Raw genomic sequence first — 42196 nt, forward strand, 5'->3', positions numbered from 1 at the left:
GCATCGCGCAAATGGATGGACGAAACCGCGCAAGCCTTTGCGCAGGAACGCGCCTTCCTGTCGAAAATCGCGGCGGCGGTCGGTCCGGTGCCGAGCACGCAAGGCCAGGCCCAGTGCGAGGCGGCGGTCGCCGCGCAGCGCAAGGCGCTCGACATGCTCGCTGAATCCGATCGCAATGGTTGCGCGATGGGCGCGGCGATCGCGCTGACACTCGATTGGCGGACGATCCGCGTCCTGCTCGACATCAGTGCCCAGCGGCTTGACATGAAAGTCCCACGCTGCACCCTGCCCGACTTGCGCGAAACCGCTCGTCTTGCCAATGCCGTCGCCGAAACACCGGCGGTCGAGCGCGCGATGGCCTTTGGCGCGCAGCAGCTCATCGCACAGCACAGCGGCCTGTGGGATCTGATGGCCGCCCGCGCCGCCAGCCGCACGCACGCCTGACCGGGAACGTCCACGCCGCGGCAGCCGTGGCGACGCTCCGCTTGCACCCTTCCCTCGCGCTCGCTATGCCCATCCCGGTTGACGTTCACGTTAAGGGAAAGGGCGAGCCGCCATGCGCTTCGAAGGAACCAGCGCCTATATTGCAACCGACGACCTGAAGGTCGCGGTCAATGCCGCGACGATGCTGCGCCGCCCGCTGCTCGTGAAGGGCGAACCCGGCACCGGCAAGACCGTGCTGGCCGAAGAAGTCGCCAAGGCGTTCGGTGCGCCGCTGATCACCTGGAACATCAAATCGACGACCAAGGCGCAGCAGGGCCTCTATGAATATGACGCGGTTGCGCGCCTGCGCGACGGACAGCTCGGCGAAGAGCGCGTCCACGACATCCGCAACTATATCAAAAAGGGCAAGCTGTGGGAGGCCTTCACCTCCGAGCAGCTTCCGGTGCTGCTGATCGACGAGATCGACAAGGCCGATATCGAATTTCCGAACGATCTGCTTCAGGAACTCGATCGCATGGCTTTCCACGTCTATGAAACCAACGAAACGGTGACCGCGCGCGAACGCCCGATCGTCGTCATCACCTCCAACAATGAAAAGGAACTGCCCGACGCCTTCCTGCGCCGCTGTTTCTTCCATTATATCAAATTCCCCGATCGCGACACGATGGCCGAAATCGTCGAGGTCCACTTCCCTGGCATCCAGAAAACGCTGGTCAGCCGCGCGATGGATATCTTCTACGACGTGCGCGACGTGCCCGGGCTCAAGAAAAAGCCCTCGACCAGCGAGCTCATCGACTGGCTGAAGTTGCTGCTCGCCGAGGACATGCCGCTCGAGGTGCTGCAGAACCGCGACGTCGGCAAAGCGATTCCGCCACTGCACGGCGCGCTGCTCAAGAATGAGCAGGATGTGATGCTGTTCGAAAAGCTCGCCTTCATGGCGCGCCGGCAGGGTAGCTGAGCCAGCGTCGCTCGCAATGACCGCCGTTACAGCTGGTAGGCAACCTCGACGTCGCCCCAGCGGCGACCGTTGATGACCGCGGGCATATAGACGTTGCGCACCGTCACATAGTTGGTGCCGTCGCCTTCCTGGCGATACACCGACATGAAGAAGGGCGCGCTGCTGCGCTTTGCCGCCGCGTCGACATCGTCGAACAGGATGCGGCCGTTGCGGCAATGCGCGGTGTCATGTTCTAGATCGCCCGTCGGCGCGCGCGAACATTCGGTGATGTGCGTCGGCAGGAAGCCGTTCATGTCGCCCGCCGACGACATCTTGATTTCGGGATGCTGCGCCACGGTGCGGTCGAACAGCGGCCGCCAATGGGCGTCGGCCCAGTCGCAAAGGCTGGTGCGGAAGCGTTCGGGGTTCGATCCCGGAACGCGCACATAATTGGTGTCGAACAATTGCTCCATCGTCAGTTCGCCGCGCGCGAGCGCCGCTTCGGCCAAGGCGACGAATTCGTCGCGGACCGACGCGGCCAGATCGACGATCGCGCTGTCCTGGGGGCTGACGCCGGCGGAAATCACCGCGTTGAACATGCGGTTCGACACATTTTCCATTGTCAGGATCGAATCGCGCGTCCTGTTCAGCGTCGCGCCATTGTCGCGTACCGATCCGACGACGCGGTCGAGCGCCTCGCGCACCTTGGCGCCATTGGCGTGCACCATCGCGCTCGATTGCGCGATACGGTCGCTCTGATCATCGAGCAGCGCGACGAGATGCGTCGCATCGTGCAGCGCATCGGTGATCGTCTCGAACTGCGCCTCCGCCCGCCCCGACTGCTCGACCCCCGACTGGATTTCGGTGACGAGACCGGCGGCTTCGGTCGACAGGCTGCCGATCGAACGACGGATTTCGTCGGTGGCGCTGCGGGTATTCTGCGCCAGCTTCTTCACCTCGGCGGCGACGACGGCAAAGGTGCGGCCGGCATCGCCCGCACGCTCGGCCTCGATCGCGGCGTTAAGTGCGAGCATGTTGGTGGTTTTGGCAATCTGCTCGATCGACTGGCTGACCTGCTGCACCTGCTCCATCACCGACGCGAAATTGGTGACATGCGTTCCCAGCCGCGCGACCAGATCGATGACCGAGCGGAATTCGGTGACCGCGCTGTTGACGCGCTCGGCCCCGGCGTCGAGCTGCTCGCACGCGCGCGCCGACAACAGCTTCGCCTCGTCGGTCGAATCGGCGATCTGGCGCTGGTCGGCCTCCAGGCTGACGACATAATCCTCCAGCCGGCCCAGCTCCGAAATCTGGCGCTGCATCTGGTCGGTGGCGCGCTGGATCTGGCCCGCGGCATCGCTGCAGCCGACGGCAAGCTCGCCGCAGTCGCTGGCAACCGACTGGTCGAGATTCTGCGCGGCGGAACTGATCGGTTCGAATTTCATTGGCGCACCCACTTATGACTCCGGGCGAACCTTGGCGCACATTGGTTAACGCCGCGTCAATGCTTGGCGGGACCAGTTCGATCAAAGCCTTGCTTCGAGTTGGGCCAGCAGCGCCTGCACCGGCCGCACCGCTTCGTCGGCGGTCCATCCCGCCTCGATCCGCGCGATACGGTCGAACAGGCGCTCGCTCGCCGCCACGATTCTCTGAAGATTATCGTCAAAATGCGCGCACAGCGCATGGTCGGCAGGAACCGGCGCGCCGATGTGCGCTGCGCTGTCCTCGGGGCCGGCACCGGGGTCGCCCGCGAACATGGCGCGGCGGTGGAGCAGCCAGGCGATGATGTGCATCAGCCGCGTTGTCGTCTTCAGCGATTCGCACGCCAGCCCGACCTGCAGGATCGGATCGCGCGCCACCGCCTCGAAATCGCGATGCGCGCGGAAGGCGGCATGCGCCTCGTCGGCGAGCAGCATCGCCTCGATATAGAGATTTTCGACCTGCGCGCGCTGCACCGGCTGCGTCGCCATGCCGTTCCGGATCGGTCCCCTGAACATCGGCATCGAATGCCACGCCACGCAGCGCCGCCGCAAGGACGCTAACCATGAATTTAGGGAGCGTCCCGTTTTGAATCAGGCGATTATGTCGGGCAGCAACTGATCCTCGCACCAGCTGATCTCGTCGCGCAGCTTGAGCTTGCGTTTCTTCATCCGGGCAAGCTGGAGCTGATCGGGAACCGTCGCGTCGCCCAGTGCGATGATCGCGGCGTCGAGATCGCGATGCTCGAGCCGAAGCAGTTCCAGGCGCTGGGCGATTTCTTCCGGGTTCACGCCGCTTCCCTGCCACGATCACGGCCCGTCCGCAACGGGGACCATCTGGCCGAAACGCGACCATCCGGGCGGGACAAGCGGGGCGAATCATGTTTTACTCGGAGCTGCCAACCGAGTCGAAAAGGAGAATGGCCTATGAGCAGCTCGCACCTTTCCGCCCTGAAGTCCCGCCACGCGGACCTCGACGCGAAAATTGCGAATGAAGAGCGCCGCCCCGCACCGGACATGGCCTTGCTGGCGCAAATGAAGAAGCAGAAACTCAAGATCAAGGAAGAGCTGCTCGCCGAAACCTGAGGCGAGCAGAGCGCTATCGCCCGCTGATGCCTTTCGATGCGAAACGCATCAGCGTCGGCGGTAGAGCGAAGCCTTCTTGTCCAGCGCCGAAATATAGGCCGGGACGTCCATCTTCTGAACCACCTGCCGCCGCACCGCGTGCGGATCGATCGGTCGCTCGAACGCCACCCCGAATTTGCCTTCGCCCACCCAGACGACATGCCCCGGCACAAAGCCGAGATTGCGCAGTTCGATCTCGGCCGTTGCGCCTTGCGCCAGCCCCGGCACGACGGCCTCGGCCAGCATGCCACCCGCCGACAGGTTGCGCACACGCACCGTCACGGGCCTGGACTGACCCGGAAACAAAAGATTGGCCTGCATGAACAGGCTGTCGCGGTCGGCGCAGCGCGACAGCGAAGCGACCTCTTCGTCCAGCGTTGATGGTATGCGCGATTCCATGGCGACCCGTTCCCCGAATTGCGTTCGGAGCAACCCTAGGGCCCGGTACTTTACCGAATCGTAAACAGCGGCGCTTCTGTCCCGATTGGGATCAGTCTTCGCGCGAGATCCGCTCGTTGCGTTCGTGGCGTTCCTGCGCTTCCAGAGTCATCGTCGCGATCGGACGCGCTTGCAGACGGGCGAGCGAAATCGGTTCGCCCGTCACCGCGCAATAGCCATATTCGCCCTCGTCGATGCGGCGCAGCGCCGAATCGATCTTCGCGATCAGCTTGCGCTGACGGTCGCGCGTCCGCAGCTCGATCGCCCAGTCGGTCTCGCTCGATGCACGGTCGGCAAGATCGGGTTCGCGCAGCGGACCGTCCTGCAAATGGGCCAGCGTCGATTCGGATTCGGTGAGGATCGACTTCTTCCAGGCGAGCAGCAGGTTTCGGAAATATTCCTGCTGCCGCTCGTTCATGAACGGCTCGTCGTCGCTGGGAACATAATCCGAATCGAGATTGGACTTGGCTTCGCGGAGAGCGTCGGCGCCTACTTCGGCAACATTGGTCGGCATGAGGAGCGTCCAAGTCCTTTCCTGATCGCCTGGCTCGCCGAGCTTGGCGAACCAAGGATTGCGCCGGGCCTATAACCAGCCCTCCGATGCGATACAAGCGCGAAGCGGACCGCTTGCCCGCGCGCGGCTGAAGCAGTGCTGAACCGGCCCGGCGGAGGCGCACTCACGACAAGCCGCGCCCAAGCTCTCGCGACCGCCGCATGCCGCTGCAAATTAACCGGTTGAGGCCATTTGGCGTGAAACACGTATTGTTTTGGGACAGTTACGCGCATTTCGGTTGATTTCGCATATCAATTCCCGCTGTCGGACAATCAAACGCGGTTAACGCAATTGCCGCGTTCACAAAGCTTTGGCCTTTTGGCGCTAGCGAAGGCGCGCACGGGTGTCGGTCAACGACATGGGGCGCACCTGCAACGGGAAAGAGAGAGTAACCTATGTCTGTCCGAATGGCCCTCGCCAAGCTTTGTGCCTGCACCTGCGGCGGCGCGATCATCGGTAGCGGCGCGATGCAGATCGCCGACGTACCGGCTGCGGCTGCGCAGGTCCAGAAATCGGGCTCCTGTTGCAAGAAGGTCGTGCGCAAGCGCCACGTGGCGAGAAAACCCGTCAAGCGCGTCCGCCGCGTCGTCACGACCAAGCGCGTGATCCGTACCGTGACCCCGCAGCAGCAGGTCGTCACCCAGACGATCCCCCTGCCCCCCATCCCCTATGCCCCCTTCCCGCCGCGCGGCGAAGGCTTTGGCGGCGGCAGCAGCGGCGGCGGCGTGACCGTTATCGGCGGCGGCTTTGGCGGCGGCTTCGGCGGCGGCTTCTTCGGCGGTTTCTTCGGCGGCAGCTCGGGTGGCAGCAGCGGCAGCGTGGTCGTCACCTCGACCACCACCGGCGGCCTCAGCTCGACTACCAGCAGCACCTCGGGCGGCGTATCGACGTCGACGGGCGGGGTTAGCACCTCGACCTCGACCGGCGGCGTTTCAACCTCCACGGGCGGCATCAGCTCGACCACCTCGACGGGCGGCGTCAGCACCTCCACCGGCGGCGTTTCGACCTCGACCGGTGGCGTCAGCACCTCGACGGGCGGCGTATCGACCTCCACGGGCGGCGTGAGCACCTCGACCGGCGGCGTTTCGACCTCGTCGGGCAATGTCAGCTCCTCCTCGTCGAGCAGCAGCTCGTCTTCCAGTTCCTCGTCCTCCTCTTCTTCCTCGTCGTCGAGCTCGTCGTCGTCGGGCGGTGGCAGCTCGCACGGCAGCTCTGGTTGGGGCAGCTCGTCGAAAGGCGGCTCCTCGCATGGCAGCTCGGGCTGGGGCAGCTCGTCGAAGGGCGGAAGCTCGTCGCACGGCGGGTCGTCGTCGCACGGCGGAAGCTCGGGCAGCTCCGGCGGTTCGGGCAGCAGCAGCTCCTCAAGCTCGTCGTCGAGCAGCAGTTCCTCTTCATCGAGCGGCAGTTCGTCGAGCGGCGCGACCTCGTCGGGCGCGACCGGTGGCAGCAGCAGTTTCGGCGGATCGAGCAGCAGCTCGTCGTCGTCATCTTCGTCGAGCAGCAGCTCGTCGAGCTCATCCTCCTCGTCCAGTTCCGGCGGCAGCACGAGCAGCGGATCGTCCGGTGATCCAACCCCTGTTCCTGCGCCTCCGATGATGCTATTGTTCGGTGCAGCAGCAGCCGCGCTCGTCGCGCGCCGCCGCGCCGCGAATCGCAACGGCGACGAAGCTGACGCGGCCTAACGGATCCACTGGAGGTCATGGGGGGGGAGACCCAGACCACCTTCTGGGGGCCACTCTTAGGGGTGGCCCCCTTTTTTGCGTCCCGATGATATCCGCGCAGGGTTGCGCCGCGAAGGCAGCAACGCCATAGCGCGGCGATGCACGATATCCGCCTGATCCGGGAAAACCCGCAAGCTTTCGACGCCGGCCTCGCGCGCCGCGGCTTCGAACCCATGTCCGCGACGATCCTCGCCGCCGACGCCGAATTGCGTGCGCTCCAGACCGCGATCCAGGCATCGCTGGCGCGCCGCAACGAAGCGTCGAAACTGATCGGCCAGGCGATGGCACAGGGCGACAAGGATCGTGCCGAATCGCTCAAGAGCGAGGTCGCCGCGCTCAAGAAAAAGCTCCCGGCAGAGGAACAGGCCGAACGCGACCGGCTCGCCGCGTTGCAAGACATATTGGCGGCGCTGCCCAACCTGCCGGCCGACGACGTCCCCGATGGCCTCGACGAAGAGGGTAACGTCGAAATCGCGCGCTGGGGAACCCCGCGCAGCTTCGATTTCCAGCCGAGCGAACATGCCGATTTCGGTCCCGCGCTGGGGCTGGATTTTGAGACCGCGGCCAAGATGTCGGGCGCGCGCTTCGCCTTTCTGAAGGGGCAGATGGCGCGGCTCGAACGCGGGCTCGGCCAGTTCATGCTCGACATGCAAACGGGCGAGCCGGGCTATGTCGAATGCGCAACGCCGCTGATGGTGCGCGACGAGGCGGCGTTCGGGACCACGCAACTGCCCAAATTCCGCGAGGACCTGTTCCAGACGACCGACGGTCGCTGGCTGATCTCGACCTCAGAGATGAGCCTGACCAATGCGGTGCGCGAAGAGATCCTGCCCGAGGCCGAGCTGCCCATCCGCATGACCGCGCTCACGCCCTGCTTCCGGTCGGAGGCTGGATCGGCGGGGCGCGACACGCGCGGCTATATCCGCCAGCACCAGTTCTGGAAGGTCGAGCTTGTCTCGATCGTCCGGCCCGAGGATTCGGACGCCGAACTCGAACGCAAGACGCGCTGCGCCGAAGCGGTGCTCGAAGCGCTCGACCTGCCCTATCGCAAGATGCTGCTATGTGCGGGCGACATGGGATTTGCCGCGCGCAAGACCTATGACCTCGAAGTCTGGCTGCCGGGACAGGGGGCCTATCGCGAGATTTCGAGCTGCTCGAACTGCGGCGATTTCCAGGCGCGCCGGATGAACGCCCGCTTCCGCCGCGACGGCGCCAAGGCGAATGAATTCGTCCATACGCTCAATGGTTCGGGGCTTGCGGTGGGCCGCACGCTTGTCGCCATCCTGGAAAATTATCAGCAGGCAGACGGCAGCGTCGATGTTCCGCCCGCACTCTTGCCCTATATGGGCGGGATCACGCGGCTGGTGCCCTGATCCGCCATTGCGAGCGCAGCGAAGCAACCTCCAGCCTTCGACCAAGCGCAAATATTCCGCTGGAGAATGCTTCGTCGCTGCGCTCCTCGCAATGACATATAGTCTGGAAAAGCCATGCGCATCCTTCTGACCAACGACGACGGTTATCACGCCCCCGGCATGGCCGTGCTCGAAGCGATCGCGCGCCAGCTTTCCGACGACATCTGGGTCTGCGCCCCGGCAGAGGAGCAGTCGGGCGCCGGCCACTCGCTCACCCTCTCGCGCCCGGTGCGCGTGCGCGAGCATGGCGAACGGCGCTGGTCCTGCACCGGCACCCCGACCGATTCGGTGATGATCGCGATGGGCAAGCTGATGCCCGAAAAGCCCGACCTGATCCTCTCGGGCGTCAATCGCGGCGCGAACCTTGGCGACGACATCACCTATTCGGGCACCGTTTCGGCGGCGATCGAGGGTGCGCTGGCCGGCATCCCCGCCATCGCGCTGAGCCAGGTCTATGCGCGCGAAGGCATGGGTGACGCTGTGCCGTTCGAGGCGGCCGAGGCATGGGGCGCCAAGGTGCTGCGCCCGCTCGTCGCCATGGCGATGACGCCGCGAACGCTGATCAACGTCAATTTCCCCGCCATCCCCGCCGAAGCGGTGAAGGGCATCCGCGTCGTGCGGCAGGGCTTCCACGATTACAGCCGCGGCTCGATCGTCGAGGGCACCGACCCGCGCGGCTATCGCTATTACTGGTTCGGGCTGCACGGGATCGAACATTCGCCCGGCCACGACACCGACCTCGAGGCGATCGACGACGGCTATATCGCGGTGACGCCGCTGCAACTCGACCTCACCCACGACGCCTCGCTCGCCGCGCTGCGCGGCGCCTATGCCGCGCGATTGGCGTCGGATTAACCATAGTAGATTTCCCGGCGCGGCTCTGCCAAAGGACCGCGGTGGGGAAAATTCATCATTATATCGGCGCGTTGACCGGCGCCCTCGCCCTGTCGGCCTGTATTCCGGCCACCACCGCTCCGGCTCCGCGTGCGGCTGCACCGACGCAGCAGGCCCGAGCTTCCGACTTCGAGCGCGGTTCACTTGGCGAGGTTGTCGGCGGCGACGCGCGCCCGATCTGGACGCTTCAGCGCGTCGCGGCCAACGCCCGCGATATTGCCGCCTCGACCTATGTTGTGCGTCCCGGCGACACGCTGCGCGCGATCGGCGCGATGACCGGCGCGGGGTCCGAGGCCATCGCGATGGAGAATGACCTTGCGCCGCCCTATACGCTGCACCCGGGGCAGCAACTGCGGATTCCGGCGGGTCGCTATCACCGCGTCGCCGCGGGCGAGACCGGCATTGGCATCGCCCATGCCTATGGCGTCGATTGGGGCGAGGTGGTGACGATCAACGCGCTTGCCGAGCCCTATATCCTGCGCGTCGGTCAGCGCTTGCGCCTGCCTGCTTCGGCCCGGCCGCTGACCCCTGAGCAGGTCGATGTCGCCGCGCGCGCCGCCGCCTTCCGTCTCGACATCGACGATATCATGACCGGCAGCCAGCCCGCGCTCGCCGCCAGAACGCGCCCCGCCGCCGCCAGCGCCGCGCCGCGCGCGCCCGTCACCACCGCCATCGCGCCGCCCGCCGCCTTTTCGGGCCGTTTCCAATGGCCGCTGCAGGGCAAGCTGATCGCACGTTTCGGTCCGCTTGCACCCGGCAAGGTCAATGACGGGATCAACATCGCCGCCGCGCGCGGGACGCCGATCCATGCCGCGGCGGCCGGGGTCGTCGCCTATGCCGGCGATCAGATTGCGGTCTATGGCGGCCTGATCCTCATCGATCATGGCGGCGGCTGGATGAGCGCTTATGGCCATGCGGCCAAGATCGACGTCCAGCGCGGACAGGCGGTCAAGGCGGGCGAGGTGATCGGCCTCGCCGGCGCCACCGGGCAGGTGCAATCGCCGCAACTCCATTTCCAGCTCCGCAAGAATCGGATACCCGTCGATCCGATGAAGCAGTTGCCGCCGCGATGAGCCGTCGTCCGTCCGACCGACTGAAGCTCCAGCACCGGTTTCAACCGCTGCGCCGCGCGAGCAAATGGCCCGTCTGGGCGGATGTCACCGCGCGGCTCGGCCTCGCCTTCTTGCTGATCGCCTTCGTCGTCCTCGTGCACTGGATCGATCGCGCCGGACTGAAGGACAGCCACGACGGCCACATCAGCTTCCTCGACGTCGTCTATTTCACGATGATTTCTGTCACGACCACCGGCTTCGGCGATATTGCGCCGGTATCGGACCGCTCGCGCCTGATCGAGGCGCTGATCGTGACCCCGATCCGCATCGCCGTGCTCTTCATCTTCGTCGGCACGGCCTATAGTTTCGTCATCAAACGCACATGGGAAAAATGGCGCATGGCTCGCATCCAGGCAAAACTCACCGATCACATCGTCGTTCTGGGCTTCGGCGTCAGCGGCGGCGAGGCGGTTCACGAACTGATCGCGCGCGGCACCGATCCCGCTTGCATTGTCGTCATCGATCCGTCGCGCCAGCGCATCGATGCCGCCGAAGCGATGGGTTGCAACGTGCTGGAGGGCGATGCGTCGAGCGACGAAACCTTGCTCGACGTGCGGATCGCCCAGGCCCGCTCGGTGCTGGTATCGGCGGGACGCGACGACACCTCGATCCTGATCGTCCTGACCGTCCGCCATCTTGCTCCGCAGGTACCGATCAGCGTCGTCATCCGTACCCAGGACAATGAATTGCTCGCGCGCCAGGCCGGCGCGAACGACGTCATCAACCCGGTCAGCTTCACTGGACTGCTGCTCGCCGGATCGGCGCAGGGTGCGCACATCGCCGACTATATGGCTGACCTGGCCTCGGTATCGGGCAAGGTGCAGCTCAACGAGCGTCCGGTGCACCCCGAAGAAATCGGCAAAAGCATCGACGAACTTGCCAGCGGCGGCCGCGGCCTGCGCATCTATCGCGGCGGTCAGCCGATCGGCTTCTGGGAAGCGGGTGCAAAATCCCTGCAGAGCGGCGACATATTGGTCGAAGTCATCCCGTGCGAGGCGTGCGAAGCCGATTAGGCTTTACGCCCAAGCAGCGGGCGCGTGACAAGGGCGCAAAAATCGCCTATGCGCGCGGCCGATCATGACAATCAAGACCCTCCCCGCCCAGCCGAAAGTCGGCATGGTTTCGCTCGGCTGTCCGAAGGCACTCGTCGACAGCGAACGAATTCTGACCAAATTGCGCGCCGACGGCTATGGCCTGTCGCCCGATTACGCTGGCGCCGACGTCGTGCTCGTCAACACCTGCGGCTTCCTCGACAGCGCGAAGGAGGAAAGCCTGGAGGCGATCGGCGAGGCGATGGCGGAGAATGGCCGCGTCATCGTCACCGGCTGCATGGGCAACGAGGCGGAGGTCATTCGCGCGCGTTTCCCCAACGTCCTCGCGGTCACCGGCGCGCATCAATATGAACAGGTTGTCGATGCGGTCCACGAGGCGGCGCCCCCGACGCAGGGGCCATTCGTTGATTTGATCCCCGAAGGCGGACTAAAGCTCACACCGCGCCACTACAGCTATTTGAAGATCAGCGAAGGCTGCAACCACAGCTGCGCCTTCTGCATCATCCCCGATCTGCGCGGCAAGCTCGTCAGCCGCCGCATCGACGCGGTGCTGCGCGAGGCTGAAAAGCTCGTCGCGGCAGGGACGAAGGAGTTGCTGGTGATCAGCCAGGACACCTCGGCCTATGGCGTCGACATCCGGCACCAGCCGCGCGAATGGCAAGGCCATGAGGTGCGTGCGCACATGACCGACCTCGCGCGCGAGCTCGGTCAGTTAAAGACCGGCGACGGTCGCGCGCCGTGGGTGCGGCTCCACTATGTCTATCCCTATCCGCACGTCGATGCGGTGATCCCGCTGATGGCCGAGGGGCTGTTGACGCCTTATCTGGACATCCCCTTCCAGCACGCGAGCCCGAAGGTTCTGAAGGCGATGAAGCGCCCGGCGAACGAAGCCAAGGTGCTCGAACGGCTGAAGGCATGGCGCGCGATCGCACCCGACATCGCGATCCGTTCGAGCTTCGTCGTCGGCTTCCCTGGCGAAACCGAAGAGGATTTCCAGTATCTCCTCGACTGGCTCGACGAGGCGCAGCTCGACCGCGTCGGCGCCTTCCGCTTCGAACCCGTCGCGGGCGCGCAGGCGAATGCCCTGCCCGATCCGGTCCCCGAAGAGGTCAAGGAAGAACGCTACCAGCGGATCATGGCGAAGACCGCAGCGATCAGCGCCGCAAAGCTTGAAGCCAAGGTCGGCCGCACGCTTGCCGTCATCATCGACGAAGTGGGCGAAGCCGACGAAGAAGGCAGCATCGGCGCCACCGGCCGCAGCCAGGCCGACGCCCCCGAAATCGACGGGCATGTCTATCTGCGCGACGTCGCCGCGACGCTGAAAGCCGGCGACATCGTCGATGTGGTGGTCGAAGATGCCGACGAGCACGACCTGTTCGGGGTCATCGCGGGCTGATCGCCCTCTTCCTGATCCGCACAAATTGTTGGAACGGCTTTCGCCGATCGATGTTATCTGACAGATAACGATCGGGAATGGGGCCATGCACGCGATCAAGGGGCTGATTGTTGCATCATGTCTGGCGGCTACGCTCGCCGGCTGCGACCCTGCGAAGGGCGGCGACGAGGCGCCGCCGCACGCCACCGACACGGCGCCCAGCCCGTCGCAGACGTCGCTGATCGCGGTTCCGGTCAATGCCGACATCGCACCACTGAAACGCGAACTCGAACGCGCGATCCCAAAGACGCTGTGGACGATCAACCGGCGCGAAAAGGCCTGCGTCGAACCGCAACGCGTGAAGCTGTTCGGCAAGAAGGTAAAGGTGACGCCGGCGATCCCCTGCACCATCGTCGGGCGGGTCACGCGCGGCGCGCTGCGCATGCGGGGCGAAGGAAACGAGATCGTCGTCGATGTGCCCCTGAATGCGCGGATCAGCGCGCGCGACGTCGGCGGTGTGCTGAAGGGCGAAACCGCGACCGGATCGGCGATGGTGCATGCGCGCGTGCGCGTCGATCTGACCAGCGACTGGCGGATGCAGGGCAAGGCGCGGATCAGCTATGGCTGGACCAATCCGCCCGGCATCGACTTTCTGGGCCAGCGCATCACCTTCACCGACGAAGCCGACGAAAAGCTGCGTCCGGTGATCCGCGATGTCGAGCGCGAAGTGAATCGCGAGATCGCCCGCATCAACATCCGCGCCCAGGCGGCCGATATCTGGCGCCAGGCGTTTACGACGATCGAGCTCAATCGGGAAAATCCCCCGGTGTGGATGCGGGTCACGCCGCAGCTGATCCTCTTCGGCGGGTTCCGCGTCAACGGCCTGCGGCTCGACCTCAATCTCGCGGTCGAGGCGGTGACTGAAAGCTTCGTGTCGAACCGGCCGCAGAATCCGGCGCCGACGCCGCTACCGCAGCTGGTGCGCGAAATGCCCAAGCCCCATTTCGACGTGCGCGTGCCGGTGATCGCCGATTATGCGCAGCTCGAACCCGTGATCGCGCGGTCGCTCGCCAAACGATCGCTGCGGCCGTTCGACCTGCCCGCCGTCGGCCCCGTCGATGCCCGCTTTGGCAAGGTCGCCGTCTACGGCGCTCCCGACCACAAGATCGCGGTAGGGGTCGACATGGACGTGCTGCCGGTCGGCGCAAAGCGTGCGCCCACCCGCGGCCGCGTCTGGCTGACCGCGCGTCCGGTGAACAAGCCCGGATCGGCCGAGGTTCGCTTCACTGATCTGCACGTCAAGGGCGACACCAACGGGATCAAGGGCGACATCTTCGTGCTGTTGGCACAGCAACCCGATTTCGCGCCGATGATCGCCGACGCGCTGACCCAGAATTTCACCCGCGATCTCACCGAACTCGAAGCCAAGATCCGCCGCGCGATCGACCAGCGGCGCGAAGGCGACTTCGTCATCCGGACCCGCATCGACAGTTTCGAAACCGGCGAGATCAAGGCGTATGGCAACGGCCTCTACCTCCCCGTCCGCATGGTCGGGGCGGCGAGCATCGACTATCGCCCGGCAAAATGATCAGAACAGGCGCGTAAGCGAATAGAAGAGTGCTGCAACGATCGCACTCGCCGGGATGGTGATGAACCAGGCGACGACGACGTTGCTCGCCACGCCCCAGCGCACTGCACTGGCGCGGCGCGCGACACCGGCGCCGATGATGCTGCCGGTGATCGTATGGGTCGTCGACACCGGGATGCCGAGCAGGCTGGCGGTGAACACCATGATCGACCCGCCGGTCGAGGCGGCAAAGCCCTGATGCTGCGACAATTTGGTGATGCGGCCGCCCATCGTCTCGATAATCTTCCACCCGCCCGACAAGGTACCGAGACCGATCGCGATATAGCAGCTGATTGCCACCCAGTGCGGCACATGGAAATCGCCGGTCAGATAGCCGGTCGAATAAAGCAGCACGGTGATGACGCCCATCGTCTTCTGCGCGTCATTGAGCCCGTGGCTGAGCGAATAGGCGGCCGATGAAACGAGATGCAAGCGGCGGAACGTGACCTCGGCGAATTTCGCGGTCGAACGCCGGAACGCCCAGCTGCTGAGCAGCATCACGAGCATCGAGAGCAGCATGCCGAGCAGCGGCGACAGGAAGATCGCGATGACCGTCTTGTTGAGCCCCGACCACTGGATGCCCTCGAATCCCGCATGGGCGATGCCCGCGCCGACGATGCCGCCGACGAGCGCATGGCTCGACGAGGACGGGATGCCCTTCAGCCAGGTGACGACATTCCAGAACATCGCGCCGACCAGGGCGCCGAAGACCACCGCGGGCGTGACCAGATCCTTGTCGATCAGCCCCGCGCCGATCGTTTCTGCCACCTTGTGCAATTGCGGAAAAGCGAGGCTCAGGAAATAGGCTGCAAAGTTGAAGAAGGCGGCGAACATCACCGCCTGCACAGGCTTCAGCAGCCGCGTCGCGACAACGGTCGCAATGCTGTTTGCGGCGTCGTGCAGGCCGTTCAGAAAGTCGAACGCCAGCGCGAGGAGGACCAGCCCGACGAGAAGAGGAAATGCCAGTTCGTGCATGAGCGCCCGCCCCGCTTACGCGTGGTCGATGACCAGACCGTCGATTTCGTTCGCGACATCCTCGAACCGGTCGACGACGCGCTCGAGGTGGCTGTAGAGTTCGCGCGCGATCATGAAATGGATCGTGTTCGACGCACCATGTTCCTTGAACAATCGCTTCAGCCCTGCCGCGTGGATCTCGTCGGCATGCCCCTCCATGCGGACCAGCCGCTCGGTGAGTTCGTGCAGGCGGGGGCCGTTCGCGGCGACATTGCGCAGCAGCGGCAGCGCCTCGACCGTCAGCCGCGCGGCATCGACGATGATCGCCGCGATATCACGCATTTCGGCGTCGAATTCCTTGACGTCGTACAGGTCGATCGCGCCCGCGGTCTTCTGCATCTCGTCGATCGCATCGTCCATCGAGGCGATGAGGTCGGTGATCGCGCTGCGATCGAAGGGGGTCAGGAAGGTGCGGCGAACTGTCTGCAGCACCTCGCGCGTGATCGCGTCGGCGTCATGCTCGCGCTCGACGATCTCCTGGATATGGTCGGCCATGCCCTCGCCGCCCTGGAGCAGCCGCGCCAGCGCTTCCGATCCCGCGGCGAGCGTCGCAGCATGCGCTTCGAACAGGTCGAAGAAATTGCCCTGCCTCGGGAGCAGGCGCTGGAACCAAGCAAACATGCGATTGACCCCTGTCTTTTCCGCAACGTTGAACATGACCCCCGATCGCTGCGCCGCGACGCGAAAGCCGCTGTCGCCGAACGACCGGATAAGGGCCTGAAGATCGGGTTCGTCGACCGCCCCCGCGGCCTCGTCGAAAGTGAACCAGCGCCGCTCGCGCTCGTCCATTTCCTTCCATTCGGAAAGCTCCCGCGTCACGGCGAGCGGAAACACTTCGACATTGTACATGATCGCGGCGCCGTTCGCGCGGCGCTTGCGATATTCATAGCTACCGATCGAGGTCGGGCAGACCGCGCCGATCACCCCCGCCTCTTCCTCGGCCTCGACCGCCGCCGAAGCGTGGCGGTCCATCCCGGTCAGCGGATTGCCCTTCGGGATCACCCAGCGGCCCGTGCCGCGCGAGGTGATGAGCATGATTTCGGTGGGGCCATCCTTGCCCACGCCCGCGAATCGATAAGGAAGCACCGCAATCTGACGCATAAACCGGCCGAAATCCTAAACTACCGCCGGAGCCGCGGTGTTTCATTGCCATTCGGTGACGCCCCTATGACAATATTGTGACAGCGGCAATGGCGCATTGCCCGCGATGCCCTTTCCGTAAACGTCAATTCGATTGCAAAATGCAACGCTGTGCGTAAGCTGCGACCTTAAAGACAAATGGGAGACGAAATGATGGCAGGCATGGACAGCCCCGTGGATCAGGACGTTCTGATCGTCGGCGCCGGCCTTTCGGGCATCGGCATGGCCGCGCATCTCCAGATGCACAGTCCCGACCGCAGCTTCGCGCTGGTCGAGCGGCGGGCTAATCTGGGCGGCACCTGGGACCTGTTCCGCTACCCCGGCATCCGGTCGGACAGCGACATGCACACGCTGGGTTTCGTCTTCGAACCGTGGCGCCACGAAAAGTCCATCGCCGACGGCCCTTCGATCCTCGAATATCTCAACCGCATCGTCGACGAGCGCGGCATCCGCGAGCATATCCGCTTTAACAACAAGGTTGTCGGCGCCGACTGGGACAGCGCCGCCGCGCGCTGGACGGTGACGATGGAAGACGACAAGGGCGCGGTCAGCACGACGACCGCGCGCTGGCTCTACCTCGGCTCGGGCTATTATGATTATGACGAGCCGTTCGACGCCAATTTCACGGGGCGCGAGGATTTTGCGGGGCAAATCATCCACCCGCAATTCTGGCCGAAGGATTTCGACTATTCGGGCAAGAAGGTCGTCGTCATCGGATCGGGCGCTACCGCGGTGACGATCGTCCCGTCGATGGCGGACAAGGCCGCGCATGTGACGATGCTGCAGCGCACGCCGACCTGGTATGCCATCCGTCCGGCAAAGGACGGATTCGCTAATTTCCTTCGCAAGATCCTGCCCGAAAAGACCGCCTACCGGCTGACGCGCTTCAAGAATATCCGCCTTCAGGACATCGTTTTCCGCCGCGCGCGCGAAAAGCCGGAAAAGGTTGCGGACTTCCTGACCAAGAAGCTGAAGCAGGCGCTCGGCGACCGTTACGATCCCGTCGCTTTCACCCCGCCCTATAATCCGTGGGACCAGCGGCTCTGCCTCGTCCCCGATGCCGACTTTTTCGAAGCGATGAAGGCGGGCAAGGCCTCGGTCGTCACCGATCATATCGAACGCTTCGACAAGACCGGCATCCAGCTCAAATCGGGCCAGCATCTCGACGCCGACGTGATCATTACCGCCACCGGCCTCAAGCTCGCGGTCGCGGGCAAAATCCCCGTCCGCGTCGATGGCGAGCCGGTCGCGTGGAACGAGCATTTTTATTACAAGGCGTGCATGTTCTCGAACGTGCCGAATTTCTCGGTCGTCTTCGGCTATCTCAACGCCAGCTGGACGCTGCGCGCCGACATCGTGTCCGAATATGTCTGCCGCGTCCTCAATCATATGCGCGATACCGGCACGACGGTGGCAACGCCGCTGCTCGCCGACCCGACGAGCCTGACCGAAGAGAATATCTTCGACTTCTCGTCAGGCTATATCCAGCGCGCGCTCCACATCATGCCCAAAAATGCCGACAAGCTGCCGTGGCGGCTCAGCCAGAATTATGTCCAGGACCGCATCGACATGCGCACCGGCCCGGTCGATGACGGCGTGCTCAAGTTCGGCAAGGCGGCGTCGGTATCGAAGGAGGCATCGGCCCCGGCCCTCGAAGCCGCGGAGTAATCGGCGGGTTCGGTTTTCGCCATATCAGAGGATTGGTGGCGACCGGTTGCGGGCAGCAACTAACCTTCTTGGTATCGTCATACAGCGTCCACTTCCCACCCCAAAGCCACCATCGGTCGCTTCAAGAACCGCCTTGAGCGCCTTCTAATCGACGTGATCCGGCTTCCCTTTGGTCGATCCCGACGCAAAGTCTTCGAGTTCCTTTTCGCTCATCGAATCGTACATCTCCTTCGACGCACCCCGAAGCTCCGATTTCGGCGTATCGCCGCGCTTCGCGCTCAGCGCGGCGCCGGCGGCCTTTTGCTGGGCCTTGGACTTGGCTGGCATGACATGTCTCCTGCCTGCCCCCTCGCCCGACCAACGCGTGACCGGCGGTTTCAGTTCAGCGGCAGGAAATCGCGCTGATATTCGGGCTTCACCACCTTCACCAGCGCGCCGGTCACGGGGACGTTGATCTTGTAGTTGCCCTCGGCATAGGGGCCGATCTCATAGGGCGCGATGCCGATCGTCAGCCGGTCGAGATATTTGCCGTCTGACGATCCGAGCCACACGGTCTGCGTCGACGCAGCGGGACATTTTTCAAAGATGCCGTCGGGATCGTCCGATGGCGAAATGCCGCGCGCGGCCTTGGCGCGTACGATCGCCTCGCAGAAAGGCTTGCGGATCGCGGCGTCGAACGCTTCGCCGCTGGTAAACAGGTCGAGCGGCTTCAGCCGGATCGCGCGGTTACGGTCCCAGATCAGCGTGTCGAAACTCGTCATGCCGTGCGCGCCGCCGGTATAAGTCGAAATATCGCTCGACAGGCTCAGGAAGCGCGGCGTGTTCGTCACCCGCTCCCACGCCTGCAAATGGCTGTGCGCGTGATAGGGGAAACCCTCCTTCTTCGCCGCGTCGCGGTCGCGCGTCGCATCGGCTATCAGCGCCTCGCGCTTCTTCGCGCGGTCGTTGTCGAGCCATTTCGCAAGGTCTGGGATCGCAGCGGCTTCGCGCGGATAGCTATAAGCGAATTCGATGAGGTCGCTGCTTTCCTTGACGTCCGAGGCGGTCGCGGCCTTCGCCGCCACATCGTCGGCGGCGCCCGGCGGCGCGCCCGGAACCGACGCCGCCGCGACCTTTTCGGCCGGGGTCGGTTCGGGCTCCTTCGAGCAGGCGGAACACAGGGTGGCGGCGATCAGGACGATCGGAAGGCTTTTGCTTGTCATGACAGCTCCAACGCGGGGAATCGACAAAGTTTCCGGGGAAGCCTAGCAGAATTTGCATGACCGATTATTCCGACCTGATCCAGCCCGACAAGGGGCAGGATGCGCGCACGATCCACCTTGTCGACAAGAAGAGCTATGACGACTGGCTGAAGAGCCGCAGCGCGCGCGAACGCGCTGCGCTTGCGGCCTTGCGCTACAAGCCTGACGGTTATGCTCACGCCATCCTTCCGGGCGACGACGCCGAAAGCTGGTCGGTCGTCACCGCGGTCGCCAATGTCGACAATCTTTCGGCCTGGTGTCTCGCCAAAATCGCGCCACTCTTGCCCGAGGGGCGCTACCGGCTCGACGGACGCCAGCCCGGCAAGGCGCTGTTCGGCTGGATGAGCGGTCAGTATCGCTTCGACGCCTATCGCAGCAAGGAAGAGGCAGGCAGCGGCCCGCGCGTGCTTTTGACCGCCGATGTCGGCGCAATTGCGCCGATGGTGGCCGAAATGCGTGCAACGGCGCTCGTCCGCGATCTCGTCAACACGCCCGGTGCCGACATGGGGCCCGCCGAGCTTGAAAAGGTGGCCGAACGGATCGCCAAAGCGCATGGCGGCAAGCTGACCGTAACCAAGGGCGAAGCGCTCGAACAGGGGTATCCGATGATCCATGCGGTCGGGCGCGCCGCAGCAAAGCATCATGCGCCGCGGCTGATCGAAATTCATTGGGGCAAGGCGGATCACCCGCGCGTTGCGCTGGTCGGCAAGGGGATCAGCTTCGACAGCGGCGGGCTCGACATCAAACCCGCATCGGGCATGCGGTTGATGAAAAAGGATATGGGCGGCGCTGCGCATGTGCTCGCCCTGGCGCAGCTCATTATGGAAAGCGGCCTGCCGGTGCGCCTTCACTGTCTGGTTGCCGCGGCCGAAAACGCCATCTCGGGCGATGCCTGCCGGCCCGGCGATGTGCTGAAGAGCCGCAAGGGGCTGACGGTCGAAATCGGCAACACCGATGCGGAGGGTCGCCTGGTGCTCGGCGACGCGCTGACCAAGGCGGGTGAGGAAGCGCCCGAACTGCTTGTCGACTTTGCGACGCTGACCGGCGCGGCGCGGGTCGCACTCGGCCCCGATCTGCCCGCACTCTATGCCAATGACGATGCACTCGCCGACGATCTGCTTGCCGGCGGTATCGATCGCGACGATCCCGTCTGGCGCATGCCGCTGTGGGACGGCTACGCCGATCTGCTCGAAACCGATATCGCCGATCTTGGCAATGCCGGTTCCTCGTCCTTTGCCGGTTCGATCACGGCGGCCTTGTTTCTCAAGCGCTTCGTGCCCGACGGCGCCGCCTGGGCCCATTTCGACACCTTCGCGTGGCGGCCTTCTGCGAAGCCCGGGCGGCCGAAGGGCGGCGCGGCGCTGGGGCTGCGCGCAGCCTGGGCGATGTTGCAGGCGCGCTACGACCGGCGCGCCAAAGGTTGAACATCCTTGATAAAGCGCTGTGCGCTGCGCTAATGGCGCGCGATTGTCCGCCGTGGGTGGATCGACCGGAAAACAGGATAGCCAGTGAACGCTGACAGTGGTGACAATCTAGCGACCAATCGCGTGCGGATGGGGCGCCCCGGCGTTGCGGGCGCGGGCCGCGACCGCTTCGGGCTCGCAGGCACCTCGCAAAGCTATGATCCGCGCATCGTCGCGATCCGTCCTGACCTTGCCGACATCGCGGTCGCCGGCAAGTATTTCGCACCGCATTATGCGGCGCCGATGATGATGAGCAGCGTCCTGCCGGCCGCCGTGCTGCGCGGCACGCCGTCGCCCGATGCCGAACAGACGAGCGAACTGCTCTATGGCGAGGGTTTCGCGCTGCTCGATCTGACCGGCGGCTGGGCTTGGGGCTATAGTCTGGCCGATCATTATGTCGGCTATCTCGCTGCCGATGCGCTCGGCGCGCCGATTGCGCCGACGCACCGCGTCGCCGCGACCGAGGCCATCTTCCACTCCGCCCCCGATGCCGCGAGCGGCGGTTCGGCAGTGCTGCCGATGGGCGCGCTCGTGATGGGCGAAATTGCCGGCGAATGGCTCGCGACCGCGCACGGCTACCTCCCGCTCGGCGCGCTGGTCGATGCAGACAGCCAGGTTGCCGATGCCGCGGCGGTCGCCGAAGCGATGATCGGGGCGCCCTATCTGTTTGGCGGCCGCACAAAGCGGGGCATCGACTGTTCTGGGCTCGTCCAGCTCGCCTGGGCAGCGGCGGGGGTGCAGCTTCCGCGCGACAGTGACCTGCAACTCGCTGCGCTCGGCGCCGACAAGGATGTAGCGCAGGGCGATTTGCAGAGCGGCGACCTCATCTTCTTCCCCGGTCATGTCGGGATCATGGCCGACGCCGACACGATCATCCACTCGAGCCGCCGTTGGATGGGCGTGAAGGCCGAGCCGCTCGCCGATGTCGTGGCGCGGTCGGCCGCCAAGGGGCATGAACCGGCCGTCACCGGCTGCAAGCGGCCGCGCTGAGCCATGACGAGCGTGTTTATCGATGGTGCCGCCGGCACCACCGGGCTTGAAATCGCCGACCGGCTGGCCGGGCGCCAGGAATTTTCGCTGCTCCAGCTCGACGAGGCGCGGCGCAAGGATGCGGGCGCGCGGCGCGAAGCTCTGAACGCCGCCGATTTCGTCATCCTCTGCCTGCCCGACGATGCGGCGCGCGAAGCGGTGGCGATGATCGACAATGACCGCACGCGCGTCATCGACGCGTCGACCGCGCACCGCGTCACGCCCGGGTGGGTCTATGGCTTTCCGGAGGTCGTCGGCCATGGCGCGGTGGCCGAAGCGATGCGCGTCAGCAATCCCGGCTGCTATTCGACCGGCTTCATCGCGCTCGTCGCGCCGCTGGTCCGCGACGGCCTCCTCCCCGCCGACTGGCCCTATAGCTGCCACGCCGTCAGCGGCTATTCGGGCGGCGGCAAAAGCCTCATCGAGCGCTTCAAGGCCGACCCCGACATTGCCTGGCGCGGCTATGCGCTGTCGCTGGGACACAAGCATGTACCCGAAATGCAGGCGCGCTGCGGCCTGACGGTCGCCCCGCTATTCTCCCCCGCTGTCGTGCCGGCGCATCGCGGCATGGTGGTCGAGGTGCCTTTGTCGCTTGGCGCGATGTCCGGCGCCGCGCCGGTCGATGAACTCCGCTCGGCCCTCGCCGACTATTATGCGGCAAGCCCGATCGTCGTGATGGGCGACGCCCCCGCGGACGGCGAAATGCTGCTGCGCGCATCGGACCAGGGCGACGATCGCATCGCATTGTTCGTCTTCGCCAATACCGACGGCAGCCAGGCGCGGCTCGTCGCGCGGCTCGACAATCTGGGCAAGGGCGCGAGCGGCGCTTGCGTGCAGAACCTCAACATCATGGCGGGCCTGCCCGAAACGGCGGGGTTGCGGCTTTAGGCGTCAGTGCACCGTATCGAGCGCGGCATCGATCGACAGATAGGTGATCAGCCGCTCGATCTGCCGCCAGCGCGCGAAATGGACATGATTGCCGAGCACCCGATATTGTTCGGCGCGCGCGGCCGCAGCGAAGCCGGCTTCCTCGCCATGCTCGGTCATCAGCGCATACGCGTCGTCGACCGCACCGCGGTCGGCAAGAAATGGTGCTGGAAGCTGCATGGAGTCCCCGTCCGTTGCCTCGAAACACCCCCCTAGCGCGCACGCCTGACCGCGCCGTTCCCAACCGTGATGAACAATCGGGTAAGGTTAATGCAAGCGGCTTGGCGCTTAACCATAGCCTTCGCCTTTCGCCTCTTTGCCGCGCGGCACTGCGCGTGTAAGCAGGGGGCATGCGCAAGATCCTGAAATATGTCGCCATCGCCCTTGTCATGCTGATCGTCGCGGGCGGGATCGCCTTTTACGTCGCGTCACGTCCCGACATTGCGCGCTTTTCGACCGCCGAACTCAGCGGCCGGGTGCCGGTGATGGCGTCGCAGCGCCCCGAACAATTTCCGACGATGAAGGTGCTCGAAGCCACGGGCTGGCCGGCCGGCGAAGCGCCTCGGGCCGCGGAGGGATTGACCGTCGCGCGCTTTGCCGAAGGGCTTGACCATCCGCGTTCGATGCTCGTGCTGCCCAATGGCGACGTGTTGGTCGCTGAGGCGCAGAGCCCGCCGCGCAAGGACAGCGGCATCGAAGGCAAGGTGATGAAGTCGCTGATGGGCAAGGCCGGCGCCGGCGGCCCGTCGGCCAATCGCATCACCCTGCTCCGCGACGCCAATGGCGACGGCAAGGCGGAAGTGAAGACCGCCTATATCACCGGACTGAACTCGCCTTACGGCATGGCGCTGGTCGGAAAGACGCTCTACGTCGCCGACACCGACGCGCTGCTCGCCTTTCCGTTCGTCGAGGGCGCGACGGCGATGGCCGGCAAGCCGACCAAGATCGTCGATCTGCCCGCCCAAGGCACCAACCGCCACTGGACGAAGAGCCTGGTCGCGGCGCCCAATGGCTGGCTCTACATCGGCGTCGGCGCCGATTCGAACATCGGCGAAAAGGGCATGGGCAACGAGGTCCGCCGCGCCCGTATCCTGGAGGTGCGGCCCGAGAATAAATATATGCGCACCTATGCCGCCGGCATCCGCAATCCCGTCGGCCTTGCCTTCTATCCGGGCAGCAACACGCTGTGGACCGTGGTCAACGAACGCGACATGCTGGGGTCGGACCTCGTTCCCGACTATCTGACCGACGTCGACGAGGGCGATTTCTTCGGCTGGCCCTGGTATTATTGGGGTGGTTTCACCGATCCGCGAGTTGCCCCCGAAGCCGAGGACCGGCGGCAATATGTCAAGCGGCCGCAATATGCGCTGGGCGCCCATGTCGCGCCGCTGGGCATGACCTTCACCAACGGTCTGGACCTTGGCGACCGCTGGGCGAACGGCGCGCTGATCGCGCTGCACGGGTCGTGGAACCGCGATCCGGTGTCGGGATATGACGTCGTGTTCGTCAAGTTCGGCGACAATGGCAAGCCGCTCGACGCCCTGCCCGTCACCCTGCTCGACCAGTTTGTCGCCAAGGACGGCAAGACGACCCGCGGCCGCCCGGCCGATGTCAAGGTCGCCAAGGACGGCAGCGCGCTGGTCGCCGACGATACCGGCGGGATTATCTGGCGGGTCGCGAAGGCGGGCTGATCCGCAAGATCAAGCGGACGCCGACCTACACCCGCATCGGCATCAGCACGTAGAGCGCCGGGCTCTTCTCGCTTTCGCGGATCAGCGTCGGCGCGTTCGCGTCGGCGAGATGGAGTTCGACGGTGTCGCCGTCGACCTGTCCCAGGATATCGCTGAGATAGCGGGCGTTGAAGCCGATCTCCATCGCGTCGGCGTCGTAGCCGGCGGGAAGTTCTTCGGCCGCAGTACCGTTTTCGGGGCTGGTGACGCTGAGCGTGATGCGATCCTTGTCGAGCCCGACCTTGACCGCGCGCGTCTTTTCGCTGGCGATGGTCGAGACGCGATCGACGCCCTGGAACAGGCTCTTGGGATCGACCTTCAGGAGCTTGTCGTTCGCGGTCGGGATGACGCGGCTATAGTCGGGGAAGGTGCCGTCGATCAGCTTCGAGGTCAGCACGGCGTTGCCGAGCTGGAAGCGGATCTTCGACGCCGAGAGGCTGATTTCGACATTGCCTTCGGCCTCGTCGAGCAGCTTGCGGATTTCGCCGACGCACTTACGCGGCACGATGACGTCGGGCATGCCCGCGGCACCCTCGGGACGCGTCACCGTATAGCGCGCGAGACGGTGGCCGTCGGTCGCCGCGGCCTTGAGCACCGGACCCGTCGAATCTTCGGCTACGTGCAGGAAGATGCCGTTGAGATAATAGCGCGTTTCTTCGGTCGAGATGGCGAAGCGCGTCTTGTCGATGATCTGGATGAGTTCGGCGACCGGTAGTTCGAAGCTGGTCGGTAAATCGCCCTCGGCGATCACCGGGAAGTCGTCGCGCGGCAGCGTCGGCAGATTGAAGTTCGAGCGGCCAGCCTTGACCTGCATCTTGCCTTCGGCGGCGGCGAGGCTGACTTCGGCGCCTTCGGGCAGCTTGCGCGCGATTTCGAACAGGGTGTGCGCCGAGACGGTGGTCGTACCGGGCGTTTCGACCTTTGCCGCGACGGTTTCGACGACTTGCAGATCCAGGTCGGTCGCCATCAGCTTGAGCTGGCCGCTCGCATCGGCTTCGATCAGGACGTTCGACAGGATCGGAATCGTGTTGCGCCGTTCGACCACCGACTGGACGTGGCCGAGGCTCTTCAGAAGCACTGCGCGTTCAATCGTCGCTTTCATTCTTATCCGCCATCCTGTGTTCTGCGGGAGAAGTCCCTGATGGAGCCGGCGCCGCGGACGCAGCGACGCCCCGATTCCCTGCCCCTGGAAATGTCTTCCTTCCTTAACGCGCGCGCCGCGCCGCGCAAGCCATGCTTGCATTGCGGCGGCTTTCGCGCAACGGAAGCGCGATGCGGCGGGCGCTATTCCTTCTATTGCTGTGCATCGGCCTGCCCGCGCTCGCCTGGGCGGCGCCGACCGCGCTCGGCATCTTCGATGGCTGGGGCGCCTTCCGCGATCCGGCAACCCCCCGCTGCTACGCGATCGCCAGCCCCGCCGCGACGATCGGGCGGGCGCAGGAAAAGGCCTATGCCAGCATCGGATATTGGCCCAAGGCGCGCATCCGGGGGCAATTTTACATCCGGCTGTCGAAACCCCGCGCGCCGCAGAGCGAATTGCGGCTGACGGTCGGCAGCCGCCGCTTCGTGCTGACCGGCAATGGCGTTCACGGCTGGGCCAGCGATGCGCGCATGGACGCCGCGATCATCGCCGCGATGCGCGCGGCGCCGAGCATGAGCGTCGAGAGCCGGTCGAAGACCGGCGGCGCGATTGCCGACACCTATCGCCTGCGCGGCGCCGCGACGGCGATCGACGCGGCAGCCTTGGGGTGCGCGAGCTTTCGCTGAGGCGCCTCGGGAAAGTGGCGTTTTTCTGCGCAACTTCACTCGCAATTCATTCTCTTTCGCCGCTCGGGACTTGATCGAGGCGCGACGATGGCAAAAAAGCGGCTCGCGAGGTAAGTGGCAGAAAACTGCGCAACTTCACTCTGAATCGCGCTGACGGCGAAAAAGGCCGATCATGACATTCCCAAGACATGGCTTCACCCGCGCATCGTGGCCGACACCCAATCCAGCACGAAAGACAGGAAGGAGAACAGCACCAGAATAACCGCTAGGATGCGAGCTTTGCGGCCTTTGACTGGGCGCTTGAGCCCAAGGCGCAGTTCGCGTCGCCGCCAAGTAATCACGGCAAGCGTGAGAAGCGGAAGGTTGATGACCGCCCACATAAAAGGAATCTGAGCGCCCCATGATGTGGTGAAGAGAGAAAGAACCCCCAAGCCAATGAAGGCCGCCGGTATGGAAATATAACCGGCGGTCTTCATCCGAAGTTTCAGGTCGTCCTCGGCCCATTCAGCCTCGAGGGCCTGCTGCTCCGTTTCTTCCGCCGGTCCCCAATCTGCTTCAGGCGTATAAAGCCATTCCTCGAAAGCGTTGTCGCCGAGTTGCTTGCGTGCCTTCAGCGGCCCATCGAATAGCGCAGCAGCATTGCCGGAATCCTGCGATCTTTCCAAATACCCCCTCCCGGCCAATCATTGCCAATCACGGCATAACCCCCTGTCCGTTCCATTTGAACCACGCGCAGACATATTAGGAAAGCGGTATTTCGACAGGATCGAAACTACCTATTCCCGCGCAAGCCGCGTCAACGCCCCGGCCAGAAAATCGAGGACGACGCGGATGCGGGGGACGTGGCGCAGGCGTTCGTGGGTGAGCAGCCACAGGCCGGTCGTATCATCCTCCCGCGCCGGGATGCAGCGGACGAGGTCGGGTTCGCGGTCGGCGAGGAAGGCCGGCAGGATCGTCAGCCCCATTCCCGAACGCACGCCCGCGAGCAACCCCGATGCGGTATCGTAACGCATGACCACCGAATCCTCGAGCCGGTATTGCTTCAGCCACGCCCGATAGGGCTCCCAGATATGGCCGCCGCCGCCGATGAAGGGATGCCTCGCCAGTTCCTCGCGGCTGTGCGGAATGCCGTGGCGTCCGGCATAGTCGCGGCTGCAATAGACCGTCCACGGATTATCGGCGACGCGGCGCCCGACGAGACCCGCCCCCGTCGGCTGCTTGCTGCTGCGGATCGCGATATCGGCAGCGCCGCTTGCAAGGTCGCGCGGCTCGTCGGCGGTGTCGAGGTCGATATGGATGCCGGGATGCGCCGCACGCAGGTCGCGCAGGATGGGCGGCAAAACGGTGATCGCAATAATCTCCATCGTCGTCAGGCTGACGGTCCCGCCCGCGTCGCGCGACTGGGCGCCCACGGCTTCGCCGAACCGGTCCGCAGAGTCGCGGACCGCAAGCGCACTTGCCAGCATCGCCTCGCCCGTCGGCGTCAACGCATAGCCAGCCTGGCGCCGTTCAAATAGCGTGACGCCGGTAGCCGCCTCCAGCGCGGCGATGCGGCGCGCCACCGTCGTCTGGCTGACGCGCAGCGCCTGCGCCGCGGCAAGCGTGCTGCCGCTTTCGGCGACCGCGAGGAAATATTTAAGGTCGTTCCAGTCGAACATGGCGTCTTGTGCGGAATAATCGCCCCCGCTTCATTCTGCAATTCTGCAGAATGATCGCGCAACATCGTTGCTCCTGCGGCGGCGCGCGTAGGCGTATCTAGGTCTTACCGGCTTCCTCCCCTCCCCCAACCCGCCGGTCAACGGAGACATATGATGAAGATGATGTTGACCTTTGCCGCGCTCGCCGCGGTCGCGCCCGCCCTGCCCGCCCACGCCGAACCGGCGCCCGCGCCACGCAGCGTCGCCGTCGTCCATTCGGACCTCGACCTCAGCACCGCACGCGGCGCCGACAAGCTGGAACGCCGTATCTGGCGCGCGGTCGTCACCGTGTGCGGCAGCGCGCCCGACTATGACCTGGAAGGCAAGAATGACGTTCGCCATTGCCGCCGCGACACGATGCGGCAGGCATCAGCCGACGCCGACCGCGTCATCGCCAGCGCCGCAACGCGCGGCGAACCGATCCGGGTGACGCTCGCCAAATAGGCGCCAAATAGGCGCCAAATAAGCGCGCAGCGCACCGCCGCCGCGGTCAGGCGCGAGCGTCGAAGGCGCTGCGCGCCGCCTCGACCGCGGCGAGATGCGCTTCGGCCCAATGCCACACGCCGCAAAAGGCTTCGCCCAGGCTGTGGCCGAGATCGGTCAGCGCATATTCGACCTTCGGCGGCACCACCGGATAGACCGTGCGGCGAACGAGCCCGTCGCGCTCCATGGCGCGCAGCGTCTGGGTCAGCATCTTCTGGCTGATCCCCGGTACAAGCTGCGCCAGCCGGGTGAAGCGGCAGGTGCCATGCTCTTCCAATTCCTCGAGCACGAGCAGCGTCCATTTGTCGGCGACTCGACCGATCAGGTCGTTGACCAGCATCTCGACGCGCGGATCGGGCGCGGGATCGGCGGCGGCCGAATAATTTTGCATCGCGGGCACGGCAGAAATCCCAATAGTCTCTATCAAGTAAGTATAGCACTTTCAGGTGCCTACTTTCCATTGGAGAGTATTGGCATAAATTGAGCGTCTCCCCAACCCCGAAACGAAGGACAAACGATGAAAACGACAGGCAACACCATCCTGATCACCGGCGGCGGATCGGGCATCGGTCTGGCACTCGCACAGCGTTGGCACGATGCCGGCAATGTGGTGATCGTGACCGGACGCAATAGCGCCAAGCTGGACGCCGCGATCGAAGGCCGGGCCAACATGCACGCGCTGCCGCTCGACGTCACCGATGCCGACGCGATCGCCGCCTTTGCCGCCGACGTCGTGCAGCGCTTCCCCGATCTCAACGTTCTGGTGAACAATGCCGGCGTGATGATGTACGAAGCGCTGGACGGCGAGCGCGATCTGAGCGACGCCGAAGCGACGGTCGTCACCAACCTGCTCGGCCCGATCCGGCTGACCGATGCGCTGATCGACCATCTCGTTGCGCGCGGCGATGGCGCGATCGTCAACGTAACCTCGGGGTTGGCCTTCGTTCCGCTGCCCAAGGCGCCGACCTATTCGGCGACCAAGGCGGCGCTGCACAGCTATACGCAGGCGCTGCGCGTCCAGCTTGCCGGCCGCGTCGACGTGATCGAGCTGGCGCCGCCCGCGGTGCGGACCGAACTGACCCCCGGCCAGTCGACGCGCGACGCCTATATGCCGCTGGATGCCTTTGCCGACGAGGTCATGACGCTGTTCGCCGAAACGCCGACGCCGGCGGAGATTCTGGTGCGCAATGTCCTCCCGCTGCGGCACGCCGAAGCCGAAGGCGCGGTCGCTGAACGGCTGGCGTTCCTCGCAACCCTCTGATGGCCACCCTTTGATCGCCGCCAGCGCGCTCATCCCGAAATGATGCGCCGGACGCCATATCGGCTCTTGCCGAGGCGGCGTCCGGCGCGCATGATCGACCGGCCCGAAAGGACGACGCCCGACAGAGGCGCGCCCGACGGCGAGGTTAGTGGGATGAGGAGATGGGCCAATGAATGCCATTGGCAGATGCGATGCCGCCGCACGCGAGCGGCACCGGGCGCTGGATTTCATCGGGCTGCGTGCCCATGCGACGACGGTCGGATTGATCCAGCTTTGCGAGGAGTTGCTGAACAGCGGGGTGCTGAGCCCCGAGGGGTTGGAGCGCATCAAGAGCGCGATCCGCACCGAGCTGACGGTCAGCAGCAACGCGCGCATTTCGAACCATGCCGCGTTCGACGACACGCTGCGCCGTCGGATCGATGCGATCTTTCCCGCCGCCCCCGGCGAACCGCCGCTGGAGCATGTCGGGACGCTCGAAGATTTCGAAGATGCGATGGACCCCTATCACGGTGCGTGAAGGGCCGCGCTGACGCGCACAATTGCGCAAAGCGCGCATCGCGACTATAGGGCCGCGCATCATGCAGATCCCCGGCCACATCGATCCCGTTACGACGGGCACCGTTCCCCTGCGCGGCGGCAACCGCGTCGACCTTGTCGGATTGACGCGCGAGGGCATCCGTTCCGCGCTCGAGGAGGCGGGGCTCGACGCCAAGGCGGCGAAGCTGCGCTCCAAGCAGATCTGGCACTGGATCTATCATCGCGGCGTCACCGAATTCGACGCGATGACCGATATCGCCAAGGCGATGCGCCCGTGGCTCACCGAACGCTTCATCGTCGGCCGTCCGACCGTCGTCACCGCGCAGGTTTCGACCGACGGCACGCGCAAATGGCTGCTCGCGGCGGCGGACGGCCAGGAATATGAAATGGTGTTCATTCCCGACGCCGATCGGGGAACGCTGTGCGTATCCAGCCAAGTCGGCTGCACCCTGAACTGCCGTTTCTGCCACACCGGTACGATGCGGCTCGTCCGCAACCTGTCCGCCGGCGAGATCGTCGGCCAGGTCCTGCTCGCGCGCGATGCGCTGGGCGAATGGCCGAAGGGCACGATGGCATCAACCGCCGACGTCGACGATGAGGATGACGACGCGGGCCATTATACCGCGGACGGCCGCATGCTGACCAATATCGTGATGATGGGGATGGGCGAGCCGCTCTATAATTTCGACGAGGTCAAGGGCGCGCTGAAGATCGTGATGGACGGCGACGGGCTGGCGCTGTCGAAGCGGCGCATCACCCTGTCGACGAGCGGCGTGGTGCCGATGATGGCGCGCGCGGGCGAGGAAATCGGCGTCAACCTCGCCGTCTCGCTCCACGCGGTGAACAAGGAAATCCGCGACGAGATCGTGCCGCTCAACCGCAAATACGGCATCGAGGAGCTGCTCGCCGCCTGCGCCGCCTACCCCGGCGCGAACAATGCGCGGCGCATCACCTTCGAATATGTGATGCTGAAGGACAAGAATGACAGCGACGCCGACGCGCGCGAGCTGGTGCGGCTGATCAAGCAGTACAAGCTACCGGCGAAGGTCAACCTGATCCCGTTCAACCCCTGGCCCGGCGCGATCTATGAATGTTCGTCGCCCGAGCGGGTGCGCGCGTTCAGCAACATCATCTTCGAAAGCGGAATTTCGGCGCCGATTCGCACCCCGCGCGGGCGCGACATCATGGCGGCGTGCGGCCAGCTCAAGAGCGCGGCGACCAAACCCTCGCGCGCCGAACTCGACCGTATCGCCGAAGAAAAGCAGGCCGCGCTGGGCTGAGGCCGGCCTGCATAGCTATGCTGTGTTGCAAAAACAACACAGGTAATAAAATTGTCATTTTCTGAACGATGCGTTCATTGAAACGACAGGTGCGAACGCCATCTTTGCACACGGGACGCGACCCAAAGGGCGCCCCCTGTCAAAGAAAAGGAAAAGACAATGAAGAAGTTCGCAGTTGCTGCCGCTCTCCTCTCGGCTGTCGTTGCCACGCCTGCCCTCGCCCAGAACGGCGAAGGTCATGTCGAAGTGCGCGGCGGTTACATCACCGGCAGCGGCCTGGACGACGCCACCCTGGGCGTTGCGGGCGGCTATGATTACAACCTGGGCGACAAGGCTTTTGCCGGCGTCGAAATCGCGGGCGACAAGGTGCTGATCGACGGCGCCAAGGTCCAGTTCTCGTCGGGTGCGCGCCTGGGCGCCAACCTCGGCACGAACGGCAAGCTCTACGCGACCGGCGGCTACACCTTCGGCCAGATCGACGATCCCTATGTCGGCGCCGGTTATCAGCACAAGCTGACCCAGAATGTCTATGGCAAGGTCGAATATCGCCACCAGTTCATCAACAACTTCGACGACACCGACGCGTTCGCGGTCGGCGTCGGCTTCGCTTTCTGATCCTTCGGTCAGCGAGAAGAACGGAAAGGGGCGGCCCCGCGGGGTCGCCCCTTTTCTTTTGCGCGGGAAGCCGCCACAGCAGGGCGATGCGCTACACGATCGACGCCCTGTTGACCGGCAAGGCCCGCCGCTTCGGCGCGAAGGGCGAGCCGAGCGCGATCGACAAGCGCGCGGTCGAGGGACGGCGCGCGGTCGGCGCGCTGGGTATCGCGGGCGACGAGCAGGCCGACCTTTCGGTCCACGGCGGCCCCGACAAGGCGATCCACCATTATCCGCGCGATCATTATGGCTGGTGGGCCGCGACGATCGGCGACCATGCGCTGTTGCAGGACGCCGGCGCGTTCGGCGAGAATATCTCGACATCGGGCCTGACCGAGAGCGCGGCGTGCATCGGCGACCGCTATCGCCTGGGCAGCGCGCTGGTCGAGATCAGCCAGGGCCGCCAGCCGTGCTGGAAACTCGGCCACCGGTTCGGCATTGCGACGCTGCCCGCCACCGTCGTCACCTCTCGCCGCGGCGGCTGGTATTACCGTGTCATCGAGGATGGCGCGGTCGGCGCAGGCGACGCATTGGAGCTGATGGAGCGTCCGCTGCCCGACTGGAGCGTCGAGCGCGTCTTTCACCTGCTGATCGGCGGGGCGGGCAAGCGCGAACCGGCGGCGCTGCGCGCGCTCGCCGCGATGGACCTGCTCGCCGCCAACTGGCGCGCCCGCGCCCAAAAGCTGTTGGGTTAGCGCGGCGCCGGCAGCGCCTGTTCGACGAGCGGCGCCAGCGATGCGGCGACGATTTTCACGCCCTTGGCATTGGGATGCATATTGTCGCCGAGCATCAGCGATTTGTCGGTGACGACATTGTCGAGGATGAAGGGATAGAGGCTCGCGCCATATTTGTCGGCAAGTTCGGGAAATATCGGATTGAACTTGCTCGCATAATCGCTGCCCAGATTGGGCGCCGCCATCATCCCGGTCATCAGGACGGGGATGCCGCGCCGCTTGAGCTCAGCAAGCATCGCGTCGAGATTGGCGCGCGTCTGGTCGGGGCCGATGCCGCGCAGCATGTCGTTGCCGCCAAGGCCGAGCAGCACGAGCGCGGGTTTCGCCTTCGCATTGTCGAGAACATAGGACAGCCGCTGCCGCCCCGCCGCGGTGGTATCGCCCGATACCCCGGCGTTCTGAACGCGCACCACGCGGCCGTCCGCCGCGAGCGCCGCCTGAAGCTGCGGCGCGAGGCCTTCCCTGGGGCCAAGCTGGTAACCGGCGTAGAGGCTGTCGCCGAAGGCGATGACGAGCGGCGCGTCGGCAGGAAGCACCGGCGCCGCCTTCGCCGAATTTTCCTTGCCCGCTGCGGGCGCCGTGGGGGCCTCTGCCGAGCCGCATCCGGCAAGCGGTTGGCAAAGGGCGATTGCAAAACCATATAGGGCGAAAGAGCGCCATCCGGCCGTTCTCATTTCCAAAGGGTCCTTTCTTGACCGACAGCCCCCAACCGCCCGTCGCGCCGACGATGGCGATTGCCGCCCATAATGTGACGCTGACGCTGGGGAGCGACAAGGCCCCCGTCGAAATTTTGCGCGGCGTCGATCTGGAGGTTGCGGCCGGCACCTCGGTCGCGCTGCTCGGTCCGTCGGGATCGGGCAAGAGTTCGCTGATGGCGGTGCTCGCCGGTCTGGAACGCGCGCGCGGCGGAACGGTCATAGTCGCGGGGCTCGATTTCGCGACGATGGACGAGGATGCGCTGGCGCGCGCGCGGCGCGGGCGGATCGGTATCGTCCTGCAAGCCTTTCACCTGTTGCCGACGATGACCGCGCTCGAAAATGTCGCCGTGCCGCTGGAGCTGGCAGGGATCGACGACCCGTTCGGGCGCGCCGCGCGCGAACTGGAGGCGGTCGGGCTCGGCCACCGCCTGACCCATTATCCCGCGCAGCTTTCGGGCGGCGAGCAGCAGCGCGTCGCGATCGCGCGCGCGATGGCGAGCGAACCGCAGATCATCTTCGCCGACGAACCCACCGGCAATCTCGACACCGCGACCGGTCATGCGATCATCGAACTGATCTTCGCGCGGCGCGCGGCGCTCGGCGCGACGCTGCTGATCATCACCCACGATCCCGAACTGGCCGACCATTGCGACCGCGTCGTCGTGATGCACGACGGGCGAATCGAGGAACGAGCTGCATGAGCGCCGATGGTCCCCCTCCCCACCGCTACGCGGCAGGGAGAATTTGATGATCCCGCTCACCACCCTGTGGCGTATCGCGCGGCGCGATCTGGCGGCGCGGATTCGCGGGCTGCGCCTGCTGGCGGTGTGCCTGTTCCTCGGCGTCGCGACGCTCGCGGCCATCGGTAGCCTGACGAGTGGTATCACCGCCGAACTGGCGTCGCGGGGGCAGACGATCCTGGGCGGCGACCTGCAGTTCGGCCTGCCGCAGCGGCAGGCGAGCGAGGCCGAACTCGCCGGGCTGCGCGGTGCCGGCGCGACGTCGGCGACGGTGCGGATGCGCGCGATGGCGAACGCGCCGGACGGCAGCGCGCTGCTCTCCGAGCTCAAGGCGGTCGATGCCGCCTATCCGCTTTACGGCACGATGCGGCTCGAAAGCGGCGCGCGCCGCGGCCCGCCGCCGCCGGGGGCGATCTGGATCGGCAAGGATCTCGCGTCACGGCTTGACCTGACGGTCGGCGGCGCGGTGAAATTCGGCGACAAATCCTTCCGTATCGACGGCATCATCGCCGACGAGCCCGACCGGCTGGGCGAAGGCTTTACGCTGGGCCCGGTGGCAATCATCGGCCTCGGCGATCTTGCCGCAACGCAGTTAATCCAGCCCGGCAGCCTCTACGAAAGCAAATATCGCGTCCGCCTGCCCGCCGGTGCCGATCCGGTGGCCGTGGGCAAGCGGCTGAGCGCGGCCTTCCCCGACGCAGGCTGGGAGGTGACCGACCGCAGCAATGGCGCGCCGGGCACGCGGCGCTTTATCGAACGGATGGGGCAGTTCCTGTCGCTCGTCGGCCTCGCCGCGCTGGTGATCGCGGGGATCGGGGTCGGTAACGGGGTCGCCAGCTATCTTGCGGGCAAGCGCCCGGGGCTCGCGACGCTGAAGGTGCTCGGTGCCGACAGCGCGGCGGTGCTGCGCATCTATGGCTTGCAGATATTGGCGGTTGCCGCCGCCGCGATTGCCGCCGGGTTGATCGCGGGCGCCTTGGCCCCCGCGGCGATCGGCGCAATCGCCGGCGACGTCCTGCCGGTCAAGCCGGGACTGGCCGTCTATCCGCTGCCGCTCGCGGTCAGCGCCGCCTATGGGCTGCTCATCGCGATTGCCTTTGCGTTGCCACCGCTCGCCGCGACGCGCCATATCCCGGCCGCGGGCCTCTACCGCGCGACGGTCGACGGCGCGGGCCGGATCGAAAAGCGCGTTCTGGCCGCCGTCGCCCTCGCCTTCGCCGCCATCGTCGCCCTCGCGGTCGGCACGGCGCGCGAACCGCTGTTTGCGCTGGGCTTCATCGGGGCGGCAGTGCTGCTGCTCCTGATCCTCGTCGCGCTCGGCTGGCTGGTGCGCCGCATCGCGAGCCGGGTGCCGCGCCCGAAGCGGCCGCTGCTGCGCCTTGCGCTCGCCAATCTGCATCGCCCCGGCGCCGCGACCGGCGCGCTCGTCGTCGCGCTCGGCCTGGGGTTGACGCTGTTCGTCACCCTCGCCGCGATCCAGACGAGCATCACCGCCGAAATCGCGCGCACCGTACCCGAACGCGCGCCGAGCTTTTTCGTCCTCGATATTCCGCGCGACCGGGCGGCCGCGTTCCGCACGCTGGTGACCGGAGCGGACGACAAGGCGGCAATCAACATGATCCCCGCGCTGCGCGGCAGCGTCACCGAATTTGCCGGCAAGCGCGTCGACGAGCTTGCCGAACTGCCCGAAGGCGCGTGGGTGCTGCGCGGCGACCGCGGCCTGACCTACAGTCCCGTGCTGCCCAAGGGCAGCAGCCTGACCCAGGGCCAGTGGTGGGCGCCTGATTACAACGGCCCGCCGCTGGTCAGCGTCGAGGCCGATGTCGCCAAATCGCTGGCGCTGAAAATCGGCGACACGCTGTCGGTCAATGTGCTGGGGGTGGAGGTGCAGGCGCGCGTCGCCTCTTTCCGCTCCGTCGAATGGGACAATTTCGGGCTCAACTATGCACTCGTCTTTTCGCCCGGCACTTTCGACGCGGCGCCGCATAACATGGTCGCGACCGTCGCGGTCGGGCCGCAGGCCGAAACCGCGCTGGCGCGCAGCATCCCCCGCGCCTTCCCCTCGGCCTCGCTGATTCATGTGCGCGACGTGGTGAGTCAGGTGACGAGCCTGCTGACGCAGATGAGCCAGGCGATCGCTGCGGCGGCGAGCATCGCGATCCTGGCCGGCATCGCCGTGCTGATCGGCGCGATTGCCGCAAGCCGCGAGCGGCGCGTCTATGACAGCGTGATCCTGAAACTGCTCGGCGCGACGCGCGGCCAGATTCTGGGGGCGCAGGGGCTAGAATATGCGCTGCTCGCCGCAATCCTCGCTCTGCTCGCGCTCGGCCTGGGGCTGGTCGCGGCGCATTACGTGGTGGTCGAACTGTTCGACTTCCGCTTCGCCCCCGATCCGCTGGTCGTCGGCGCGACGCTGGTCGGCGGTGCGGGCCTCGCCTTCCTGATCGGCATCGCCGGAAGCTGGCCCTTGCTGTCGGCGAAACCCGCGCAGGCGCTGCGCAGCCTCTAGTTCAAGATCCGCACCACCGCCGAAATCGCCGAGAGGCCGAGCACGACCGCGACCATCGCCTGCCACAGATGCGCCGGAACGCGGCCGAAATGGCGGCCGCCGAGATGATTGCCGAGCCACATCGGCACGAACAGCAGCAGCGCGAGGATGAGCAGGCGGTGCGTCGCGAGCCCGGTCCATAGCGCCGCGAGCGTGCCCGCGATGGCGGTCGCGAAGAAGATCAGCATCATCGACGCGCGCGCGGTCCGCGGATCGAGCCGGCGGCGCAGGTAAAAGGGCACGACCGGCGGCCCCGGCATCGCGGCAAAGCCGGTGAGCAGGCCCGACGCAATCCCCGTCCCGCCGATGGCGACGCGGCCGGGCCGGTGTCCCTCGGGCTGTTTGGGCATCAGGATCGCCAGGAAGGCGCCGACTGCCACGAGCGTGATCATCAGTCGCGCGACATCGGGGGTGATCGCTTTCAGCGCGAGCAGGCCGAGCGGCGTCGTCGCCATCGCGATCAGCCCGATCGGCACCGCGGTATGACGGTCGGCATCGGCCAGGATGACGCGCAACCCGACCGGACCGATCAGCAATTGCAGGATGATCGCCACGACGACCGCCTGCCCCGGCGGCACGATCATCCCGAGCAGCGGCACGAGGATGATCGCCATGCCGAAGCCGGTCAGCCCGCGCACATAGGCCGCGCCGAACGTCATCGCCGCAGCGCCCGCAAAGGTGAGCGGCGCCAGGCCGACGAGAGCCTTGATACCGGTCAAGCGGGGCGCAGGTCCGGCGGGGTCGCTTCACCCTTCAGCATCGCGATCGCTTCGGCGAGCGGCAGGATGCGCTGGCCATCTTGGCCGAGGGTGCGGATCGCGACGGTGCCTTCCTCAGCCTCGCGCTTGCCGACGACGAGCAGATAGGGAACTTTCTGCAGGCTGTGCTCGCGCACCTTGTAGTTGATCTTTTCGTTGCGCAGGTCGGTTTCGACGCGGATGCCCGCCGCCTCGAGCTGCGCCGCGGCGTCCTTCGCATAGTCGTCGGCATCGGACACGATCGTCGCGACGACCGCTTGCACCGGCGCGAGCCAGGTCGGGAAGCGGCCGGCGAAATGCTCGATCAAAATGCCGATGAAGCGCTCGTAAGTACCGAGGATCGCGCGGTGGAGCATCACCGGGCGGTGGCGCTCGCCATCCTCGCCCACGTAGGACGCATCGAGTCGTTCGGGCATGACGCGGTCGGACTGGATCGTGCCGCACTGCCACGTCCGGCCGATCGCGTCGGTCAGGTGGAATTCGAGCTTGGGCGCATAGAAGGCGCCTTCGCCGGGCAATTCTTCCCACCCATAATCGTCATTCGCCATGCCAGCGCGCGCGACCGCATCGCGCAGTTCCTGTTCGGCCTTGTCCCACATTTCGTCGGTGCCGAAGCGCATATCGGGGCGCAGCGCGAGCTTCACCGCATATTTTTCGAAGCCGAGCTGCTTGTAGACGCGGTTGAGCAGTTCGCAGAAGGACCGCACTTCCTCGACGATCTGATCCTCGCGGCAGAAGATATGGCCGTCGTCCTGCGTGAACTGGCGCACGCGCATGATGCCGTGCAGCGCGCCATGCGGTTCGTTGCGGTGGCAGCAGCCCATTTCGGCCATGCGCAGCGGCAGGTCGCGGTAGCTCTTGATCCCCTGCCGAAAGATGAGAACGTGCGCGGGGCAGTTCATCGGCTTGAGCGCCATCCACTCGGCATCGTCCGAGACGAGCGGGCCGTCGTCCTCGATATTCGGCACCTCGTCGGGGATGACGAACATATTCTCGCGATATTTGCCCCAGTGGCCCGACTGTTCCCACTGGCGCGCGTCCATCACCTGCGGCGTCTTGACCTCCTGATAGCCCGAGCCGTCGATCGCCCGGCGCATATAGGCCTCGAGCTCGCGGTAGATGCGATAGCCCTTGGGGTGCCAGAAGACGCTGCCGTGCGCTTCTTCCTGGAGGTGGAAGAGGTCCATCTCGCGGCCGATCTTGCGGTGGTCGCGTTTCGCGGCCTCTTCGAGCCGCACCAGATGCTCTGCGAGCTGCTTCTTGTTAAGCCAGCCGGTGCCGTAGATGCGTGAAAGCTGCGCATTCTTCTGGTCGCCGCGCCAATAGGCGCCCGAGACGCGCGTCAGCTTGAAGGCGGCGGGGTCGAGCTTGCCAGTCGAGGCCAAGTGGGGGCCGCGGCACATGTCCATCCAGCCGTCTCCCGAGCGATAGACGGTCAGTTCCTCGCCCTCGGGCAGTTCGGCGGCCCATTCGGCCTTGAACGTCTCACCCTCGGCCCGCCATTTGGCGATCAGATCGTCGCGTTGCCACACTTCGCGCGTCAGCGGCAGGTCGGCGGCGATGATACGGCGCATCTCCTCTTCGATCAGCGGCAGTTCATCATCGCGGAAGGCGCCATGCTCGGCGGTCGGCGCGAAATCATAATAGAAACCGTCATTCGTCGAGGGACCGAAGGTGATCTGCGTGCCGGGAAACAGATTCTGCACCGCCTCCGCCAGCACATGCGCATAGTCGTGGCGCACGAGTTCGAGTGCATCGGCCTCGTCACGGCTCGTCACCAGCGCAAGGTTGGTGTCTTCCTCCAGCGGCCGCATGATGTCGCGCAGTTCGCCGTCGATCTTTGCGGCAAGTGCCGCCTTGGCGAGGCCGGGGCCGATGTCCGCCGCGATCTGCGCCGGAGTAGTGCCGCGCGCGACTTCTCGGGCAGAGCCGTCGGGAAGGGTGACGCGGATCATCTCGGACATCGGAAATCGGGCCTTTCTGGCGGAATAAACTGCGCCCCTTTGCCAGCGCGCGAAAGCAGCGGCAAGGGCCGTTTTCACCGCGAGGGCTTGTAATGATACAATGTATCATTATGTGAACCGCGCCACCCTCTGCCGAAAGTCCGATCCATGTGCCTCCCCGCCCGCCCCTCGTTGCGTTCGCGTGCCGCCGACCTGATCGGCGTCGGGCTGTCGCTCGCCTGCCTTGTCCATTGCCTCGCGCTGCCGCTGCTCCTGCTCGCGGCGCCCGCGCTGAGCGCCTGGCTCTCGCTGCCCGAGAGCTTTCATGCGGTGATCCTGCTGCTCGCCGCGCCCGCGGCGGCGCTCGCGCTGGCCGACGGCCGGCGACACCACGGCCATCGCTATCCCGTCGCCGCGGCACTGATCGGCCTCGCCCTCCTCGCCGCCGGGCTGGCTGCGCACGACGGCTGGGTCGGCGGCCTCGACCCCGAAACCGGCGACCGCCTGTTCACCACCATGGGCGCGCTCGCCCTCGCCAGCGCACATATCGTCAATTGGCGGTTGCGGCACGCGCAAGGCTGACGCGCGGCGGGCGATTGGCTCGCTTGTCATTGTGTCAATGTCGCTTGACAAGCGCGAATCCCTGTGTCAATGTTCCCTTACTGTTTAACAAGGGAGCTTGACCGATGCCGCCGATTTTCCGTGCTCTTTGCTGGGCCCTCGCCATCATGTGCGTCGCCTTTGCGCAGATCCTCGACATCATTCCCGAGAATATCGCGACGATGCTGATCATCGTGCTGCCCGCAATCATGATCGCAACGACGCCGCGCGACGGCCGCGCTTGCGCCAAGCGGACGGCGGCCTGAATCGTGGCAAGCGCAACCGAAACCTCCGCCCGGCGTGCCGCAGGATTTTGGGCGATCGCCTTTCTGATCGGCATGTTCGGAACCGCGTGGCTGCTGAAAACGAGCAAGGTCATCGCGGCACCCTGGGGGCTGGCGATCATGATCCTCCCGATGCTGCTGCTGATCCCGATGGTGCGCGCAACCGAGCGCATGCAGCGCGAAACCGGCTGCGCATCGGTCGTCGCCACCCGCTACAACCGCCGGATGCTGGTCGCCTCCTTCGCCTATGTGATCGGACTGGGCGGGGCGCTGCTCCTGTTTCGACAGCAGGAGGCAGCCAAACCTTTCGCCGCGCTGCTCGCGCTGCTGCCGACGCTGCCCGTGTTCGGGATGATCTGGGCGATGGCGCGCTATGTCATCGAGGAGAACGATGAATATCTGCGCGCGCGGACGGTCAATGCGGCGCTGATCGCCACCGGCCTGCTGCTCGCGGTGGCGACTTTCTGGGGCTTCCTGACGACCTTCGGCGTTGCGCCAGCGGTGCCGATGTGGACCGCCGTCCCGGTGTGGTGTCTTGGCCTGGGGCTGGGACATTTCATCGGCAAGGTTCGCGGCCTGTGAAGAACCGCCTGAAGGTTCTGCGCGCCGAGCGCGACTGGAGCCAGCAGGACCTGGCCGACCGGCTCGAGGTATCGCGCCAGTCTGTCAACGCGATCGAGACGGGAAAATATGATCCGTCGCTGCCCCTCGCCTTTCGCATCGCCGACCTGTTCGGCCTGCCGATTGAAGCCATATTCCTGAAAGACTGACCCCATGAAACGACTTTCCATCGCGGCGCTGTTCGTCCTCCTAATCGCCACCATCGCACCGCGCGCCAATGCCGCCGAGGCCGGCGCCGGATGCGGTACCGGCCTGCTCGAAGGCAAGCGGATCACGGTCGAGGTCGAAGGCGACGGTCCCGACGTCGTGCTGATCCCCGGCCTGTCCTCGCCGCGCGCGGTCTGGGCGCCCACTGCCGAACGGCTAAAACCGCGCATCGCCTGCACCTTGTCGAGGTGCGCGGATTCGGCGGCGATGCGCCGGGCCTGAATGCCGAGGGCCCGATATTCGAGCCGATGATGCGCGAGATTGCCGACTATATCGACGATTGCATCGTCGATCAGGGACGCCCCGCTCCGGCGGTCATCGGCCACTCGCTCGGCGGTCTGACCGCCATGATGATCGCCGCCCGTGCCCCCAAGGAAGTCGGCCGGCTGATGGTCGTGGACAGCCTGCCCTTCTTCGGCATGTTGTTTGGCCCGACCGCAACCGTCGCAAGCGTCGAGCCGCAGGCCGCCGCGATGCAGACGATGCTCGCCGCAAGGGATAGCGCCGAAGCCGACGAGCGGACGCTGCAGATGATGTCGGCGACCGATGCCGGCCGCGCGCAGGTCAAGGCGTGGACGCAGGCGGCGAACGCGAAGGTCGCGGCGCAGTTGATGTATGACGACATGACCACCGATCTTCGCCCCGAGCTGGGCGCGATCGCTGCGCCGTTCACGATGCTCTATCCGCTCGATGCCAGCGTGATGCCCGAAGCCATGGTCGATGGCCTCTACAAGGGGGCCTTTGCCGCGGCCAAGACCGTGACGCTGAAGCGTATCGACGGCAGCCGCCATTTCATCATGCTCGATCAACCCGAGGTCTTTGCCGACGCGGTCGACGAATTCCTGGTGGATTAAGGTGACCCTCCCTTTGCCGGAGGCATGGGGAGCAACCGTCTTCAAGCTTTCCAAGGCTGCTCATCTCGGATGATGGCGTTGAGCGCGACGACGAGTTTTCGGATGATGGCGACGATGATGAGCTTTGGGGGTTTTCCTGCGTCGACGAGG

General features: G+C 65.5%; 47 protein-coding genes (1 of these 47 running past the window's edge). 29 read left to right on the top strand and 18 right to left on the bottom strand.

Features of this window, described 5'->3' with window-relative positions:
• On the top strand, positions 1 to 444 hold the 3' portion of the coding sequence (locus tag P1IM2_RS06605; RefSeq protein WP_186401873.1) for a DUF6975 family protein. It extends 228 nt beyond the left edge of the window; only the last 444 of its 672 coding nucleotides appear in the window; the start codon falls outside the window, past its left edge; its stop codon occupies positions 442 to 444.
• A gap of 112 nt (positions 445 to 556) precedes the next feature.
• A complete protein-coding gene (locus P1IM2_RS06610) occupies positions 557 to 1402 on the top strand; it encodes an AAA family ATPase (protein ID WP_003047362.1) in 846 nt (281 codons plus the stop codon).
• Between the two features lie 26 nt (positions 1403 to 1428).
• Here P1IM2_RS06610 and P1IM2_RS06615 read toward each other — a convergent pair whose 3' ends face one another.
• From P1IM2_RS06615 to P1IM2_RS06625, 3 genes are all read right to left on the bottom strand, one after another.
• Positions 1429 to 2826 carry a methyl-accepting chemotaxis protein gene (locus P1IM2_RS06615; RefSeq protein ID WP_186401874.1) on the bottom strand — a complete coding sequence of 466 codons (1398 nt, stop codon included), beginning with the start codon at positions 2824 to 2826 and terminating at the stop codon, positions 1429 to 1431.
• A gap of 81 nt (positions 2827 to 2907) precedes the next feature.
• Positions 2908 to 3378: a DUF1465 family protein gene (locus P1IM2_RS06620; protein WP_254535853.1), complete on the bottom strand. Its 471-nt coding sequence runs from the start codon at positions 3376 to 3378 to the stop codon at positions 2908 to 2910.
• A gap of 75 nt (positions 3379 to 3453) precedes the next feature.
• Positions 3454 to 3651 carry a YdcH family protein gene (locus P1IM2_RS06625; RefSeq protein ID WP_003047369.1) on the bottom strand — a complete coding sequence of 66 codons (198 nt, stop codon included), beginning with the start codon at positions 3649 to 3651 and terminating at the stop codon, positions 3454 to 3456.
• 135 nt (positions 3652 to 3786) lie between these two features.
• Between P1IM2_RS06625 and P1IM2_RS06630 the strand changes: the two genes are divergently transcribed.
• Positions 3787 to 3945 (top strand): YdcH family protein, encoded by a 159-nt coding sequence (locus tag P1IM2_RS06630; protein ID WP_003047371.1) that lies wholly within the window; start codon positions 3787 to 3789, stop codon positions 3943 to 3945.
• Positions 3946 to 3993: 48 nt separating this feature from the next.
• Here the strand turns inward: P1IM2_RS06630 and P1IM2_RS06635 are convergent, their stop codons facing one another.
• The 3 genes from P1IM2_RS06635 to P1IM2_RS18875 all read right to left on the bottom strand — a co-directional run bounded on the left by P1IM2_RS06635 (position 3994) and on the right by P1IM2_RS18875 (position 6632).
• The gene (locus tag P1IM2_RS06635) at positions 3994 to 4383 is read right to left on the bottom strand and encodes a PilZ domain-containing protein (protein ID WP_186401875.1); all 390 of its coding nucleotides are present in this window, start codon (positions 4381 to 4383) and stop codon (positions 3994 to 3996) included.
• A 91-nt stretch (positions 4384 to 4474) separates the two neighbouring features.
• Entirely contained in the window at positions 4475 to 4936 is a 462-nt protein-coding gene (gene dksA / locus P1IM2_RS06640) for an RNA polymerase-binding protein DksA (protein ID WP_003047377.1), read from the bottom strand.
• Between the two features lie 706 nt (positions 4937 to 5642).
• Complete coding sequence (locus P1IM2_RS18875; RefSeq protein ID WP_254535851.1) at positions 5643 to 6632, bottom strand: hypothetical protein; 990 nt, start codon at positions 6630 to 6632, stop codon at positions 5643 to 5645.
• 162 nt (positions 6633 to 6794) lie between these two features.
• Here P1IM2_RS18875 and serS point away from each other — a divergent pair, with 162 nt between their 5' ends.
• The 6 genes from serS (at position 6795) to P1IM2_RS06675 (ending at position 14129) form a co-directional block, all read left to right on the top strand.
• Entirely contained in the window at positions 6795 to 8069 is a 1275-nt protein-coding gene (gene serS, locus P1IM2_RS06650; RefSeq protein ID WP_186401876.1) for a serine--tRNA ligase, read from the top strand.
• Positions 8070 to 8183: 114 nt separating this feature from the next.
• Positions 8184 to 8963 carry a 5'/3'-nucleotidase SurE gene (surE, locus tag P1IM2_RS06655; protein WP_186401877.1) on the top strand — a complete coding sequence of 260 codons (780 nt, stop codon included), beginning with the start codon at positions 8184 to 8186 and terminating at the stop codon, positions 8961 to 8963.
• Between the two features lie 41 nt (positions 8964 to 9004).
• The gene (locus P1IM2_RS06660; RefSeq protein WP_186401878.1) at positions 9005 to 10075 is read left to right on the top strand and encodes a M23 family metallopeptidase; all 1071 of its coding nucleotides are present in this window, start codon (positions 9005 to 9007) and stop codon (positions 10073 to 10075) included.
• Positions 10072 to 11127, top strand: a complete 1056-nt coding sequence (locus tag P1IM2_RS06665; RefSeq protein ID WP_186401879.1) for a potassium channel family protein — start codon at positions 10072 to 10074, stop codon at positions 11125 to 11127. The genes P1IM2_RS06660 and P1IM2_RS06665 overlap by 4 nt, the downstream gene beginning before the upstream one ends.
• A 64-nt stretch (positions 11128 to 11191) precedes the next feature.
• Positions 11192 to 12562: a 30S ribosomal protein S12 methylthiotransferase RimO gene (rimO, locus tag P1IM2_RS06670; protein ID WP_186401880.1), complete on the top strand. Its 1371-nt coding sequence runs from the start codon at positions 11192 to 11194 to the stop codon at positions 12560 to 12562.
• Positions 12563 to 12647: 85 nt separating this feature from the next.
• Positions 12648 to 14129, top strand: a complete 1482-nt coding sequence (locus P1IM2_RS06675) for a DUF4403 family protein (RefSeq protein WP_186401881.1) — start codon at positions 12648 to 12650, stop codon at positions 14127 to 14129.
• Here the strand turns inward: P1IM2_RS06675 and P1IM2_RS06680 are convergent, their stop codons facing one another.
• Both P1IM2_RS06680 and P1IM2_RS06685 read right to left on the bottom strand, forming a co-directional pair.
• Complete coding sequence (locus tag P1IM2_RS06680; protein WP_003047399.1) at positions 14130 to 15143, bottom strand: inorganic phosphate transporter; 1014 nt, start codon at positions 15141 to 15143, stop codon at positions 14130 to 14132.
• Between the two features lie 15 nt (positions 15144 to 15158).
• A complete protein-coding gene (locus tag P1IM2_RS06685; protein ID WP_186401882.1) occupies positions 15159 to 16283 on the bottom strand; it encodes a DUF47 family protein in 1125 nt (374 codons plus the stop codon).
• 201 nt (positions 16284 to 16484) lie between these two features.
• Between P1IM2_RS06685 and P1IM2_RS06690 the strand changes: the two genes are divergently transcribed.
• Positions 16485 to 17990: a flavin-containing monooxygenase gene (locus P1IM2_RS06690; protein WP_254535850.1), complete on the top strand. Its 1506-nt coding sequence runs from the start codon at positions 16485 to 16487 to the stop codon at positions 17988 to 17990.
• Between the two features lie 144 nt (positions 17991 to 18134).
• On the opposite strand, the gene P1IM2_RS06695 is transcribed toward P1IM2_RS06690, so the two are convergent.
• Positions 18135 to 18317 (bottom strand): DUF3008 family protein, encoded by a 183-nt coding sequence (locus tag P1IM2_RS06695; RefSeq protein ID WP_058813468.1) that lies wholly within the window; start codon positions 18315 to 18317, stop codon positions 18135 to 18137.
• 50 nt (positions 18318 to 18367) lie between these two features.
• Positions 18368 to 19192 carry a DUF3298 and DUF4163 domain-containing protein gene (locus P1IM2_RS06700; protein ID WP_186401883.1) on the bottom strand — a complete coding sequence of 275 codons (825 nt, stop codon included), beginning with the start codon at positions 19190 to 19192 and terminating at the stop codon, positions 18368 to 18370.
• Between the two features lie 56 nt (positions 19193 to 19248).
• Between P1IM2_RS06700 and P1IM2_RS06705 the strand changes: the two genes are divergently transcribed.
• The 3 genes from P1IM2_RS06705 to argC all read left to right on the top strand — a co-directional run bounded on the left by P1IM2_RS06705 (position 19249) and on the right by argC (position 22611).
• Positions 19249 to 20655 (top strand): M17 family metallopeptidase, encoded by a 1407-nt coding sequence (locus tag P1IM2_RS06705; protein WP_186401884.1) that lies wholly within the window; start codon positions 19249 to 19251, stop codon positions 20653 to 20655.
• An 84-nt stretch (positions 20656 to 20739) separates the two neighbouring features.
• Entirely contained in the window at positions 20740 to 21684 is a 945-nt protein-coding gene (locus P1IM2_RS06710; RefSeq protein WP_254535848.1) for a C40 family peptidase, read from the top strand.
• A 3-nt stretch (positions 21685 to 21687) separates the two neighbouring features.
• Positions 21688 to 22611 carry an N-acetyl-gamma-glutamyl-phosphate reductase gene (gene argC, locus P1IM2_RS06715; protein ID WP_186401885.1) on the top strand — a complete coding sequence of 308 codons (924 nt, stop codon included), beginning with the start codon at positions 21688 to 21690 and terminating at the stop codon, positions 22609 to 22611.
• Positions 22612 to 22614: 3 nt separating this feature from the next.
• Here the strand turns inward: argC and P1IM2_RS06720 are convergent, their stop codons facing one another.
• Entirely contained in the window at positions 22615 to 22830 is a 216-nt protein-coding gene (locus P1IM2_RS06720) for a hypothetical protein (protein WP_003047427.1), read from the bottom strand.
• A 170-nt stretch (positions 22831 to 23000) separates the two neighbouring features.
• Between P1IM2_RS06720 and P1IM2_RS06725 the strand changes: the two genes are divergently transcribed.
• Positions 23001 to 24341 (top strand): sorbosone dehydrogenase family protein, encoded by a 1341-nt coding sequence (locus P1IM2_RS06725; RefSeq protein ID WP_186401886.1) that lies wholly within the window; start codon positions 23001 to 23003, stop codon positions 24339 to 24341.
• A 25-nt stretch (positions 24342 to 24366) separates the two neighbouring features.
• On the opposite strand, the gene dnaN is transcribed toward P1IM2_RS06725, so the two are convergent.
• Complete coding sequence (dnaN, locus tag P1IM2_RS06730; RefSeq protein WP_186401887.1) at positions 24367 to 25482, bottom strand: DNA polymerase III subunit beta; 1116 nt, start codon at positions 25480 to 25482, stop codon at positions 24367 to 24369.
• Positions 25483 to 25652: 170 nt separating this feature from the next.
• On the opposite strand from dnaN, the gene P1IM2_RS06735 reads away from it, so the two are divergent.
• The gene (locus P1IM2_RS06735) at positions 25653 to 26147 is read left to right on the top strand and encodes a hypothetical protein (RefSeq protein ID WP_186401888.1); all 495 of its coding nucleotides are present in this window, start codon (positions 25653 to 25655) and stop codon (positions 26145 to 26147) included.
• Positions 26148 to 26341: 194 nt separating this feature from the next.
• Here P1IM2_RS06735 and P1IM2_RS06740 read toward each other — a convergent pair whose 3' ends face one another.
• Together P1IM2_RS06740 and P1IM2_RS06745 are read right to left on the bottom strand one after the other, a co-directional pair.
• Positions 26342 to 26812, bottom strand: a complete 471-nt coding sequence (locus tag P1IM2_RS06740) for a hypothetical protein (protein WP_186401889.1) — start codon at positions 26810 to 26812, stop codon at positions 26342 to 26344.
• 111 nt (positions 26813 to 26923) lie between these two features.
• Entirely contained in the window at positions 26924 to 27805 is an 882-nt protein-coding gene (locus P1IM2_RS06745) for a LysR family transcriptional regulator (RefSeq protein WP_186401890.1), read from the bottom strand.
• Between the two features lie 150 nt (positions 27806 to 27955).
• On the opposite strand from P1IM2_RS06745, the gene P1IM2_RS06750 reads away from it, so the two are divergent.
• Positions 27956 to 28288 (top strand): UrcA family protein, encoded by a 333-nt coding sequence (locus tag P1IM2_RS06750; protein WP_186401891.1) that lies wholly within the window; start codon positions 27956 to 27958, stop codon positions 28286 to 28288.
• Positions 28289 to 28334: 46 nt separating this feature from the next.
• Here P1IM2_RS06750 and P1IM2_RS06755 read toward each other — a convergent pair whose 3' ends face one another.
• Complete coding sequence (locus P1IM2_RS06755; RefSeq protein ID WP_051066433.1) at positions 28335 to 28718, bottom strand: winged helix-turn-helix transcriptional regulator; 384 nt, start codon at positions 28716 to 28718, stop codon at positions 28335 to 28337.
• A 126-nt stretch (positions 28719 to 28844) separates the two neighbouring features.
• On the opposite strand from P1IM2_RS06755, the gene P1IM2_RS06760 reads away from it, so the two are divergent.
• The 5 genes from P1IM2_RS06760 to P1IM2_RS06780 all read left to right on the top strand — a co-directional run bounded on the left by P1IM2_RS06760 (position 28845) and on the right by P1IM2_RS06780 (position 32754).
• Positions 28845 to 29588: an SDR family oxidoreductase gene (locus tag P1IM2_RS06760; protein WP_186401892.1), complete on the top strand. Its 744-nt coding sequence runs from the start codon at positions 28845 to 28847 to the stop codon at positions 29586 to 29588.
• Between the two features lie 169 nt (positions 29589 to 29757).
• Positions 29758 to 30105: a hypothetical protein gene (locus tag P1IM2_RS06765; RefSeq protein ID WP_186401893.1), complete on the top strand. Its 348-nt coding sequence runs from the start codon at positions 29758 to 29760 to the stop codon at positions 30103 to 30105.
• A 61-nt stretch (positions 30106 to 30166) separates the two neighbouring features.
• Complete coding sequence (gene rlmN, locus P1IM2_RS06770; protein ID WP_186401894.1) at positions 30167 to 31405, top strand: 23S rRNA (adenine(2503)-C(2))-methyltransferase RlmN; 1239 nt, start codon at positions 30167 to 30169, stop codon at positions 31403 to 31405.
• A gap of 159 nt (positions 31406 to 31564) precedes the next feature.
• On the top strand, positions 31565 to 32020 hold the full coding sequence (locus tag P1IM2_RS06775; RefSeq protein WP_003047453.1) for an outer membrane protein: 456 nt from the start codon (positions 31565 to 31567) through the stop codon (positions 32018 to 32020).
• A gap of 86 nt (positions 32021 to 32106) precedes the next feature.
• Positions 32107 to 32754 carry an MOSC domain-containing protein gene (locus P1IM2_RS06780; RefSeq protein WP_186401895.1) on the top strand — a complete coding sequence of 216 codons (648 nt, stop codon included), beginning with the start codon at positions 32107 to 32109 and terminating at the stop codon, positions 32752 to 32754.
• Here the strand turns inward: P1IM2_RS06780 and P1IM2_RS06785 are convergent.
• Positions 32751 to 33467: an arylesterase gene (locus P1IM2_RS06785; protein ID WP_186401896.1), complete on the bottom strand. Its 717-nt coding sequence runs from the start codon at positions 33465 to 33467 to the stop codon at positions 32751 to 32753. The genes P1IM2_RS06780 and P1IM2_RS06785 overlap by 4 nt on opposite strands.
• Before the next feature lie 53 nt (positions 33468 to 33520).
• Between P1IM2_RS06785 and P1IM2_RS06790 the strand changes: the two genes are divergently transcribed.
• Entirely contained in the window at positions 33521 to 34192 is a 672-nt protein-coding gene (locus tag P1IM2_RS06790; RefSeq protein WP_186401909.1) for an ABC transporter ATP-binding protein, read from the top strand.
• Positions 34193 to 34238: 46 nt separating this feature from the next.
• Positions 34239 to 36740, top strand: a complete 2502-nt coding sequence (locus P1IM2_RS06795) for an ABC transporter permease (RefSeq protein WP_186401897.1) — start codon at positions 34239 to 34241, stop codon at positions 36738 to 36740.
• Here the strand turns inward: P1IM2_RS06795 and P1IM2_RS06800 are convergent.
• The gene (locus P1IM2_RS06800) at positions 36737 to 37498 is read right to left on the bottom strand and encodes a sulfite exporter TauE/SafE family protein (RefSeq protein WP_186401898.1); all 762 of its coding nucleotides are present in this window, start codon (positions 37496 to 37498) and stop codon (positions 36737 to 36739) included. The two genes, P1IM2_RS06795 and P1IM2_RS06800, sit on opposite strands and share 4 nt — an antisense overlap.
• Complete coding sequence (gene thrS, locus P1IM2_RS06805; protein WP_186401899.1) at positions 37495 to 39501, bottom strand: threonine--tRNA ligase; 2007 nt, start codon at positions 39499 to 39501, stop codon at positions 37495 to 37497. Before thrS ends, P1IM2_RS06800 begins: the two co-directional genes overlap by 4 nt.
• 171 nt (positions 39502 to 39672) lie before the next feature.
• On the opposite strand from thrS, the gene P1IM2_RS06810 reads away from it, so the two are divergent.
• The 6 genes from P1IM2_RS06810 to P1IM2_RS06830 all read left to right on the top strand — a co-directional run bounded on the left by P1IM2_RS06810 (position 39673) and on the right by P1IM2_RS06830 (position 42046).
• Positions 39673 to 40062, top strand: a complete 390-nt coding sequence (locus P1IM2_RS06810) for a MerC family mercury resistance protein (protein ID WP_260833936.1) — start codon at positions 39673 to 39675, stop codon at positions 40060 to 40062.
• Between the two features lie 104 nt (positions 40063 to 40166).
• Complete coding sequence (locus P1IM2_RS06815) at positions 40167 to 40346, top strand: hypothetical protein (RefSeq protein ID WP_186401901.1); 180 nt, start codon at positions 40167 to 40169, stop codon at positions 40344 to 40346.
• Positions 40347 to 40349: 3 nt separating this feature from the next.
• Complete coding sequence (locus tag P1IM2_RS06820) at positions 40350 to 40946, top strand: hypothetical protein (protein WP_186401902.1); 597 nt, start codon at positions 40350 to 40352, stop codon at positions 40944 to 40946.
• Positions 40943 to 41134: a helix-turn-helix transcriptional regulator gene (locus tag P1IM2_RS06825; RefSeq protein WP_011541000.1), complete on the top strand. Its 192-nt coding sequence runs from the start codon at positions 40943 to 40945 to the stop codon at positions 41132 to 41134. Before P1IM2_RS06820 ends, P1IM2_RS06825 begins: the two co-directional genes overlap by 4 nt.
• Positions 41135 to 41138: 4 nt before the next feature.
• Positions 41139 to 41414, top strand: a complete 276-nt coding sequence (locus P1IM2_RS18880; protein WP_260833937.1) for an alpha/beta fold hydrolase — start codon at positions 41139 to 41141, stop codon at positions 41412 to 41414.
• A complete protein-coding gene (locus P1IM2_RS06830) occupies positions 41381 to 42046 on the top strand; it encodes an alpha/beta fold hydrolase (RefSeq protein ID WP_260833938.1) in 666 nt (221 codons plus the stop codon). The genes P1IM2_RS18880 and P1IM2_RS06830 overlap by 34 nt, the downstream gene beginning before the upstream one ends.
• Positions 42047 to 42196: the final 150 nt, after the last annotated feature.

Origin of the sequence: Sphingopyxis sp. P1IMeth2, from assembly GCF_900185685.1 — a bacterium.
In the GTDB taxonomy this organism is placed as follows: Bacteria; Pseudomonadota; Alphaproteobacteria; order Sphingomonadales; family Sphingomonadaceae; genus Sphingopyxis; species Sphingopyxis terrae_A.

Coding starts and splice junctions, on each gene's coding strand:
- P1IM2_RS06610 (WP_003047362.1), top strand. CDS start 557: ATGCGCTTCGAAGGAACCAGCGCCTATATTGCAACCGACGACCTGAAG.
- P1IM2_RS06615 (WP_186401874.1), bottom strand. CDS start 2,826: ATGAAATTCGAACCGATCAGTTCCGCCGCGCAGAATCTCGACCAGTCG.
- P1IM2_RS06620 (WP_254535853.1), bottom strand. CDS start 3,378: ATGTTCAGGGGACCGATCCGGAACGGCATGGCGACGCAGCCGGTGCAG.
- P1IM2_RS06630 (WP_003047371.1), top strand. CDS start 3,787: ATGAGCAGCTCGCACCTTTCCGCCCTGAAGTCCCGCCACGCGGACCTC.
- P1IM2_RS06635 (WP_186401875.1), bottom strand. CDS start 4,383: ATGGAATCGCGCATACCATCAACGCTGGACGAAGAGGTCGCTTCGCTG.
- dksA (WP_003047377.1), bottom strand. CDS start 4,936: ATGCCGACCAATGTTGCCGAAGTAGGCGCCGACGCTCTCCGCGAAGCC.
- serS (WP_186401876.1), top strand. CDS start 6,795: ATGCACGATATCCGCCTGATCCGGGAAAACCCGCAAGCTTTCGACGCC.
- surE (WP_186401877.1), top strand. CDS start 8,184: ATGCGCATCCTTCTGACCAACGACGACGGTTATCACGCCCCCGGCATG.
- P1IM2_RS06665 (WP_186401879.1), top strand. CDS start 10,072: ATGAGCCGTCGTCCGTCCGACCGACTGAAGCTCCAGCACCGGTTTCAA.
- rimO (WP_186401880.1), top strand. CDS start 11,192: ATGACAATCAAGACCCTCCCCGCCCAGCCGAAAGTCGGCATGGTTTCG.
- P1IM2_RS06675 (WP_186401881.1), top strand. CDS start 12,648: ATGCACGCGATCAAGGGGCTGATTGTTGCATCATGTCTGGCGGCTACG.
- P1IM2_RS06680 (WP_003047399.1), bottom strand. CDS start 15,143: ATGCACGAACTGGCATTTCCTCTTCTCGTCGGGCTGGTCCTCCTCGCG.
- P1IM2_RS06685 (WP_186401882.1), bottom strand. CDS start 16,283: ATGCGTCAGATTGCGGTGCTTCCTTATCGATTCGCGGGCGTGGGCAAG.
- P1IM2_RS06690 (WP_254535850.1), top strand. CDS start 16,485: ATGGACAGCCCCGTGGATCAGGACGTTCTGATCGTCGGCGCCGGCCTT.
- P1IM2_RS06695 (WP_058813468.1), bottom strand. CDS start 18,317: ATGCCAGCCAAGTCCAAGGCCCAGCAAAAGGCCGCCGGCGCCGCGCTG.
- P1IM2_RS06700 (WP_186401883.1), bottom strand. CDS start 19,192: ATGACAAGCAAAAGCCTTCCGATCGTCCTGATCGCCGCCACCCTGTGT.
- P1IM2_RS06705 (WP_186401884.1), top strand. CDS start 19,249: ATGACCGATTATTCCGACCTGATCCAGCCCGACAAGGGGCAGGATGCG.
- argC (WP_186401885.1), top strand. CDS start 21,688: ATGACGAGCGTGTTTATCGATGGTGCCGCCGGCACCACCGGGCTTGAA.
- P1IM2_RS06720 (WP_003047427.1), bottom strand. CDS start 22,830: ATGCAGCTTCCAGCACCATTTCTTGCCGACCGCGGTGCGGTCGACGAC.
- P1IM2_RS06725 (WP_186401886.1), top strand. CDS start 23,001: ATGCGCAAGATCCTGAAATATGTCGCCATCGCCCTTGTCATGCTGATC.
- dnaN (WP_186401887.1), bottom strand. CDS start 25,482: ATGAAAGCGACGATTGAACGCGCAGTGCTTCTGAAGAGCCTCGGCCAC.
- P1IM2_RS06735 (WP_186401888.1), top strand. CDS start 25,653: ATGCGGCGGGCGCTATTCCTTCTATTGCTGTGCATCGGCCTGCCCGCG.
- P1IM2_RS06745 (WP_186401890.1), bottom strand. CDS start 27,805: ATGTTCGACTGGAACGACCTTAAATATTTCCTCGCGGTCGCCGAAAGC.
- P1IM2_RS06750 (WP_186401891.1), top strand. CDS start 27,956: ATGATGAAGATGATGTTGACCTTTGCCGCGCTCGCCGCGGTCGCGCCC.
- P1IM2_RS06755 (WP_051066433.1), bottom strand. CDS start 28,718: ATGCAAAATTATTCGGCCGCCGCCGATCCCGCGCCCGATCCGCGCGTC.
- P1IM2_RS06760 (WP_186401892.1), top strand. CDS start 28,845: ATGAAAACGACAGGCAACACCATCCTGATCACCGGCGGCGGATCGGGC.
- P1IM2_RS06765 (WP_186401893.1), top strand. CDS start 29,758: ATGAATGCCATTGGCAGATGCGATGCCGCCGCACGCGAGCGGCACCGG.
- rlmN (WP_186401894.1), top strand. CDS start 30,167: ATGCAGATCCCCGGCCACATCGATCCCGTTACGACGGGCACCGTTCCC.
- P1IM2_RS06775 (WP_003047453.1), top strand. CDS start 31,565: ATGAAGAAGTTCGCAGTTGCTGCCGCTCTCCTCTCGGCTGTCGTTGCC.
- P1IM2_RS06780 (WP_186401895.1), top strand. CDS start 32,107: ATGCGCTACACGATCGACGCCCTGTTGACCGGCAAGGCCCGCCGCTTC.
- P1IM2_RS06785 (WP_186401896.1), bottom strand. CDS start 33,467: ATGAGAACGGCCGGATGGCGCTCTTTCGCCCTATATGGTTTTGCAATC.
- P1IM2_RS06790 (WP_186401909.1), top strand. CDS start 33,521: ATGGCGATTGCCGCCCATAATGTGACGCTGACGCTGGGGAGCGACAAG.
- P1IM2_RS06795 (WP_186401897.1), top strand. CDS start 34,239: ATGATCCCGCTCACCACCCTGTGGCGTATCGCGCGGCGCGATCTGGCG.
- thrS (WP_186401899.1), bottom strand. CDS start 39,501: ATGTCCGAGATGATCCGCGTCACCCTTCCCGACGGCTCTGCCCGAGAA.
- P1IM2_RS06815 (WP_186401901.1), top strand. CDS start 40,167: ATGCCGCCGATTTTCCGTGCTCTTTGCTGGGCCCTCGCCATCATGTGC.
- P1IM2_RS18880 (WP_260833937.1), top strand. CDS start 41,139: ATGAAACGACTTTCCATCGCGGCGCTGTTCGTCCTCCTAATCGCCACC.